47 protein-coding genes and 1 pseudogene are annotated in these 50,248 nt (G+C 72.1%); 25 read left to right on the plus strand and 23 right to left on the minus strand.

The annotated features are described in order from the left end of the window. Window positions 1-180: 180 nt before the first annotated feature. The 8 genes from VGL30_RS00620 to tkt form a co-directional block, all read right to left on the minus strand. On the minus strand, window positions 181-354 hold the full coding sequence (locus VGL30_RS00620; RefSeq protein ID WP_331535704.1) for a hypothetical protein: 174 nt from the start codon (window positions 352-354) through the stop codon (window positions 181-183). 66 nt (window positions 355-420) lie between these two features. After that, on the minus strand, window positions 421-2,610 hold the full coding sequence (locus VGL30_RS00625; protein WP_331535706.1) for a glycogen debranching N-terminal domain-containing protein: 2,190 nt from the start codon (window positions 2,608-2,610) through the stop codon (window positions 421-423). Between the two features lies 1 nt (window position 2,611). Beyond that, window positions 2,612-2,734 carry a hypothetical protein gene (locus VGL30_RS00630; protein ID WP_331535708.1) on the minus strand — a complete coding sequence of 41 codons (123 nt, stop codon included), beginning with the start codon at window positions 2,732-2,734 and terminating at the stop codon, window positions 2,612-2,614. Window positions 2,735-2,747: 13 nt separating this feature from the next. Continuing rightward, complete coding sequence (locus tag VGL30_RS00635; protein WP_331535710.1) at window positions 2,748-3,098, minus strand: ribulose-phosphate 3-epimerase; 351 nt, start codon at window positions 3,096-3,098, stop codon at window positions 2,748-2,750. Then, window positions 3,095-3,964, minus strand: a complete 870-nt coding sequence (locus VGL30_RS00640; RefSeq protein WP_331535711.1) for a Cof-type HAD-IIB family hydrolase — start codon at window positions 3,962-3,964, stop codon at window positions 3,095-3,097. The genes VGL30_RS00635 and VGL30_RS00640 overlap by 4 nt, the downstream gene beginning before the upstream one ends. Next, window positions 3,930-4,922, minus strand: a complete 993-nt coding sequence (gnd, locus tag VGL30_RS00645; protein WP_331535713.1) for a phosphogluconate dehydrogenase (NAD(+)-dependent, decarboxylating) — start codon at window positions 4,920-4,922, stop codon at window positions 3,930-3,932. Before gnd ends, VGL30_RS00640 begins: the two co-directional genes overlap by 35 nt. Before the next feature lie 42 nt (window positions 4,923-4,964). Beyond that, window positions 4,965-6,095 (minus strand): transaldolase, encoded by a 1,131-nt coding sequence (tal, locus tag VGL30_RS00650; RefSeq protein ID WP_331535715.1) that lies wholly within the window; start codon window positions 6,093-6,095, stop codon window positions 4,965-4,967. After that, window positions 6,092-8,176, minus strand: a complete 2,085-nt coding sequence (gene tkt / locus VGL30_RS00655) for a transketolase (RefSeq protein ID WP_331535717.1) — start codon at window positions 8,174-8,176, stop codon at window positions 6,092-6,094. The genes tal and tkt overlap by 4 nt, the downstream gene beginning before the upstream one ends. 241 nt (window positions 8,177-8,417) lie before the next feature. Between tkt and VGL30_RS00660 the strand changes: the two genes are divergently transcribed. Continuing rightward, on the plus strand, window positions 8,418-9,212 hold the full coding sequence (locus VGL30_RS00660; protein ID WP_331535719.1) for a pseudouridine synthase: 795 nt from the start codon (window positions 8,418-8,420) through the stop codon (window positions 9,210-9,212). On the opposite strand, the gene VGL30_RS00665 is transcribed toward VGL30_RS00660, so the two are convergent. The 5 genes from VGL30_RS00665 to VGL30_RS00685 all read right to left on the minus strand — a co-directional run bounded on the left by VGL30_RS00665 (window position 9,169) and on the right by VGL30_RS00685 (window position 12,529). Then, window positions 9,169-9,582, minus strand: coding sequence for a DoxX family protein (locus VGL30_RS00665; RefSeq protein WP_331535721.1), 414 nt, complete (start codon window positions 9,580-9,582; stop codon window positions 9,169-9,171). The two genes, VGL30_RS00660 and VGL30_RS00665, sit on opposite strands and share 44 nt — an antisense overlap. A 22-nt stretch (window positions 9,583-9,604) precedes the next feature. After that, the gene (locus VGL30_RS00670; RefSeq protein WP_331535723.1) at window positions 9,605-10,015 is read right to left on the minus strand and encodes a VOC family protein; all 411 of its coding nucleotides are present in this window, start codon (window positions 10,013-10,015) and stop codon (window positions 9,605-9,607) included. 24 nt (window positions 10,016-10,039) lie between these two features. Further along, window positions 10,040-10,504: an SRPBCC family protein gene (locus VGL30_RS00675; protein WP_331535725.1), complete on the minus strand. Its 465-nt coding sequence runs from the start codon at window positions 10,502-10,504 to the stop codon at window positions 10,040-10,042. A 412-nt stretch (window positions 10,505-10,916) separates the two neighbouring features. Further along, a complete protein-coding gene (locus tag VGL30_RS00680; protein ID WP_331535727.1) occupies window positions 10,917-12,161 on the minus strand; it encodes an RNA polymerase sigma factor in 1,245 nt (414 codons plus the stop codon). Beyond that, the gene (locus VGL30_RS00685; RefSeq protein ID WP_331535729.1) at window positions 12,158-12,529 is read right to left on the minus strand and encodes a YciI family protein; all 372 of its coding nucleotides are present in this window, start codon (window positions 12,527-12,529) and stop codon (window positions 12,158-12,160) included. The genes VGL30_RS00680 and VGL30_RS00685 overlap by 4 nt, the downstream gene beginning before the upstream one ends. A gap of 374 nt (window positions 12,530-12,903) precedes the next feature. Between VGL30_RS00685 and VGL30_RS00690 the strand changes: the two genes are divergently transcribed. The 11 genes from VGL30_RS00690 (at window position 12,904) to VGL30_RS00740 (ending at window position 24,391) form a co-directional block, all read left to right on the plus strand. After that, on the plus strand, window positions 12,904-13,263 hold the full coding sequence (locus VGL30_RS00690; protein ID WP_331535731.1) for a DUF6481 family protein: 360 nt from the start codon (window positions 12,904-12,906) through the stop codon (window positions 13,261-13,263). Between the two features lie 24 nt (window positions 13,264-13,287). After that, a complete protein-coding gene (locus VGL30_RS00695; RefSeq protein ID WP_331535733.1) occupies window positions 13,288-13,443 on the plus strand; it encodes a hypothetical protein in 156 nt (51 codons plus the stop codon). Window positions 13,444-13,450: 7 nt separating this feature from the next. Beyond that, window positions 13,451-13,708: a hypothetical protein gene (locus VGL30_RS00700; RefSeq protein ID WP_331535735.1), complete on the plus strand. Its 258-nt coding sequence runs from the start codon at window positions 13,451-13,453 to the stop codon at window positions 13,706-13,708. A gap of 26 nt (window positions 13,709-13,734) precedes the next feature. Next, a complete protein-coding gene (locus VGL30_RS00705; protein WP_331535737.1) occupies window positions 13,735-14,505 on the plus strand; it encodes an SDR family NAD(P)-dependent oxidoreductase in 771 nt (256 codons plus the stop codon). Between the two features lie 38 nt (window positions 14,506-14,543). Further along, complete coding sequence (locus tag VGL30_RS00710; RefSeq protein WP_331535739.1) at window positions 14,544-15,482, plus strand: nucleoside hydrolase; 939 nt, start codon at window positions 14,544-14,546, stop codon at window positions 15,480-15,482. Further along, window positions 15,479-16,336: a PfkB family carbohydrate kinase gene (locus VGL30_RS00715; RefSeq protein ID WP_331535741.1), complete on the plus strand. Its 858-nt coding sequence runs from the start codon at window positions 15,479-15,481 to the stop codon at window positions 16,334-16,336. The genes VGL30_RS00710 and VGL30_RS00715 overlap by 4 nt, the downstream gene beginning before the upstream one ends. A gap of 163 nt (window positions 16,337-16,499) precedes the next feature. Beyond that, window positions 16,500-17,303, plus strand: a complete 804-nt coding sequence (locus tag VGL30_RS00720; RefSeq protein WP_331535743.1) for a transglutaminase family protein — start codon at window positions 16,500-16,502, stop codon at window positions 17,301-17,303. Between the two features lie 93 nt (window positions 17,304-17,396). Next, window positions 17,397-20,705, plus strand: coding sequence for a transglutaminase family protein (locus VGL30_RS00725; RefSeq protein ID WP_331535745.1), 3,309 nt, complete (start codon window positions 17,397-17,399; stop codon window positions 20,703-20,705). Then, complete coding sequence (locus VGL30_RS00730) at window positions 20,695-23,223, plus strand: circularly permuted type 2 ATP-grasp protein (RefSeq protein ID WP_331535747.1); 2,529 nt, start codon at window positions 20,695-20,697, stop codon at window positions 23,221-23,223. The genes VGL30_RS00725 and VGL30_RS00730 overlap by 11 nt, the downstream gene beginning before the upstream one ends. Further along, window positions 23,220-24,095 (plus strand): transglutaminase family protein, encoded by an 876-nt coding sequence (locus VGL30_RS00735; protein WP_331535749.1) that lies wholly within the window; start codon window positions 23,220-23,222, stop codon window positions 24,093-24,095. The genes VGL30_RS00730 and VGL30_RS00735 overlap by 4 nt, the downstream gene beginning before the upstream one ends. A gap of 104 nt (window positions 24,096-24,199) precedes the next feature. Continuing rightward, a complete protein-coding gene (locus VGL30_RS00740; RefSeq protein WP_331535751.1) occupies window positions 24,200-24,391 on the plus strand; it encodes a hypothetical protein in 192 nt (63 codons plus the stop codon). 10 nt (window positions 24,392-24,401) lie between these two features. Here the strand turns inward: VGL30_RS00740 and VGL30_RS00745 are convergent, their stop codons facing one another. The 9 genes from VGL30_RS00745 to VGL30_RS00785 all read right to left on the minus strand — a co-directional run bounded on the left by VGL30_RS00745 (window position 24,402) and on the right by VGL30_RS00785 (window position 34,265). Continuing rightward, a complete protein-coding gene (locus VGL30_RS00745) occupies window positions 24,402-24,962 on the minus strand; it encodes a DUF4337 domain-containing protein (RefSeq protein WP_331535753.1) in 561 nt (186 codons plus the stop codon). A gap of 48 nt (window positions 24,963-25,010) precedes the next feature. Further along, on the minus strand, window positions 25,011-25,262 hold the full coding sequence (locus tag VGL30_RS00750) for a hypothetical protein (protein WP_331535755.1): 252 nt from the start codon (window positions 25,260-25,262) through the stop codon (window positions 25,011-25,013). Window positions 25,263-25,366: 104 nt separating this feature from the next. Further along, window positions 25,367-26,167: an SDR family NAD(P)-dependent oxidoreductase gene (locus VGL30_RS00755; RefSeq protein ID WP_331535757.1), complete on the minus strand. Its 801-nt coding sequence runs from the start codon at window positions 26,165-26,167 to the stop codon at window positions 25,367-25,369. A 33-nt stretch (window positions 26,168-26,200) separates the two neighbouring features. Next, complete coding sequence (locus VGL30_RS00760; RefSeq protein WP_331535759.1) at window positions 26,201-27,298, minus strand: carotenoid 1,2-hydratase; 1,098 nt, start codon at window positions 27,296-27,298, stop codon at window positions 26,201-26,203. Continuing rightward, window positions 27,298-29,814, minus strand: coding sequence for an ABC transporter permease (locus tag VGL30_RS00765; protein WP_331535761.1), 2,517 nt, complete (start codon window positions 29,812-29,814; stop codon window positions 27,298-27,300). Before VGL30_RS00765 ends, VGL30_RS00760 begins: the two co-directional genes overlap by 1 nt. Further along, complete coding sequence (locus tag VGL30_RS00770) at window positions 29,807-30,502, minus strand: ABC transporter ATP-binding protein (protein WP_331535763.1); 696 nt, start codon at window positions 30,500-30,502, stop codon at window positions 29,807-29,809. The genes VGL30_RS00765 and VGL30_RS00770 overlap by 8 nt, the downstream gene beginning before the upstream one ends. Before the next feature lie 49 nt (window positions 30,503-30,551). Further along, window positions 30,552-31,010 carry a MucR family transcriptional regulator gene (locus VGL30_RS00775; RefSeq protein WP_331535765.1) on the minus strand — a complete coding sequence of 153 codons (459 nt, stop codon included), beginning with the start codon at window positions 31,008-31,010 and terminating at the stop codon, window positions 30,552-30,554. Window positions 31,011-31,489: 479 nt separating this feature from the next. Next, window positions 31,490-31,999 carry a flavin reductase family protein gene (locus VGL30_RS00780; RefSeq protein WP_331535767.1) on the minus strand — a complete coding sequence of 170 codons (510 nt, stop codon included), beginning with the start codon at window positions 31,997-31,999 and terminating at the stop codon, window positions 31,490-31,492. Between the two features lie 61 nt (window positions 32,000-32,060). Beyond that, window positions 32,061-34,265, minus strand: a complete 2,205-nt coding sequence (locus VGL30_RS00785) for a malate synthase G (RefSeq protein WP_331535769.1) — start codon at window positions 34,263-34,265, stop codon at window positions 32,061-32,063. Between the two features lie 149 nt (window positions 34,266-34,414). Between VGL30_RS00785 and VGL30_RS00790 the strand changes: the two genes are divergently transcribed. The 5 genes from VGL30_RS00790 to VGL30_RS00810 all read left to right on the plus strand — a co-directional run bounded on the left by VGL30_RS00790 (window position 34,415) and on the right by VGL30_RS00810 (window position 40,110). Beyond that, window positions 34,415-35,908, plus strand: coding sequence for an FAD-linked oxidase C-terminal domain-containing protein (locus tag VGL30_RS00790; RefSeq protein ID WP_331535771.1), 1,494 nt, complete (start codon window positions 34,415-34,417; stop codon window positions 35,906-35,908). After that, the gene (glcE, locus tag VGL30_RS00795; protein WP_331535773.1) at window positions 35,908-37,089 is read left to right on the plus strand and encodes a glycolate oxidase subunit GlcE; all 1,182 of its coding nucleotides are present in this window, start codon (window positions 35,908-35,910) and stop codon (window positions 37,087-37,089) included. Before VGL30_RS00790 ends, glcE begins: the two co-directional genes overlap by 1 nt. After that, complete coding sequence (gene glcF, locus VGL30_RS00800; RefSeq protein WP_331535775.1) at window positions 37,086-38,390, plus strand: glycolate oxidase subunit GlcF; 1,305 nt, start codon at window positions 37,086-37,088, stop codon at window positions 38,388-38,390. The genes glcE and glcF overlap by 4 nt, the downstream gene beginning before the upstream one ends. A gap of 315 nt (window positions 38,391-38,705) precedes the next feature. Beyond that, a complete protein-coding gene (locus VGL30_RS00805; RefSeq protein ID WP_331535777.1) occupies window positions 38,706-39,455 on the plus strand; it encodes an EF-hand domain-containing protein in 750 nt (249 codons plus the stop codon). Between the two features lie 70 nt (window positions 39,456-39,525). Further along, window positions 39,526-40,110, plus strand: a complete 585-nt coding sequence (locus tag VGL30_RS00810) for a hypothetical protein (protein WP_331535779.1) — start codon at window positions 39,526-39,528, stop codon at window positions 40,108-40,110. Between the two features lie 74 nt (window positions 40,111-40,184). Here the strand turns inward: VGL30_RS00810 and VGL30_RS00815 are convergent, their stop codons facing one another. Then, the gene (locus tag VGL30_RS00815) at window positions 40,185-43,361 is read right to left on the minus strand and encodes an autotransporter outer membrane beta-barrel domain-containing protein (RefSeq protein WP_331535781.1); all 3,177 of its coding nucleotides are present in this window, start codon (window positions 43,359-43,361) and stop codon (window positions 40,185-40,187) included. A gap of 307 nt (window positions 43,362-43,668) precedes the next feature. Between VGL30_RS00815 and VGL30_RS00820 the strand changes: the two genes are divergently transcribed. From VGL30_RS00820 to VGL30_RS00855, 8 genes and pseudogenes are all read left to right on the plus strand, one after another. Next, entirely contained in the window at window positions 43,669-44,163 is a 495-nt protein-coding gene (locus VGL30_RS00820; protein WP_331535783.1) for a hypothetical protein, read from the plus strand. Between the two features lie 117 nt (window positions 44,164-44,280). Further along, window positions 44,281-45,012 carry a response regulator gene (locus tag VGL30_RS00825; RefSeq protein ID WP_331535785.1) on the plus strand — a complete coding sequence of 244 codons (732 nt, stop codon included), beginning with the start codon at window positions 44,281-44,283 and terminating at the stop codon, window positions 45,010-45,012. Continuing rightward, on the plus strand, window positions 45,009-46,430 hold the full coding sequence (locus tag VGL30_RS00830) for a HAMP domain-containing sensor histidine kinase (RefSeq protein WP_331535787.1): 1,422 nt from the start codon (window positions 45,009-45,011) through the stop codon (window positions 46,428-46,430). The genes VGL30_RS00825 and VGL30_RS00830 overlap by 4 nt, the downstream gene beginning before the upstream one ends. Before the next feature lie 51 nt (window positions 46,431-46,481). Continuing rightward, on the plus strand, window positions 46,482-47,117 hold the full coding sequence (locus tag VGL30_RS00835; RefSeq protein WP_331535789.1) for a superoxide dismutase: 636 nt from the start codon (window positions 46,482-46,484) through the stop codon (window positions 47,115-47,117). A gap of 91 nt (window positions 47,118-47,208) precedes the next feature. Next, on the plus strand, window positions 47,209-47,502 hold the full coding sequence (locus VGL30_RS00840; RefSeq protein WP_331535791.1) for a hypothetical protein: 294 nt from the start codon (window positions 47,209-47,211) through the stop codon (window positions 47,500-47,502). Between the two features lie 432 nt (window positions 47,503-47,934). Beyond that, entirely contained in the window at window positions 47,935-48,462 is a 528-nt protein-coding gene (locus tag VGL30_RS00845) for a sigma-70 family RNA polymerase sigma factor (protein WP_331535793.1), read from the plus strand. Between the two features lie 110 nt (window positions 48,463-48,572). Further along, window positions 48,573-49,823: a cytochrome P450 gene (locus VGL30_RS00850; RefSeq protein ID WP_331535795.1), complete on the plus strand. Its 1,251-nt coding sequence runs from the start codon at window positions 48,573-48,575 to the stop codon at window positions 49,821-49,823. Window positions 49,824-49,856: 33 nt separating this feature from the next. After that, a pseudogene (locus VGL30_RS00855) lies at window positions 49,857-50,248 on the plus strand (hypothetical protein); the annotation flags it as partial.

The following is a 50,248-nucleotide window of genomic DNA, read 5'->3' on the forward strand; positions in this document are numbered from 1 at the left end:
CGCTGTTGCGCACCCCCGTCGCAATCCACAGCTTCCAGGCCGCCCCAGCCCCCCGGCCCAGCCCCCACGACCGGCGCGCCCCCGCCGAACAGCCGCAACTCCTCCCCGCCTGAGACACCCCCGCTCAGCCCCCGGGGCCGATCGCCAAGGCGGCGCGGCTAAGCGACTGATTGACCGTGGTCAGGGAATCCGAAGCCGAGCGTTGGCGATGGACCAGGTGGCGCCGTTGTCCTTCGCGCTGGCGACCTTGAGCCCCGTCGCGAGACGACGCTGGGTGGCGGTCAATTCGTTCGATGCGGCCGTGAAAGCCTGCGCCCCCAGCAGGGCTGCGGGGTTGGTGTTGATGGAGTTCACACCGTGCACCCGGCCGTCTCTATTCTACCCATGGTAGAATCATAGGGGCGGCACCTTTGCGAAAAATTAAGACGGCCCGCCCGGCGCGAGCGTGGGCCGCCCCTTCACGGCGAGCGCCGGACCCGAGGCGAAGGCGAGCGGCCGGACACGATTAGGATCGCCTTTCAGCACCTCCCATCGCGTCGCCGCTCCGTCGCGCCAGAAGCGCAGGTCGAACGACATCCTGTCGATACGCACGTCACGCAGGATCAGGTCGGTCATCCAGTCGGGCAGCGCCGGATCCAGATACAGCAGGCCGTTGGGCGCGTCTGGCTGGAAGCCCAGGAACATCTGCAGGAACGAGAAGCACGACCCCGCCGCCCACGCCTGCGGCGTGTTGGCGCCCAGGTACTGCACGGGAAAGGTCGTCGGCGAGCGGGACAGGCCCGCGTAGAGCTCTGGAAGCTGGTGCTGCTGGAAGTAGGACGCCGCGCCGCTGATCCCCCGGGCGACCTGCGCCGCCTCCGCCACGAAGCCGTACCGCCGGAAGCCCAGCGCGATCAGCCCGTTATCGTGGGGCCAGACCGAGCCGTTCTGGTAGGAGTTCGGGTTGTAAGCCGGGTGGTCGGACGACAAGGTCCGGATTCCCCAGCCCGTCCACATGTCCGGCGCCATCAGCCGCTTCACCACCCGGGCCGCGCGGTCCGGCGGCACGATGCCCGACCAGAGGGCGTGGCCGGGATTGGAGGTGACGCTCATGACCCTGGCTTTCTCGCCGTCGAGGGCGAAGGCGTAGAAGCCGCTGGCCTCGTCCCAGAACACGTCGTTGAACCGCTCGAACAGCTCGGCGGCCTTGCGGCGCAGGCGAGCGGCCTTGGCCTTGCGGTCCAGGGCGTCGTAGATGTCGGCCATGCGCAACCAGGCGTCGTAGACGTAGCCCTGCAGTTCGCAGAGCGCCTTCGGCCCCTTCACCCGCGACCCGTCGGGATAGACCAGCGCCTCGCCGGAATCCTTCCAGCCCTGGTTCTCGTAACCGGCGTCCGACCGGGTCTGGTATTCCTGGAAGCCGTCCTTGTCGCGATCGCCGTACGTGTCGATCCAGTCCAGGCAGCGCTCGGCGACCGGCAGGTAGCGTTCGAGCAGGCCGTGGTCGCCGGTGCTGCGCCACGCGGTATGGAGGACGATCGGGTAAAGCGGCGTGGCGTCGGCCGTCCCGTAGTACGGCGTGTGCGGGATCAGCTTGAAGTGGGCGAGCTCGCCGGTCCGCAGCTCGTGCATGATCTTGCCGGGCTCGGCGTCGCGCCAGTCGTCGCGCGCGTCGGCCTGATACCGGCCCAGGACATCGAGCGCCCCGCGGGCGAAGTCCGGATAGATCATCGCGTTCTGCAGCGAGACGATCAAGCTGTCGCGGCCGAACAGGCCCACGAACCACGGGACGCCCGCCGCCGGCACGAACTGCATGTGATCGGTGCCCTCGAACGGCAGGCGCAGCGCGGCCATGTCGGCGACGGCCTGGCGGTAGTAGCGGTAGAACTCCTCGTTGCCGGTCTGCAGCTTCAGGACCCCGGCCTGCCAGACGTTCAGGCCGGTGGCCAGCTGGGAGCCCAGCGCCGCCTCGACGCAGGACTTGGGCGCCCGTCCCTCATGCCCCGCGAACTCGTAGATCAGGCAGGCGTGCCAGGCCTCGCCGGGGTCCAGCGCGATGTCGAAGCTGATGCGGCCGTTCGCATAGACCGGCCGGCTCCCCCCGCGCCGCACCTTGACGGAGAGGCCGCGCCTGAAGTCGGCGTTGACGTAGCTGGTGTCCAGGCGCTGGGCCCGAGGCGTCCAGGCGGTGTGGATATGGCCACGGCGGACGATCCGCCCGGACCTCACCTCGAAGACGTCCGCAAAGTCGCTGCGGATGGCGATCTCCAGGTTGAACTGCACCGCCTTGGCGCCATGGTTCACGAGGTCGAGGTCCTCGTGCAGGCCGTGGCCGATCGTGCGACTCAGAGTCAACGCCAGGCTGCCGGCCGCGATGTCGCCCGCCGCGCTGGCGAGCGCGCGGTTCAGCAGGAACACGCGGCTGGCGAAATAGGCGATGTTGGCGGAGTTCAGCAGGTCCCACCGCACGCCGTTCGCATAGATCCGCCAGCTCGAGATCAGACGCGTGTCGCGGTCGTACAGCCCCTTGTCGGTCGGCGCCGAGATCTGCCCGTCCTGGTCGGTGAGCAGGAAGGCGTGGCCCTGGTTGATGGCGAGCCTGGGCGGCCCGACCGTGATCTCCGCGGCCATGTCAGGGCGCTCCGCCGGCGTGCGGGGCCAGGCTGACGCTCCGCGCCCGCAGGGCCGCCACGACGCCGGCCGTCGACTTGCCGGCGCCGGACACGCCGATCACCAGCACCGCCGGCGCTGTCACGACGCACCCCCCACTACCACGCCTCCCGCCCTTCGCGGATCCGGCTGAGGACGCGGTGCAGGTGGGTGGTCGAGCCCGGCTCGGCCTGGACCAGCAGGTGGTCGGCGCCGGCGTCGGCGAAGGCCTCGATATGGCGCTCGGGCTCGACGATCATCAGGTGACAGTTCAGCGGCTTGCGCGTGCAGCGCCGGATCGCCTTCACGATGTCCGGGCCGAAGGTGATGTCGGGCACGAAGCGCCCGTCCATGATGTCCACATGGATCCAGTCCGCCCCGGCCTGGTCTACGGCCCGGACCTCCTCGCCCAGCCGCGTGAAGTCGGCCGAGAGGATCGAGGGCGCGACGATGACGGCGCGGTGGGTCATGGGGCGGCCCCCGCGGCGGCGCGCGGCAGGATGTACCGGCGGACCGCCTCGGCGAAGCCGTCTTCGGTGTTCGGACCGGTCACGGCGGCGGCGGCGGCGCGCACGGCCGGCGGCGCTTGGCCCATGGCGACGGCGAACCCCGCCTCCCGGAACATCGAAAGGTCGTTGGCCATGTCGCCGATCACCGCCAGGTTCGCCTTCTCGAGCCCCAGGCGCCGGCAGATCGCCCGCACCGCATGGCCCTTGTTCGCGTCGCGATGGGTGACGTCGAGGTAGTAGGGCTGCGACCGGACGGCGGCGGCGAGCCCGCCCAGCCGCGCCTGGGCCTCGAGCTCCACGCGCGCCAGCAGGTCATGGTCGTCCGAAACGCCGACGAGCTTGTCGATCTCCCCCAGCAGGCTGTCGAAGCCTGTGACGGCGGTCGGCTCGAAGCCGACGGTGCGGCGCTCGCGGTCGGTGCAGATCCCACGAGGGTCGCGCAGCCACCACTCGCCGCGCGCGAAGACCCAGCTGTCGATCCCGCGCAGATCGAACAGCGCCAGCGCCATGCGGGCCGCTTCGACCGGCACGGTCAGGCGCTCGATGACCTCGCCGTCCGGGCCGAGGACGCCGCCGCCGTTGAAGGCTGCGAACGGCTTGTCGACCTCCAGCACGCTCAGCAGGGCGGCCATGCCGCGGGGCGGGCGGCTGGAGATCAGGCTGAAGCCGACGCCCGCCGTGCGCAACGAGCGCACCGCCGCCGCGGCCGCTTCGGTCAGCAGCTTGTCGGGCGTGACCAGGGTGCCGTCCACATCGGAGATCAGGAAGGCGCCTGGCGGCGCGGGCGCGGCGTCATCCACCGCCGCCACCCAGGGGACCTTCCACATGGCCGCCGAATCCGAACCGCATGGCCGACAGCAGCTTCTCGCCGAAGGTGTGTTCCTGGCGTGAGCGGAACCGGGCGTAGAGCGCCGCCGACAGCACCTCGGCCGGCACCGCCTCCTCTATCGCCGCCTCGATGGTCCAGCGCCCCTCGCCGGAATCGGCCACCGCGCCGGTGTAGTTCTCCAGCGTCGCGTCGCCCGCCAGGGCCGAGGCGGTGAGGTCGAGCAGCCAGGACGAGACGACACTGCCGCGTCGCCAGACCTCGGCGATGTCCATCAGGTCGAGCTCGTAGCGCTGGTCCACGGGCAGGCTCGCGGAGCTCTTGTTGCGCAGGATGTCGAAGCCCTCGGCATAGGCCTGCATCAGCCCGTACTCGATGCCGTTGTGGATCATCTTCACGAAATGCCCCGCGCCCACGGGACCGGCGTGGATATAGCCGAGCTCGGCGCGCGGATCGGCGCCGTCGGGGCGCCTGGTGCGCGCGATGGCGCCGGCGCCGGGCGCCAGCGTCCGGAACACCGGGTCCAGCCGGTCCACCGCGCTCTTCTCGCCGCCGATCATCATGCAGTAGCCGCGCGACAGACCCCAGACGCCGCCGGAGGTGCCCACGTCGACATAGTGCAGGCCATTGGCCTTCAGCGCCTGCGCCCGCCGGATGTCGTCCTTGTAGAAAGTGTTGCCCCCGTCGATGACGGTGTCGCCGGAGCCGAACAGGCCGGCCAGCTGCCGGACGGTCTCCTCGGTGGGATCGCCGGCCGGCAGCATGATCCATACGGCGCGCGGCGCCCGCAGCCTGGCCGCGAGGTCCGCCAGGTCGGCCGCTCCCGTCGCGCCGTCGTCGGCCAACGCCTTTACCGCCGCGGCGTCGCGATCCCAGACGACGCAGTCGTGACCGTCCTGCATCAGCCGTCGAACAATGTTGCCGCCCATCCGACCCAGGCCGATGACGCCCAACTGCATGCGACTTGTCCTTCTCGGCGGAAGTGGAGGAATCGCGCCGCCTCAGCCCGCGCTTCGCCGGCCGAGCTTGGCCCGCACGGCGTCCAGCAGCTTGTCGGCGGAGTCGGAGAACAGCTTGACGCCGTCGGTCACCAGGTCGCGCGTCACGCCCGGAAGGTCGAGGCCCAGGCGCTCGGCCTCGGCCAGCACCCGTTCGGCCTCGGGCACGTCCTGGGTCAGGGTCAGGGCCACCCGCCCGTGGTCGCGGAAGGCGTCCATGGTCTTGGGCGGCATGGTGTTGACCGTGTCCGGGCCGATCAGACTCTCGACATAGAGCACGTCGGAATAGGCCGGGTCCTTGGTCCCGGTGGACGCCCACAGCAACCGCTGCGGCCGCGCGCCCGCCGTCGCCAGGACTTTCCAGCGGGGCGTTTCGATCAGCCTCAGATATTCCCGATAGGCCATCTTGGCGTTGGCGACGGCCACCTTGCCGCGCAACGCCTGCAACCGCTCGGCGTCCCGGCCGCCGGCGGCCACGCGCTGGTCGATCTTCCTGTCGATCTGGGCGTCGATCCGGCTGACGAAGAAGCTGGCCACGCCCGCGACCTTGCCCGCGTCGCCGCCGCCCGCCTTGAACGCTTCCAGGCCGGCGATGTGCGCCTCCGCCACCGCCAGATAGGCCTCCAGCGCGAACAGCAGGGTGACGTTGACGTTGATCCCCTCGCCGACCAGCGTGCGGATCGCGGCGACCCCGGCCTCGGTCCCCGGAACCTTGACCATGAGGTTCGGCCGGTCGACGGCGTTCCAGAGCCGCCGCGCCTCGGTGACCGTCGCCCGGGTGTCCAACGCCAGATAGGGCGAGACTTCCAGGCTCACGAAGCCATCGGCGCCGTTCATCGCGTCATGGACCGGGCGCAACTGGTCGGCGGCGTCCTGGATGTCGGCGATCGCCAGGCGCTCATAGACCTCGGCGGCCTCGACCTTGCCCTGCGCCAGGAAGGCCCGCAGGCGGTCGTCGTAGTCCGAGCCCTCGCCGATCGCCTTCTCGAAGATCGAGGGGTTGGAGGTCACGCCCTTCAGCCCGTCCTCGGCGATCAGCTTCTTCAAGCCGCCCGTCGCCAGGATCTTGCGGTCGATGAAGTCGAGCCAGACGGCCTGGCCGACCTCGCCCAGGCGCTGCAGCGGATTGCTCATGGCTTGCCTCGCGCGGCCTGCGCCTTGGCCGCTTCGTAGAGGTGATCCGGGGTGAAGCCGAACCTGGTCCTCAGGTCGGCGATCGGCGCCGAGGCTCCGAAGGTGTGCATGGCCAGGATCGCGCCGCCCGGGCCCGCATAGCGATCCCAGCCCAGGCTCGTCCCAGCCTCGACAGCCACCCGGCCCACGACGTCAGGCGGCAGCACCTGGTCGCGATAGACCTGGTCCTGTTGCTCGAAGAGGTCCCAGGACGGCATAGAGACCACTCGCGCCGCCATGCCTTCCGAGCTCAGCCGTTCATAGACATCGACGCAGAGCGAGACCTCGCTGCCGGTGGCCATCAGGATCACCTGCGGACGCTCCTCGGCGCCGGCCAGGACATAGGCGCCGCGGCGCACCCCCTGGGCCGGGGCGTAGCGGCGGCGATCCAGCGTCGGCAGCGCCTGGCGCGACAGCACGAGGCACGCGGGCCGCCGGCTCTGGCCGAGGATCGTGCGCCAGGCCTCGGCGGTCTCGTTGGCGTCGCCGGGGCGCAGGGTGATCAGGCCCGGGATCGCACGCAGGGCCGCCAGCTGTTCGATCGGCTGGTGCGTCGGGCCGTCCTCGCCGAGCCCGATGGAGTCGTGGGTGAAAACGAACACCACCGGCAGTTCCATCAGCGCCGCCAGGCGGGTGGGCGGGCGCATGTAATCGCTGAAGATCAGGAAGGTGCCGGTGTAGGGACGCAGGCCGGAGAGCGCCAGGCCGTTGACGATCGCGCCCATGGCGTGCTCGCGCACCCCGAAGTGCAGGTTGCGGCCGCCATAGCTCTCCGGCCCGAACGTCCCCGCCTCCTCGAACTCCAGCCTGGTCTTGGTGGAGGGCGCCAGGTCCGCCGCCCCGCCCAGCAGCCACGGGATGTGGCGGGCCACCGCGTTCAGCGTCTTGCCGGAAGCTTCCCGGCTGGCGACGCCCTTGGGGTCTGCGGGAAAGACCGGGATGTCCGCGTCCCAGCCATCCGGCGCCTCGCCACCGCGCATCAGGTCCAGTTCGCGGGCCAGATGCGGCTCGGCCTCCCGGTAGCGGCCAAAGTCGGCCTCCCACGCCTGGCGCAGCGCCTTGCCGCGCGCGCCCAGGGTTTCGGCGAAATGCGCGCGCACGCCGTCCGGCACGCGGAACCGGGCGTCCTGCGGCCAGCCGTAGGCGGCCTTGGTCAGCCGCACCTCGTCCGGGCCAAGGGGATCGCTGTGGATCCTGGACGTGCCCTGCTTGTGCGGCGATCCGTAGCCGATGACGCTCCTGACCCGGATCAGGGTCGGACGGTCGGAGGTCGCGCGGAAAGCCTCGACAGCCTTGGCGAAGGCCTCGGTGTCGTTGGCGTCGGCCACCTCCCGGGTCGCCCAGCCGTAGGCGCGGAACCGGGCCGCCACGTCCTCGCTGAACGCCAGGTCGGTGTGGCCCTCGATGGTCACGGTGTTGTCGTCGTAGATCCAGCAGAGGTTGGAGAGTTTCAGGTGGCCGGCCAGCGAGGCGGCCTCGCTGGCGACGCCTTCCATCAGGTCGCCGTCGCTGCAGATCACATAGACGCTGTAGTCGAAGAGCTTGCGGTCGGGCTTGTTGAACCGCGCCGCGAGCCAGCGCTCGGCCATCGCCATCCCGACGCTGTTGCCGCAGCCCTGGCCCAGCGGCCCGGTGGTGGTCTCCACGCCCGTCGTATGGCGATACTCCGGGTGGCCCGGCGTCACGCTGCCCAGCTGACGGAAATGCTCGATGTCGTCGAGGCTGACGGCGGGCCTGCCCTGCAGACGCCCCTGGCGGTCCACGGCCTGGACGTCCGCCAGGTGCAGCAGGCTGTAGAGCAGCATCGAGGCGTGGCCGGCCGACAGCACGAACCGGTCACGGTTGATCCAGGTCGGGTCCTCGGGGTCGTAGCGCAGGAAGCGCGTCCACAGCGTATAGCCGACAGCCGCAAGGCCCATGGGGGCGCCGGCGTGGCCCGATTGCGCCTTCTCCACCGCATCGATCGCCAGGGTGCGGATCGTGTCGATCGCCAACTCGGCGCCGTCGACAACCGCCGAACCGCGATCTGCTGCGCCATCCATGCCGATCTCCGAACGCAAAGGCTGCGCCAGCGACCGCTGCGGCGGAGCGCCTGCGGCCTGTCCGGAACAGCGGTGACAATCGCCTGCATCTCGCGGAGACGGCGCCCCGAGATGCAGGCTGCAGGAGCAACGGCCCTGCGCCCACGGAGTTCCGAGGCCCCGGCGATCAATCGCCGCCGGGCAGACCGGCGGGAGTCCCTTGGCTGTTCAACTTGCGGGCCCGGACGGCTATGGACCGGACATGGCCTGGACGCGCACCTATGACGAACCGGAACCGCAGCGGGTGAACCGCTGGCTGGCGCAGAGCGGGGTGTGCTCGCGGCGCGAGGCCGAGGCGCTGATCGGCAAGGGTCTGGTGAGCATCGACGGCCAGCGGGTCGAGGACCCCGGGCGCAAGATCGCCGCCGGCCAGACCCTGACCCTGGCCGACGACGCCGCGGCGCCGGCGGGCGGGCCGCTCTCCGTCGTGCTGCACAAGCCGGTGGGGATCGTCTCCTCGCAGCCGGAGGCGGACCAGGTTCCGGCGGTGCGGCTGCTGACGCGGGCGGCGCTGTGGGGCGAGGCCGACGCCATCCCGGGGCGCGACAGCCGGCTGGCGCCGGCGGGGCGGCTCGACAAGGACTCCCGCGGCCTGCTGATCCTCTCGGAGGACGGGGTGGTGGCCAAGGCGGTGATCGGGCCAGCCTCGGAGCTGGAGAAGGAATACCGGGTGCAGGTGGCGGGGGCGCTCAACGCGCGCAAGCTGAAGATGCTGCGCCACGGCCTGCGGCTGGACGGGCGCGACCTGAAGCCGGCGCAGGTCAGCGTGGTGGAGGGCCAGCAACTGCGCTTCGTGCTGAGGGAGGGGCGCAACCGGCAGATCCGGCGGATGTGCGAGATGGTGGAGCTACAGGTCACCGACCTGTTCCGGGTGCGGGTCGGCGGCCTGGTGCTGGGCGACCTGCCGGAGGGCCGCTGGCGGCCGCTGACGGCCGCCGAGCGGGACCTGCTGGTCAGCGGCGCAGCGGCAGCAGGGCGCGCAGCTTCGGATCGGTGAGCCAGAGGCCGCCCCAGGCCATCAGGCCCAGGTAGACGCCGAACAGGGTGTGGCTGAACAGCGGATCGCCGAGCCGCAGGTGGCTGGCGATGGCGCCGCCCATGATCGCGGTCATCAGCACCGCCCCCAGCACCGAGGTGCGCGGGAAGACGTAGAGGGCGGTGACGAGCAGCTCCATGGTCCCGATCCCCCGGGCCAGGCTGTCGGGGTAGCCGAGCTGGCGGAAGCTATCGGTCACCGGCTGGATCTTCACCAGCTTGATGACCGCGTCGAACAGCATGAAGGCGGTGACGAGGCCGATGAGGCCCCTGCCCGCCCAGGTCGTCAGCCTGGACGGGGCCGCTGGCGCGGCGAGGGTCTGCGCAGTCATGGCGCGGCTCCTGGAGCCAGGGTCAGGACCTGGGCGTCTCGCCCAGCGACCAGTTGACTTTGAAGCGGTCGACGAGCTTGCCGAAGTCGTCGCCCCAGAACATCCGTTGCACCGGCATGGAGACGGTCATGCCGGCGTCGACGGCGCGCTTCACCCAGGCCTGGATGTCGTCGACCTGCAGGTGGAGGGTGAAGGAGCTGGAGGGCTGGTAGGCCATGTCCGCGCCGTGCTCGGGGAAGCAGTCGCTGATCATCACGTCGCCGCCGTTGATCTGCAGGTGGCAGTGCATCAGCCGCTTTCCGTCGTCGGCCGGCAGGCGGAAGACCTCCGTGGCCCCGAAGGCCTTCTGGTAGAGCTCGGAGGCCGCGGCGGCGCCCTCCAGGTTGATGTAGGGGATCACGCTGGAGAACACGGGCGCAGGGGCTTCGGGCATCGGACGGCTCCTAGGGTTCGGGGGTCAGAGGGTCGGCAGGAGTTCGGCGAGCTGGTCGGCGCATTGGCCCCAGCCTTCGTGGAAGCCCATCTTCTCGTGGGTCTCCTTGTCGGCGGCGGTCCAGTGGCGGGCCGTGGCGGTGTAGCGGGTCTTGCCGCCGCCCAGGTCCTCCAGCTCGATGATCCCGGTGAAGAACGGCTTCTCCGAAGGCTTCCAGGCCTCGGTGTAGGCGTCGGTGAACACAAGACGCCGGTTGGGCGTGACCTCCAGGTAGACGCCGGGGTTCGGATAGTCGGTCCCCTGCGGATCGCGCATGACGATCAGGGAAGAGCCGCCGGGGCGGACGTCGATCTCGACGCGGGAGGTGGTCCAGGGGCGGGGCGCGAACCACCTGGGCAGCACCGTGGGGTCGGTCCAGGCCCGCCAGACCTTCTCGGGCGGGGCGTCGAAGATGCGGGTCAGCGTGAGGTCGTGGCCGACGGCGGGCATCGGGGGCTCCTGGTGTCTTGCATTGATCCTAGGACGAACGGCCCATGGTCGAGCCGACAAGAGTTTGCGAATTTTTTGCGGGCTTCGGTTTTTCGCCATCACCCGGCGGGTGATCGGGGCCAAGCCTTTCGGTGGTAAATACATTTTCGAGGTGGCGGACAACACCCGGATTTCAGATTAAATAAACATATAATCAATGGGTTGTTAGATCTCCGGGGCGTTTACCGGGGTATTGACCGGTCAACACCCGGCAGAGTTCGCCCGCGGCGGCGGGACTGGGAGCCTAGCTCAGGCGGCGGAGCGCCACAAGAACATAGTGAGAACATATCCTGGGGGCGGCCATTCCGCGCGGGCCGCGCTCCAGCCGGGGATGACGTTCGAGGGGGCGGAAGCGGCTGAGCCGAGCGGCGATTCAGGCCGCCCCGCCCAGCCCGTCGAGGTGCTGGCGGATATGGGCGGCTTCGGCCGGGGTGTGGGCCAGCGCTATGGCCCGGGCGAAGGCTTCACGGGCTTCGGCGGCGCGGCCCAGGTCGCGGAGCAACGCGCCCTTCAGGCCGTGGAAGTGGAAGTAGCCGGAGAGCCGGCCGGCCAGGGGCTCGACCATGGCCAGCGCCGCCTCCGGCCCCCTGACCTTGTAGACCGCGACGGCGCGGTTGAGGGTGACCACCGGCGAGGGCTGCAGCACCTCCAGCGTGGCGTAGAGCGCGTCGATCTGGGCCCAGTCGGTGTCGGCCGGACGGGCGGCGCGGGCGTGCAGCGCGGCGATGGCGGCCTGCACCTGGTAAGGGCCGGGGCGGCGGTGGCGCAGCGCCTTGTCGATCAGGGCCAGGCCCTCGGCGATCATCGCCGGATTCCACAGGCTGCGGTCCTGGTCGTCCATCAGGATGATCTGGCCGCCGGCGTCGAAACGGGCGGCGGCTCTCGCGTGCTGCAGCAGCATCAGGGCGGTCAGCCCCATGATCTCCGGCTCGGCCTGGAAGAGGCGCAGCAGCAGGCGGCCCAGGCGGATCGCTTCGGCACAGAGCGGCGCGCGCTCGGCCGCCGCCTCGCCGCCGGCGGAATAGCCCTCGTTGAAGATCAGGTAGACCATCGCCGCCACGGCGGCGAGGCGCTCGGAGCGCTCGACCGGACCGGGGGTCTCGAAGGCCACGTCGGCTTTGGCGATGCGGGCCTTGGCGCGGGTGATCCGCTGCTCCATGGCCGCCTCCCCCACCAGGAAGGCCCGGGCGATCTGCCTGACCGAGAGGCCGGAGACGATGCGCAGGGCCAGCCCGATCTGCTGGGTGGCCGGCAGGTCCGGGTGGCAGCAGATGAACAGCAGCCGCAGGATGTCGTCGCGGTAGTGGGCGCCGTCCAGCCGCTCGGCCAGGGCGTCCTCCGCGTCGTCGAGGTCGGAGACCTCCGCCTCCGGCGGGAGCGGCTGCTGCCTGGCCTGGCGGCGGACCTGGTCGAGGCCGGCGTTGCGGCCGACCAGGATCAGCCAGGCGACGGGGTCGCGCGGCGGGCCGTTCTGCGGCCAGCTCTTCAGGGCGCGCAGGCAGGCGTTCTGGAACGCCTCCTCCGCCGCGTCGAGGTCGCGGAAGTAGCGCAGCAGCGCGCCGAGCGCCTGGGGCCGGGCCGAAGTGAGCGCGGTATCGATCCAGGCGAGGTCGGTCACGAAAGCCCTGTCCCCGGCACGAACAGCGCCACGGGCCGCACCTCGTAGCCGCCGGCGCCGGGGTTGGCGACGGCCAGTTCCCTGGCGGTCTCCAGCGCCTGCTCCAGGTCCTCGCAGTCGATCACGTAGAAGCCCAGCAGCTGCTCCTTGGTCTCGACGAAGGGGCCGTCCAGCACCAGGGGCTCCTCGCCCTTGCGCAAGCAGGTGGCCGCGGTGGTGGGCAGCAGCCGGGCCGCGCCGACGAAGCGGCCGGCCTTGGCCAGCTTGGCGTGCACCACGTCGAGGCGGGCCATGACGGCGTCGTCCTCTTCCTTGGTCCAGGCGCCGACGATCTGCTCGTCGTTGTAGCAGAGGATGGCGTACTGCATCGGATCTCCTTTTCGAACCTGAGGACGCAGGGATAGCGCCGTAACCGACAGGCGCGGCCGATTTATTTGCGCCCGGGCGAGGCGGTCGAGGAACAGGAGCCGGGGTTTTCCGGATTGCGGCAAGGTGTCCGCCGCCGGCCCTTCCCCGCCTCCGCTTCCGATTTCGCTGTCCCTCCGCGCCCATCCGTGCGATGGTCTCCCAGTCGAATATCGATTTGGTTCGGTCGCTCTCCACGCTTGTCCTTCGGATCGAGCTCCGGGCTTTCTAGATCCTCTCCGACGATTTGATCAGGACCCCCGACCGGGGCGACCTGCATGGCGGCTCCCTCCCGTCGGCGACGCCGGCGGGCGGCCGCGATAGCTGAAAGACCTGCATGAGCGAAATACATGGGACGGGATTCGCCGACCGCCTGAAGACCGCCGCCGAGGCCAAGAAGGCGCTGCTTGCGAACTTCCGGCCGAAGCCCACCGTCACCGATCCGGAGCTGGCCGACCGGACCGCCGCGCGCCAGGCGGCGCTCGAGCAGGTCCGCGAGGAGCGCGCCCTGGCCAAGACGGCCAAGCGGCAGGCGGCGGCCGACGCGCTGGAAGCCGCGCGCCAGGCCGAGGAGGCTGTCGACGCCCTCGCCCTCGACGCCAAACGGGGCGCCCGCAAGGAACGAAAGGCGCTATCACAGGCCGAGGCCAAGGCGAAACGCGATGCGCGTTACGCGGCGCGTAAGGCGCGAAGATAGCCTCAAGTCCAGGGAAAGCCGTCGATGGCGAGGAAGCCCAACTATAAATTCGAGCGGATAGAGCGCGAGCGGGTCAAGGCGAACAAGCTCGCCGAGAAGGCCGACGCGAAGCGGACCCAGCGCGAGCGGACCGACGCCGAGGCGCCGGGGCCGGATCGCGCCGAACCCGAAGAAAGCTGAGACCCACATGCCGGACGGCGTCATCTACAACCACGAGACGGTCGCGCTCGATGGCGAGACGTTCTCCGACTGCGAGTTCCGCAACTGCCGGCTGGTCTACGCCGGCGGGGAGCCGCCGATCTTCAAGGACTGCCGCATCGACGGGTGCGAATGGCGGTTCGACGAGGCGGCGGGCCGCACCCTGGCGCACCTGAGAGCCGTGTGGAACGCGGGCGGCAAGTCCTCGGTGCAGGCCCTGATCAAGGAAATCACCGGCGCCCGCTGAGTCCAGTCCACGTGCATGGAGCGCCCATGACCCAGCCCTTCGACCTCTCCGACCGCACCCTGCTGATCACCGGCGCCTCCGCCGGCCTCGGCCTGCAGTTCGCCCGCTCCGCCGCCGCCGCAGGCGCGCGGCTGGCGCTGGCCGCCCGCCGCACCGACCGCCTGGCCGAGCTCGCCACCCGGATCGTGGCGGACGGCGGCCGGGCCATAGCCGTGTCCATGGACGTGCAGGACGAGGACTCGGTGATCGCCGGCTACGACCAGGCGCAGGCGGCGCTGGGTCCCATCGACAGCGTGATCGCCAACGCCGGCGTCAACGCCGAGGGCCTGGCCGCCGACCTGCCCGTCGAGACCTTCGACCGGCTGATGGCGGTCAACGTCCGCGGCGCCTTCCTCACCGCCCGCGAGGGCGCGCGGCGGATGATGGCCGCCTTCCCCCGGGAGGAGCAGCGCGGCCGCATCGTGCTGATCGCCTCCATCGGCGCGCAGAAGGTGCTGCCGGGCGTCGCCGTCTACTGCGCCTCCAAGGCCGCCGTGCTGATGCTGGGCCGGTCGCTGGCCCGCGAGTGGGCGAACCGCGGCGTCAACGTCAACGTCGTCTGCCCGGGCTACATCGAGACCGAGATCAACGCCGCGTGGTTCGCCGGCGAAGGCGGCCGCAAGCAGGTGGCGGGCTTCCCCCGCCGCCGGCTGATGACCGAGGCCGACCTCGACCCCGTCACCCTATACCTGGTCTCGCAGGCGTCGCGGGCGGTCACCGGCTCGGTGTTCACCCTCGACGACGGGCAGAGCCTGTAACCCTTGCGATGCCGCCCCGCCCCCGCGACAGTGGGCCGGTGAGCCGCATCCCGCTGATCATCGACTGCGACCCGGGCGTCGACGACGCCGTGGCCCTGTTCCTGGCCTTCGCCGCCCCGGACGCCCTCGACCTGCTGGCGATCACCACCGTGGCCGGCAACGTCAGCGCCGACCAGACCGCCCGCAACGCCCGCATCCTGCGGCAGATCGCCGGCCGGGAGGACGTGCCGGTCTACGCCGGCGCACAGGGACCCCTGGTGCGCGAGCCGGTGGAGGCCGGCCACTTCCACGGGGAGACCGGCCTGGGCGACCTGGCCCTCTTCGAGCCCGGCGAGCCCGTCGCCCCCGGCCATGCCGCCCAGGCGATCGTCCGCCTGGTGATGGCGCGGCCCGCCGGGGCCGTGACCCTGGCGGTGATCGGCCCGATGACCAACGTGGCGCTGGCCATGGCGCTGGAGCCGGCCATCGTCCCGCGCCTCGGCCGCATCGTGGCCATGGGCGGCGCCCGGCGCGAGGGCGGCAACGTCACCGCCTCCTCCGAATACAACATCCACGCCGACCCGCACGCCGCCGGGAAGGTGATCGGCTCCGGCGTCCCCGTGGTGCTACTGGGCCTCGACGCCACCCACCAGGTGCGCGCCACCCAGGCGCGCATCGCCGCCATCCGGGCGCTGGCCACCCCGCCCGCCCTGGCCATCGCCCAGCTCCTCGACTTCTCCGTGCGGGTGGAGAAGGTGCTGGTCGGCTGGGACGCGCCGCCGGTCCACGACCCCTGCACCATCGCCTACCTGCTGGCGCCCGAGCTGTTCGTCACCCGCCCGGCGCGGGTCGGGATCGAGACCGCCTCGCCCCTGACGCTGGGCCACACCGCCGTCGAGTTCCGGCTGGAGGACCTGTCCGCCGCCACCGTCCACTGGGCGACCGAGATCGACCACGAGGGGGTCTTCGCCCTGCTGCTGCGGCGCCTGGCGCCGTGAGCCGGCCGCGGATCACCGTGGTGGGCTCGGTGAACCTCGACCTGGTGGCCACGGGCGCGACCCTGCCCGCGCCCGGCGAGACCGTCACCGGGGCCGTGCTCGCCCGCCACCCCGGCGGCAAGGGCGCGAACCAGGCGCTGGCCGCCGCCCGGCTGGGCGCGGCGGTGAGCCTCGTCGCCCGGGTCGGCGCCGACCCGTTCGGCGAGGCGGCCCTGGCCCTGCTGCGCGCCGAGGGCGTCGACCTGTCCGGCGTCGCCGTCGACCCGGACGCCGGCACCGGCGTCGCCCTGATCGCGGTGGCGCGGGGCGGCGAGAACCAGATCGTGGTGGCCCCCGGCGCCAACGCCGCCTTCACCCCGGACCGCCTGGCTGCGATCCCCCAGGGCGCGCTGATCTGCCAGCTGGAGCTCCCGGTCGCCACCGTCGCCCGGGCCATGCAGCTGGCGACTGGCTTCGTCGCCCTCAACCTCGCCCCGGCGACGGAGGTCCCGCCCGCCCTGCTGGCCCGCGCCGACCTGGTCGTCGTCAACGAGGGCGAGGCCGCCTTCTACGGCCCGCGCCTCGACGCCGCCGGAGGGTTGGTGGCCGTCACCCTCGGCGCGCGCGGCGCGCGCCTGCTGCGGGCCGGGGTGGAGATCGCCACGGCCGTTCCGCCCCGGGTGACCGCGGTGGACGCCACCAGCGCCGGCGACGCCTTCGTGGGCGCCCTCACCGTCGCCCTGGTCGAGGGCCGCGGCCCCCGGGAGGCGCTGGCCTTCGCCTGCGCCGCCGGGGCGCTGGCCGCCGCCCGCCCCGGCGCTCAGCCCTCCCTGCCCAGGCGCGCCGAGGTGGAGGCCGCCGCCGGCCTGGCCTGACTCCCGGCCTGCTCAAAATTCGTGCAGGCGCCTGCCGTCCGCGGCCTTTCCGCAGGCGCCGGCTCGCCGCGCTTCATGGGCATGCAACGAACCTCCGCATCAACCGTATAGCCGGGAGCGCCAGGCCGCCCCGCCCGGCGCCCCATCCTGAGCGCGAGCCTGCATGTTGTTGATACGCCACGGCTATGAGATCACGGTGTCCTGTCCGCAGCCGACGCCGATGGTCTGCATGTTGACGGTCCAGCCCGACGGCGCGCCGCCCTTCGCCGAGCCGGAGGCGTTCACCGCCGATCCGGCGATTCCCTCCCACACCTACCGCGACCTGTTCGGCAACGTCTGCCGCCGGCTGATCGCCCCGCCCGGCGTGCTCACCCTGACCAGCGACGCGGTGATCCGGAACGACGGCGAATGGGACCCGCTGGTCCCCGACGCCGGCCAGGCGCCCGTCCAGGACCTGCCCGACGACTGCATGGTCTACCTGATGGGCAGCCGCTATTGCGAGACCGACCGGATGAGCCAGCTCGCCTGGAGCCTGTTCGGCCAGACCGCGCCGGGCTGGGCCCGCGTGCAGGCGATCTGCGACTTCGCCCATGAGCGGATCGGCTTCGACTACCAATGCGCCCGCCCCACCCGCACCGCCTTCGAGGCCTATGAGGAAGGGACCGGCGTCTGCCGCGACTTCGCCCACCTGGCGCTGACCCTCTGCCGCTGCATGAACATCCCGGCCCGCTACGTGAACGGCTACCTGCCGGACATCGGCGTCCCGCCCGGCGGGCCGATGGACTTCTGCGCCTGGATCGAGGTCTATCTGGACGGCCGCTGGCGCCCCTTCGACCCGCGCAACAACGCCCGCCGCATCGGCCGTATCGTGATCGCCCGCGGTCGCGACGCCGCCGACGTGCCGCTCATCAACTCCTTCGGACCGCACACTTTGCAGTCGTTCAAGGTTTGGGCGGACCAAGTCTAATCCCGCCCGGCGCCGCGGCCGCCCTTGTGTTCGCGGCCGATGTAGCTCTCTCGTGGCGCTTCGTGGACCCTGCACTCTCCTCCGGAGCGAAACTTGACGATCGTCGCGGCCCTGCACCACCTCACCCGCTATCGCTACGACCGTCCCGTCGCCCTGGGACCACAGGTGATCCGGCTGCGGCCGGCGCCGCATACCCGCACCCGCGTCGCCAGCTATTCGCTGAAGATCACCCCCGCCGAGCACTTCATCAACTGGCAGCAGGACCCGTTCGGCAACTGGATGGCCAGGCTGGTGTTCCCCAAGCCCGCGACCGAGTTCGCCGTGGAGGTCGACCTCACCGCCGACATGGTGGTGATCAATCCCTTCGACTTCTTCGTCGAGCCCTACGCCGAGGCCCTGCCCTTCGCCTACGAGGAGGATCTCGCCCGCGAGCTCGCCCCCTACCTGCAGGTGGACGAAGACGGGCCGCGCCTGCGCGGCCTCCTCGACGAACTCCCCGCCGAGGCGCCCAACACCGTCAACTTCCTGGTGGACCTCAACGCCCGCATCCAGCGCGACGTGCGCTACGTGGTGCGGATGGACCCGGGGGTGCAGACCCCGGACGAAACCCTGGAGCTGGGCTCCGGCTCCTGCCGCGACTCAGCCTGGCTGCTGGTGCAGGTGGTGCGCGCGCTCGGCCTCGCCGCCCGCTTCGTCTCCGGCTACCTGATCCAGCTCAAGCACGACATCGAGGCCCTGGACGGCCCCACCGGCGCCGGCCACGACTTCACCGACCTGCACGCCTGGGCCGAGGTCTACCTGCCGGGCGCGGGCTGGGTGGGCCTGGACGCCACCTCCGGCCTGATGACCGGCGAGGGCCACATCCCGCTGGCCGCCACCCCGCACTACCGCTCGGCTGCGGCGATCACCGGCCTGGTGGAGCCGGCCGGCGTCGAGTTCCACTTCGAGATGGACGTCCAGCGCCTGGCCGAGCCGGTGCGCATCACCAAGCCCTTCGAGGACGACCGCTGGGCGGCCCTCGACCGCCTGGGCGAGCAGGTCGACACGGACCTCGTCGCCCAGGACGTGCGGCTGACGTTCGGCGGCGAGCCCACCTTCTGCTCGATCGACGACTTCGAATCGCCCGAGTGGAACACCGCCGCCCTGGGTCCGGCCAAGCGCGGCCTGGCCGACCAGCTGGTCCGCCGCCTGGGCGACCGCTTCGCGCCGGGCGGCCTGCTGCACCACGGCCAGGGCAAGTGGTATCCGGGCGAGCCCCTGCCCCGCTGGGCCTTCGCCCTCTACTGGCGCCGCGACGGCGAGGCGGTCTGGCGCGGCGACGCCCAGATCGCCACCGAAGCCACGCCGGAACGCCGCATCGTCCGCGGGACCGGCCACCTGGAGGCCGCCCGCTTCGCCCGCCGCTTCGCCGAGGCGATGGGGCTGGACCCGGGCTGCGTGCTGCCGGCCTTCGAGGACCCGCTGTACTGGATCCTCAAGGAAGGCGAGCTGCCGGTGAACGTGGACCTGGGCGGCGAGACGGTGGATTCCGCGCCCAGCCGCGCCACCCTGCTGCACGCCCTGGAAGGCGGGCTCACCCGCCCCAGCGCCTACATCCTGCCGATCCGCCGCTGGAGCGCCGGGGGCGACGACGGCTGGATGACCGAGACCTGGCGGCTGCGGCGCGGCCGGCTCTTCCTGCTGCCGGGGGATTCGCCGGTGGGCTACCGCCTGCCGCTCTCCAACCTGCCGGAGCTGAAGCCGGAAGAGTACCCGCATGTGGAGGTCCGCGACCCGTTCGAGCCGCGCGGCCCGCTCCCCGCCTACGACGACCTGCGCCGCGGCGCCGAGGCGCCGGCCACCCCGGCCCAGGCCAAGGCCCGCAAGACGGCGAAGGCCGGCCCGGTGCGCACCGCCATGACCTTCGAGCCCCGCGACGGCATCCTCTACGTGTTCATGCCGCCGCTGGCGCGGGCGGAGGAGTATCTGGAGCTGGTGGTGGAGATCGAGGCCATCGCCGCCGAGTCCGGGACGCCTCTGCGCTTCGAGGGCTACGGCCCGCCGCCCGATCCCCGGATCGAGGTGGTGAAGGTGACGCCCGACCCGGGCGTCATCGAGGTCAACATTCAGCCGGCCACGAGCTGGCGCCAGTCGGTGGAGATCACCAACACCATCTACGAGGAGGCCCGGCAGGTCCGCCTGGGCGCCGACAAGTTCATGATCGACGGCCGCCACGGCGGCACCGGCGGCGGCAACCACGTAGTGGTGGGCGGCGCCGTCGCGCCCGATTCGCCGTTCCTGCGCCGGCCTGACCTGCTGAAGAGCCTGTTGATCTACTGGCAGCGCCACCCCTCGCTCTCCTACCTGTTTTCCGGCCTGTTCGTCGGCCCCACCAGCCAGGCGCCGCGGGTGGACGAGGCGCGCCACGACACCCTCTACGAGCTGGAGATCGCCATGGCCGCTGTGCCCGCCCCTGGCGAGGGCGAGCCGCCGCCGCCCTGGCTGGTGGACCGGCTGTTCCGCAACCTGCTGGTCGATGTCGCCGGAAATACTCATAGAACAGAGCTTTGCATCGACAAGCTCTACTCCCCCGACGGACCGGCCGGCCGCCTGGGCCTGGTGGAGTTCCGCGGTTTCGAGATGCCGCCGGACGCGCGCATGAGCCTGGCCCAGCAACTGCTGATCCGCGCGCTCATCGCCTGGTTCTGGCGCGAGCCGCAGGCGGGATCGCTCGTCCGCTGGGGCACGGCGCTGCACGACCGCTTCATGCTGCCCCACCACGTCTGGAGCGACTTCAACGACGTGCTGGCCGACCTTAACCGCACCAGATATCCCTTTGATCCGGTTTGGTTCGAGGCCCAGAGAGCCTTTCGATTCCCGGTCCACGGCGCGGTGGAGCACGGCGGCGTCCAAATGGAGATCCGCCACGCCCTGGAGCCCTGGCACGTCATGGGCGAGGAGAATTCCGCCGGCGGGGCGGTCCGCTTCGTGGACGCCTCGGTGGAGCGGCTGCAGGTGCTCGCCCGCGGCTTCACGCCGGAGCGGCACGTGATCGCCTGCAACGGCCGGGCGCTGCCCATGACCGCCACCGGCGTCCCCGGCGAGGCGGTGGCCGGCGTCCGCTACAAGGCCTGGAAGCCGGAAAGCGGCCTGCACCCCAACCTGCCGGTCAACGCGCCGCTGACCTTCGACATCCTCGACCGCTGGAACCGCCGGTCGCTCGGCGGCTGCGTGTATCATGTGGCCCACCCCGGAGGACGCAGCTACGATACCTTCCCGGTGAATTCGTACGAGGCGCAGGCCAGGCGCCTGGCGCGGTTCCAGGGCCACGGCCATACGCCGGGGTCGGTGGAGCCGCCACCCGACGAGCCGCGGGGAGAGTTTCCGATGACGCTGGACCTGAGGACGCCTGTTGTCCGTTGACCGCACCGCCGCTCGCAGGGCCTCCGACGCCGCGGCCTCGGCGCGCCTCTCCGGCTGGCTGGAGGGCTACCAGGCCCTGCCGGGCATACCAGACGAACTGGTCCAGCCCGACGGTCGCATCCCGGCCCATTGGACGAGGTTTCTCAATGCCTTGGCGGAATTTCCTACAGGAGAGTTCGAGGACCGCTTCACCGTCGCCACCCGCCACATCCGCGACGCCGGCGTCTCCCACCGCATCTATGGCGACGACAACGAGCGCACCTGGCCGCTGAGTCCGCTGCCGCTGATCCTGGGCGAGCAGGAGTGGAGCGAGATCGCCGCCGGCGTCGAGCAGCGGGCCGGCCTGCTGGAGATGCTGCTGGCCGACCTCTACGGCCCCGCCAGGCTGGTGGCCGACGGCGACCTGCCGGCCGCCGCGGTCACCGGCTCCACCGACTACATCCGCGCCATGCGCGGCGTGAAGCCGGTCGGCGGCCGCTACATGCACCTCTACGCCGCCGACCTGGGCCGCGGGCCGGACGGGCGCTGGTGGGTGCTGGGCGACCGGGCGCAGGCCCCCTCGGGCGCCGGCTACGCGCTGGAGAACCGGCTGGTGCTCTCGCGGGCGTTTCCCAACCTTTACAACGCCATGAACGTGCAACGTCTGGCGGGCTTCTTCAGCGAGTTCCGCGCCGGCCTGGCGGCGTCGGCCTCCCGCAGCGACCCGCGCATCTGCCTGATGACCCCGGGGCCGTTCAGCGAGACCTACTTCGAGCAGGCCCACCTCGCCCGCTACCTGGGATTCCTGCTGGTGGAGGGCGACGACCTCGTCGTCCGCGACGGCCAGGCCTATGTGCGCACCATCGCCGGCCTGAAGCGCGCCGACGTCATCTGGCGGCGCGTCGACGCCGACTTCATCGACCCCATGGAGCTGAACAGCGCCTCGCGCCTCGGCGTGCCCGGCCTGATGGAGGCGATTCGCCAGGGCGGCGTCGTGGTGGCCAATGCGCCGGGAACCGGCCTCGTCGAATCGCGGGCGCTGCTCAGCTTCCTGCCGGCGCTGGCCCGCAAGCTGCTGGGCGAGGACCTGAAGCTGCCCAACGTCGCCACCTGGTGGTGCGGGCAGGCCGCCGAGCGCGACCACGTGGAACGCAACCTCGACCGCCTGGCCATCGCCAGCGCCTTCGACGGCTCGCGCTCGGACGGGGCGGACGGCGGCGACCCCCACCTGCTCAGCGCCCTCCCGCCGGGCGCCCGCGACAGCCTGCTCACGGCCATGCGCGCCAGGCCGGTGGACTTCGTGGGCCAGGAGGTGGTCCGCCTCTCCACGACGCCGGCCTGGCGCGACGGCGGACTGAAGCCCAGCCCGTTCGTGCTGCGGGTCTATGCGGCGGCCACCCCCGACGGCTGGAAGATCATGCCGGGCGGCTTCTGCCGGATCTCCAACCAGCCGGACGCGCGGGCCATCTCCATGGGCGGCGGGGCGCAGGCCGCCGACGTCTGGGTGATGTCGGAGCGGCCGGTGGAACGGGTGACGCTGCTGGCCTCCAGCGAGGACGTCCGCATCGTGCGCATCCTCGGCAACCTGCCGAGCCGGGCGGCCGACAACCTGTTCTGGCTCGGCCGCTACCTGGAGCGGGCGGAGGCGACGCTCAGGCTGGTGCGCAGCCTGTGCACCAGCCTGATGGACTCCGACGCCGCCACCCACGGGACCGGCGAGACCCTGGCCCGCATCCAGGGCCTGCTGATCGCCTGGGGCGCCGCCGACAAGGAGGCGCTGAGCGGCAAGGCGGCCGACGCCGCGGCCGCGGCCCTGCACGACGAGGCCGCCTATGGCTCGGCCGTGTCCCTGGTCCGCTCGGCGCGACGCACGGCGGCGGGCATGCGCGAGCGGCTGTCGGAGGACTTCTGGAAGCTGCTGCTCGACCTGGAGACCCGGCTCGCCGGCAGGAGCGGGGACCACCTCACCGAAGCCGAGGGCCTGGCGCGGGCGGACGCAGGCCTGCGGGCGCTGGCCACCCTTTCCGGCCTGGCGCAGGAGAACATGAACAGGGTGGCCGGCTGGCGCTTCCTGGACATCGGCCGGCGCATCGAGCGCGGGATCAACACCTGCCGCTTCGCCCGCCAGTTCGCCGAGGACGAGGCCGGGCAGGACGAACTCGACCTGCTGCTCGACCTGGTGGACAGCCAGATCACCTACCGCTCGCGCTACGTGGTGGGCATCGCGCTGGCCCCCGTGCGCGACCTGGTGCTGCTCGACCCGTTCAACCCGCGCTCCATGGCCTTCCAGGTCGACACCCTGAAGGCGCACCTGGCCGCCCTGCCCCCGCTGCATTTCGACGGCATGCCGGAGGAACCGAACCGCCAGCTCATCCACCTGGCCAGCGAAGTGGAGACCGCCAGGGCCGCCGAGCTGAAGCCGGCCAGGGCGCTCGCCTTCGAGCAGATGCTGATGAAGCTCTCCGAGGCGCTCGCGGCGCGCTACTTCCTGCAGGGCTCCAACGCCACGCCGAGCAAAAGGCTGAGCGGCCTGGCGTGATCTACAATGTGAGCCACCGGACCACCTACCGCTACGAGGACGAAGTGACCTTCGCCCGTTGCGCGCTCAGGCTCACCCCGCGGGAGGGGCCCGACCAGGCGGTGCTGAAGTCCAGCGTGACCGTGAGCCCGACGCCCGTCTCGATGTCCGAGCACATCGGCCAGTTCGGCGAGAAGGTTATGACCGCCCTCCTGGAGCGGCCGCACAAGAAGCTGGTGATCGAGGCCCGCGCCCGCGTCGACGTCCACCGCGTCCCGCCGCCGGAGCCGCTGGGCGGCCTCAGCTGGGAGGTGGTGCGCGAGTTGGCGGTGGGCGCGGAGAGCCTGGAGATCACCTCGCCCGCCAACTTCCTGTTCCCCACCCGCATGACGGGTATCCGCCAGGAGATGACCGACTACGCCCGCCGGGCCTTCGCCCCCGGGCGCCCGGTCATGGCCGCCGCCTTCGAGCTGGCCGCCACCATCAAGCGGGAGTTCGCCTACGACCCCAAGTCCACCGAGGTCTCGACCCCGGCCATCGACGCCTTCCGCGCCCGCCACGGGGTCTGCCAGGACTTCGCCCACATCATGATCTCCGGCCTGCACGGCCTGGGCCTGCCGGCGGCCTATGTCAGCGGCTACCTGCGCACCTTCCCGCCGCCGGGCCAGCCGCGGCTGCAGGGCGCCGACGCCACCCACGCCTGGGTCAACCTGTGGTGCGGCGACGAGGCCGGCTGGGTGGGCTTCGACCCCACCAACGCGGTGATCGCCGCCGACAACCACATCGTGCTGGCGGTGGGCCGCGACTACTCCGACGTGGCCCCGATCGGCGGCGTGGTGCTGGGCTCCGGCGAGCAGAAGATCGACGTCGCCGTGGACGTCGTCCCGGCATAAGGCCGGTCCGGCCGGCCGGCCGGAGATCGCCTGGCCGCCGGAAGCGGCGGAACACCACGTCCCGGCAGGTGTTTTTCCTGCATCCCCCTCAAAGGAGATGCGTCATGGCCGACAAGGATCTGCAGGGCGAAGGCAATTACGACGCCGCCCGCCGCTACCGCAAGGAACAGGAAGAGTTCGCCAGGAGCGGCAAGGTCGAACAGAAGGCCAAGGAGGCCGAGGAGGCCCTCGACGGGCCCGAAGGCGCCGAGTTGGAGAAGGCGCGGCAGGAAACCGGCAAGGGCCACACCCACTAGCGCCGCCGGGTCAGCCCAGGAGCTTGCTCAGCACGTCCGGATGCAGGCTCCAGCCGGCGAACCCCGCCGCCCCCATGACGAGGCCGCCCGCCGCGAACAGCCAGGCGACGGCCAGCACCCACGGTCCGTCCACCAGGGCGGCGACCGCTGCGGTCGCCACGGCGATGGAGAGCATGGCGTCCGAGGCGTCGAACTGGTCGTCGTGCACATTGAGCGCGTCGTAGCGGGCCTGCAGCGCCTCGGCCTGCGCCTTCAGCTTCGGCGCCTCGGCCTGGTACTTGGCGATCTCCGCGGCCAGGGCGCGCTCCTGCTCCTCCGCCATCTCGCCGCCCACCCGGCTCAGGAGGGCGGTCTCCGCCGCCGCGGTCTGGGCGATATGCAGCTTGGTGCGCGTCGCCTGGTATTCGCCCCAGGTGTCGACCGAGTCGGACTTCGCCTGCTGCATGGCCTGGACGATGTTGTCGTCCTTGACCTTGCTCACCCCCATGAACACCGACAGCACCACCACGGTGATCGCCACCGCACGGTTCAGGCTCCGGTTCCTGCCCGTCGCCTCGATCTCGCCTTCCATGGGCGCCTCCGCCGAACCCCGCCCGCGCAGTTCCCGGGCGCCGGCAATCTACCCCCGGCCGGCGCGGTGTGCAGCATGGGCCACGTGGAATGCGCCGGCCGCCGACAGCACGATCCAGTCGCCGGGCCGGGCCACGCCCGGGCCGTCCGGCGTGCGCACCTCGACGGCCCCCGCCTCGCCGGTGGCGCGGCCGTCGTCGCCCAGCCACATGCGGAGCTTGCGCCAGTTGGCGGCGTCGTGGGCCGGCGGCACGCGGAGTGCTGCGCCGTGGTCGATGGCGGGGTTGCGGGCTGATCTCATGGGGTCCTGAACGCGAATCACCTTGCCCGACTTACAAGCTGCTTCGGTCACCAGAACCTTAAGAGTCGTCGGGAGCGGACGCAGCCGCCGCGCTCCGCCCGGGCTCAGTAGTAGATCGGCCCCTTGACCCCGCCACCGCAGGCGATGGCGTCGCCGGTGATCGCCACGCTGCGGGGCGACGCCAGGAAGGCGACGATGTCGGCCACCTCGCCGGCGTCCACCATGCGGCCGATGACGGTCTGGGCGGTCATCCGCTTTTCCATCTCCTCCACGCCGATCCCCAGGGCCTCGGCCCGCCTGGCCAGCATCGGGCCCATCCGCTCGGTGCGGGTCATGCCGGGATGGACGACCGTGACGTTGATCCCGTGGGGGCCCAGCTCGTCGGCCAGGTTCTTGGTCATGGCCGACACCGCCACGTTGCGCACCGAGCCGACCAGCGCCCCGGCGGAGCGGGCGTTCAGGCCGCTGATGTTGACGATCCGCCCCCAGCCCTGCGCGATCATGTAGGGCGCCGCGGCCTGGGCGCAGCGGATGTAGCCCATCACCTTGACGTTCACCTCCTCCCAGAGCAGGGAGCCGGTCACCCCGGCCAGCTTCGGCGGCGGCGTCTCGCCGGCCGGCCGCGCGGCGGAGTTGACCAGGATGTCGAGCCCGCCCAGCGCCGCGGCCGCCGTCTCGACCATCGCCCGGGCCGAGGCGTCGTCGCCGGTGTCGCCGGCGGCGAAGGCCACCTTCGTCCCGACCTCGTCCGACAGCGCGCGGGCCGCCGCCTCCAGCGCCGCGGGGTCGCGGGCCGCGATGGCGACGCTGGCCCCTTCCCGCGCCAGCTGGCGGGCGATCGCCAGGCCGATGCCGCGGCTGCCGCCGGTCACCAGGGCGCGCTTGCCCTTGAGCTGCAGGTCCATCGCCGTCCTCCTCCCCGCGCGGTCCGCCCGCGGCTACAGCTTCAGGGGCTGCACGTATCCCGTCAGCTCAAGATAGCCCCGTCCGCCCGCCGTGGTCACCGCCCCTTCCCAATAAACCGGTCCGCCGGCCGCGCGGCTGTCGAGCTCCTGGTCGTCGAACAGCGGCTTCAGGTGCAGCCGCCGCACGCCCTGCGGCGTGCGCACCGCCAGCGCCTGCTCCACCGGATAGGCCGCCCCGGTGCGCGGCGAGCGCCAGCGGCGCAGAGGCTGGAAGCTCACGTCCCCCGGCGCGAGCCGCACCACCCCGCCCATCGCGTCGCGCCACGATCCGCCGACCCACAGCGCCCGGCCCCGGCCGTCGCGCACCTGGAAGGCCGTCAGCGCGCCGCCGTCGTCGAGGTTCAGTCCCGTCCAGTCCCAGCCCACCGCGCCGCCGCCGAGGATCGCGGACGACCACTCCCGGTCCATCCAGGCCTCGCCGGTCACGGCTGCACTGCGCCCGACCCGCCGCACCGAGCCTGCGACCTTCAGGTGCGGCAGGCTGTAATAGTAGCTGGCCTGGGCCGCCGCCGGCCCCTTGCGGCTGAAGCCGCCCTGCCCCTGCGCCAACGGCGCCTGGGTCGGCGCGAAGTCGAGATCCAGCGCCAGGGCCTCGCCGTCCACATGGACGTGGAAAGCCCCGTCGGCCGTCCGCCACAGCCGCCAGCCGTCCAGCCGCACATCGGCGTCGCCCACCCGCGCCTGGGCCAGGCCGAAGCCCGCGCGCGCCATCCGCTGGTCGTGCGCCAGCCGGCCGGTCCGCGGGTCCGACAGCGCCGCATGGGCGAAGATCACCTGCCGCGCGGAGAAGGCGCTGGGATTGCGCTGGTCCACCGCCGGCCGGGTGCGGAAGAAGGTCGCCTGGAAGCCCAGGTCGCCGCCCTGCGCCGTCCGCAGCCAGCCGGTGAGGTACCACCACTCCGTCCGGTAGTCCGGGTGCGCCCCGTGGTCGGCCGGGAACGCCAGCGCCCGCCCCGGCGTCACCGCCGGATAGGCAGGGAGCACGGGGACGTCGGCGGCCCGGGCGAACCCCGGCTGCAGGGCCGCCGCCAAGCCCAGGCGCGCCAGGCTCCGGCGGGAAAGCTCGCCCATCACCAGTCCTCCCGCACGGCCCGCACCGCGTCGGTGGAGAGCGCGCGCCGCCCGGCCAGCAGGGCCGTTCCCGCCGATGCCGCCACCAGCGCCGCCGCCACCGCCGCGAACAGCCCCCAGGGCGCCTTGGTCTGCATCGTCCAGTGGAACGACTGCGGATTGACCACCCGGATCAGGACCTGGCTCATGGCGAATCCCAGCCCCAGCCCCGCGACCGCCCCCAGCGCGCCCAGCAGCGCGCCCTCCGCCGCCAGCATCACGGCGACCTGCCCGCGGCGCACGCCCACGTGGCGCAGCATGCCGAACTCCCGGGTCCGCGCCAGCGTCTGGGCCGCGAAAGCCGCCGCCGCCCCGGCCAGCCCCACCAGGATGGCGATGGCCTCCAGCAGATAGGTCACCGCGAAACTGCGGTCGAAGATCCGCAGGGCCGCGGCGCGGATCTTCCGCGGCGCCCCCACCGTGGTCCGCCCGGCGATGGCCGGCGGCAGCAGGGCGCGCAGCCGCGCCCCGGTGGCGCGGGGATCGGCGCCGGGCTGCAGCACGATCGCCGCCTCGGTGCGCAGGGCGTCGCCGGTCAGGCGCTGATAGTCGGCGGCGCGCATGGCCAGCGCCCCCTGCTGGCGGGCGTAGTCGCGCCAGATCCCGGCCACCACCACCGGGCTACGCCCGCCCGGCCCCAAGGGCAGGACGATCCGGTCCCCCGGCCGCCAGCGGTAGATCCAGGCGGCGGGCTCGGAGACCCACACCGGCGTCGCGCCCGGGCCCACCGGGCGCGGCTTGCCGATCAGCGGTAGGGTCGAGCCCGCAGAGTCGATGTCGCCCGCCAGCAGCGCGACCGGCGGCTTGTCGGCGGCCAGGCTGAGCGGCGTCAGGCGGCGGAAGCGGATCGCCGCCACTCCGGGCGCGGCGGCCAGCCTGGCCTGGACGCCTGCGTCGAAGCCGCCGCCGCCCTCCACCCGCAGGTAGAGGTCGTCGGGCAGGATCTGGTCCAGCCAGTCCTCCACCGAGCCGCGGAAGCTGGTGACCATCACCGCCATGGCGATCATCAGGCTGGTGGAGGCGACGATGCCGCACAGCGCCAGCGCCGCCTGCGAGGGCGCGCCCCACAGCCGCTTCAGCGCCAGGTCGACAGGCGGGAACCGCGCCGCCCGGCCCTGCAGCGGCCCGAGGATGCGCCGCGCCAGCCAGGGCATGGCCGCCACCCCGCCGCCTAGCAGCAGCGCGATGGACAGGTAGCCGAACACCGAGACCCCGCCGACGGCCGGCGCGAAGGCCGCCGCCGCGCCGGCCGCCAGCAGGGCCGGCGCCGTCCAGCCCAGCCGCCCGCCGCCGGCCTCGGCGCCGTCGCCGGCGGACTTCAGCGCCACCGCCGGCTGGGCGCGCGCCGCCGACCGCGCCGGCAGCAGGCTGCCCAGCAGCGCCGCGGCGAGGCCCAGCGCCAGGAACACGCCGGCCGCCGCCGGCGCGAACACCAGGGCCGGGCGCCCGCCGAAGTAGCCCCCGCCCAGGTCGCCGCCCAGCAGGCTGAGCGCCGCCCAGGCCAGCCCCAGCCCCAGCGCCAGCCCGCACAGCGCGCCGGCCAGCCCCACGATCAGCGCCTCGGCCATCACCTGCGCCAGCAGCGCCCGGCGCGGTGCGCCCAGCACCCGCAGCAAGGCGAACTGCGGCCGCCGCCTGGCCACCGACAGCGACTGGGCGGAATAGACCAGGAAGGCGCCGGTCAGGAGCGCCACCAGGCCCAGCATCTCCAGGTTCACCCGATAGGCCCGGGAGAGCGCGTCGCTGCGCCGCGTCTGGCCGGCGGCGCTGACGATCTCGGCGTCGGGCGGCAGGATCGCCGCCGCCGCCGTCCGCACCGCCTGCGGGTCGGCGCCCGGCGCCAGCCGCAGGTCGATGCGCTGCAGCCGGCCGAGCTGGCCGAAGCGCCACTGGGCGGCGGCGATGTCGACCACCGCCAGCCTGCGCCCCTCCCCCGCCCCCGGCAGCATGCCGGCCACGCGGAACCTGGCCACGCGGCCCGCGGCGGCCAGGGTGATCGTGTCGCCGACCCGGGCGCCCGTCGCCTCCAGCGCCGCCGGCGACAGGGCGACGGCCTCGGCGTCGAAGGGATCGGCGGCGGCCGCCGGTCCCAGCAGCGCCGGCGTCACCGAGGCGGCCCGCAGCACGTCGAGGCCAATCAGCGTCAGGTCGCCGACCGCCTCGGCCGAGGCCGGCAGCTCCACCACCGGACTGGCCGCGGCGACCCCCGCGGCCCGCGCCGCCCGCGGATAGAGGGCCTCGTCGAATCCCAGCGGCGACCGCGACCGCACCTGCAGGTCCGCATCGCCGTTGACGGTGCTGAGCGCATGGGAGAATTCGTTCAGCGCCGAGGCGTTCACCAGATGGACGGCGAAGCCCAGGGCGACGCCGACGGCGATGGCCAGCGCCGCGGTGGCCACCCGCACCGGATGCGCCCGCCATTCGCCCAGGATCATCCACAGCGCGGCCGTGCGGCTTGGCCGGGCGCGGCTAGCCATGCCGCGCCACGAGCCCCGCGGGCGTCAGCGTCAGGACGCGATCGGCCGCAGCGGCGGCCACCTCGGAGTGGGTCACCAGGATCGTCGCGGCGCCCAGGCCGCGAACCTGGGCGGCGAACAGGTCGAGGACCCGGCGGGCGGTCTCCGGGTCCAGGTTGCCGGTGGGCTCGTCGGCCAGGATCAGCGCCGGCCGGTGCGCCAGCGCCCGGGCGATGGCCACCCGCTGCAGTTCGCCGCCGGACAGTTGGCGCGGATAGTCGGCGCCGCGGCCGTCCAGCCCCACGGCGGCCAGCTCCTGCGTCGCCCGCGCCAGCGCCTCGCCGACCGGGGCATGCTGCAGGGCGAGCGGCAGGGCGACGTTCTGCGCCAGGGTCAGGTGGGGCAGGATGTGGAAGGCCTGGAAGACGAAGCCGATGCGGTCGCGGCGCAACAGCGTGCGGGCGTCGTCGTCGAGCGTCTCCAGGGCGACGCCGTCGATTCGCACCTGCCCGGCCTCAGGCAGGTCCAGGCCGGCGATCAGGTTGAGCAGGGTCGATTTGCCGACGCCCGATTCGCCCATCACCGCCACGAACTCGCCCGCGGTCACGGTCAGGTCCAGCCCTGCGAACAGCACGCGGCCCGCGGGCGTGGATTTGGCCAAGCCGGAAAGCGTCAGCAGCGCCGGCTCGGGGGGGCGGACAGGCGGCATTGCGCCCCCTATCGCCCCCCCGGACCCGGAACTCAATCCCGGCGGTCGATCAGCCGGCGGGCGCGGCCTTCGCCTTGCGGGTCTTGGCGACCGGCGCGGCTGCGGCGGGACGACGCCCGCCCTGGCCCAGGCCCATGGACTTGGCCAGCGTCGAGCGGGCGGCGGCGTAGGACGGGGCCACCATCGGGTAATCCTTCGGCAGGCCCCATTTGGCGCGGTATTCTTCGGGCGACAGGTTGTACTTCGTCCGCAGGTGCCGCTTCAGGCTTTTGAACTTGCGGCCGTCCTCGAGGCAGATGATGGCGTCCGGGGTGATCGATTTCTTGACCGAAACCGCCGGCGTCTTCTGCTCCACCGGCGGCGCCTGCGGCGCCGAGATTCCGGCCAGGGCGGCGTGCACGTTCTTGATCAGGGACGGAAGGTCGCCGACCGCAGCGCTGTTGTTTCCGACGTAGTTGGCGACGATATGGGCCGTGAGGTCCATGATGTCGATCTTCTGCTCTTCCATCACAATCTCCAAGTCAGTGACCTGGAAATACGGTTGATTGAACTGATTCACAAGTCTTCTTGTAATGCGCTGCTGTGCGATTGGATTATGCCGCTGCGCGAAATCCTGGCCATCAAGTGTTCACCCCGCCACAGGTCGGCGGATTCGCCGTCGTCGTGCTCCCGCAGGAGCCGGCGAGCGAATTGCAGAGCTCCGGAGCGCGAACATTCCGGAAGAACTTGGAAGTACGGCACCTCACAGGTGCGGTGATTGATGTAGCAGAGGTAGGGCATGGACGGGGGTCTCGCCGGCTGGACTGCAACTGGATCGCCCCCCGGCGTCCCCGACCGCACTGTTCATCGGCTGGTCGGGACAAGCTTTGCCGCAGAACCTGGGCGGCTCTGTGGCGGGATTGTCCCTGTTTTCCGCCACATGCCGCGAAAGGGTGCGGCAGATTGGCTCAGGCGGGACCCTTGAAAGCGGCCCTCGCGCCAGTACCCCTATCGCAGCATCGCCGCCAGCTCGGCGGCGAATCCCCCGTAGCCGCCCTGGGCGTAGAGCAGCGGCTGGCAACTGGCGTGCCCCAGGGTCACGTGGCGCACGGCGCCCAGCAGGATCCCGTGGGTGCCGGCTTCCAGCACCCGGTCGAGGTGGCAGTCGAAGGCGGCCATGGCGGTGGCCAGCACCGGCGCGCCGGTGGACTGCCGGACCCATTCGCCGAGCTGGAACTTCTCCGCCGCCGGCAGCGTGCCGGCGAACCGGTCGGCCACCGCCGCGTCCTCCAGCGACAGCACGCTGACCGCGAAATAGCCGGCCTCGACGATCGGGGCGAAGGTGTTGCTGGCCCGGTTCAGGCAGCACAGCAGCATCGGCGGGTCGGCCGAGAGCGAACAGACCGCCGTGGCGGTCAGGCCGTTGCGGGAACCGTCCGGCCGCTGGGTGGTGATGATGCAGACGCTGGCGCCCAGCCGGCGCATGCCCTGCTTGAAGTCTCCCGGATCGACCGACATCCGCGCGCCCTTTCGACGTCTGCTCCCTATTCTTCTCTTCCTAGAGTGCGCGCGGCGCAATTCAAACCGAAGCCGCCGCCTGGGCTTTCCGCAGCCGCCGATAGGCGTGCAGCAGGGGTTCGGTGTAGCCGTTGGGCTGCTCGACGCCCTTGAACACCAGGTCGCTCGCGGCCCTGAAGGCGATGCTGTCGTGCGGCGCCGGGGCCATCGGACGGTAGAGCGGGTCGCCGGCGTTCTGCTGATCGACCACGGCGGCCATGCGCCTCAGCGCCGCCTCCACCTGCTCGCGGCTGCAGATTCCGTGCAAAAGCCAGTTGGCCAGCATCTGGCTGGAGATCCGCAGGGTGGCGCGGTCCTCCATCAGGCCCACGTCATGGATGTCCGGCACCTTGGAGCAGCCGACGCCCTGGTCGATCCAGCGCACCACATAGCCCAGGATGCCCTGGCAGTTGTTCTCCAGCTCCTCGCGCACCTCGGCCTCGGACCAGTTGTGGTCCCCGGCCAGCGGCAGGGCGAGCAGCGCCTCCACCGGCGTCGGCGCCCGGTCCTTCAGCGCCGCCTGCCGCGTGGCCACGTCCACCTGGTGGTAGTGCAGCGCGTGCAGCGTGGCCGCCGTCGGCGACGGCACCCAGGCGGCGTTCGCCCCGGCCTGCGGATGGGCGGCCTTGGTCGCCAGCATCTCGGCCATCCGGTCGGGCGTCGCCCACATCCCCTTGCCGATCTGCGCCTTGCCGGAGAAGCCCGCCGCCAGGCCCGCGTCGACGTTGCGGTCCTCATAGGCCAGCAGCCAGCCTTGCGACTTCATCGCGCCCTTTCTCACCATAGCGCCGGCTTGCATGTCCGTGTGGATCTCGTCGCCGGTGCGGTCGAGGAAGCCGGTGTTGATGAACACCACCCGGTCTTTCACGGCGCGAATGGTCTCCTTCAGGTTGGCGCTGGTGCGCCGCTCCTCGTCCATCACCCCGATCTTCAGGGTGTGACGCGGCAGGCCCGCCAGGTCCTCGCAGGCGTCGAACAGGTCGTTGGCGAAAGCCGCTTCGGCCGGCCCGTGCATCTTCGGCTTGACGATATAGGCCGAGCCCTCGCGGCTGTTGCGGAACCGCCCCAGCCCTTTGATATCGTGCAGGGCGGCCAGCGCCGTCACCGCCCCGTCGACCACACCCTCCGGCGCCTCCGACCCGTCGGGCAGCAGCACCATGTCGGTGGTCATCAGGTGGCCGACGTTGCGGAAGAACATCAGGCTGCGCCCGGGCAGGGCGACCGTGCCGCCCCCGGGCGCCTGGTAGGTGCGGTCCGGTTCCAGGCTCCGCTCCAGCGTCTTGCCGCCCTTGTCGAACTCCACCGCCAGCGTGCCGCGCAGCAGGCCCAGCATGTTGCGGTAGAGGACGACCTTGTCCTCGGCGTCCACCGCCGCGACCGAGTCCTCCAGGTCCATGATCGTGGTCACCGCCGACTCCAGCACCACGTCGGCCATGCCCGCCGCGTCCGTCCGGCCGATGGGATGGCCGCGGTCGATACGGATCTCCAGGTGCAGGCCGTGGTGGCGCAGCAGGATCGCGGCGGGCGTCTCCGCCGGCCCTTGCCAGCCCGCCAGCGCCCCGGCGTCCGCCAGTCCGACGATGCGCCCGTCCGCCAGCGTCACCGCCAGCGCCCCGTCCGTCACCGCATAGGCCGCCGCGTCGGCGTGACTGCCGCCCGCCAGCGCCGCCGCCTGGTCCAGCACCCCCCGCGCCCTGGCGATCACCTTCGCGCCGCGCACCGGGTTGTACGCCCCGCCCCGCTCCGCACCGCCGTCCTCGGGGATGGCGTCGGTCCCGTAGAGCGCGTCGTAGAGGCTGCCCCAGCGGGCGTTGGCGGCGTTCAGCGCATAGCGGACGATGGACAGCGGCACCACCAGCTGTGGCCCGGCGGTCTTCGCCACCTCCGCGTCGACGTTCTGCGTGGCGATGGCGAAGTCCGGCCCCTCCGGGACCAGGTAGCCCAGCTCGGTCAGGAACGCCTTCTGCGCCTGCGGCGACGGCGACGGCGCGCCCTTGTCCCGTCCCGCCGCCAGCCAGGCGTCGATGGCCGCCTGCAACCGGTCGCGCTCGGCCAGCAGCGCGCGGTTGCGCGGCGCGAACTCGGCCAACAGCCGGGCGAACCCCGCCCACCAGGCGTCGGGATCGACCCCGGTCCCCGGCGCGGCCTCGCCGCCCACGTAGTCATAGAGGGCCTGCGCCACCTTCAGGCCATGGACGTCCACATAGTCCGAGGTCAGGCCGCTCACCACGCACGCTCCATCGCAAGCTCTCCCCGGCGCGTTGCGGCCGGGTTCGCCCGCCTTCTCCGCAACCTGGCCCTGCGGGTCAACCCGTCCGGCCCCGCGCCCGCCGCCCGGCGCTTGTCGGTGCTCCGGCGGCCCCCTAAAACGGCGCCATGTCGCCGAAGATGCCCACCCCAGACAGCGATGTGCTCGCCCACCGCGGCGAGATCCTGGCGGCGATGCGCGCGATCCTGCCCCCCGACGGCGTCATCGACCATCCGGACGCCCTTCGCGTCTACGAGACCGACGGCCTGACCGCCTACCGCCAGGTCCCGATGCTGGTGGTCCTGCCGGAGACCACGGCCCAGGTCGCCGAGATCCTCGCCTGGTGCCACGACCACGGCGTCCGCGTGACGCCCCGCGGCTCCGGCACCTCGCTGTCCGGCGGCGCCCTGCCGCTGGAGGACGCCGTCCTGCTCGGCATGGCCCGCTGCAACCAGGTTCTGGAGGTCGACCTGGAGAACCGCCTGGCCGTCGTCCAGCCCGGCGTCACCAACCTGGCGGTCACCCAGGCCGTGGAGGCCGACGGCTTCTTCTACGCCCCCGATCCCTCCAGCCAGATCGCCTGCTCCATCGGCGGCAACGTGGCGGAGAACTCCGGCGGGGTGCATTGCCTGAAATACGGCCTGACCACCCACAACGTCATGGGCGTCACCCTGGTGCTGATCACCGGCGAGGTGGTCACGCTCGGCGGACGCGCCCCCGACGCCCCGGGCCTCGACCTGCTGGGCGTGGTGGTGGGCTCCGAGGGCCTGCTGGGCGTGGTGACCGAGGTCATCGTCCGCCTGTTGCCGGCCGCCGAATGCGCCCGCGCCGCATTGCTGGGTTTCCCGACCCTGGAGGGCGCCGCGCAGTGCGTCGCCGACATCATGGCCGCGGGCATCGTCCCGGCCGGCCTGGAGATGATGGACCGCCGCGCCATCCACGCCGCCGAGGCCTTCGTCGGCGCGGGCTATCCGCTCGACGCCGAGGCCCTGCTGATTGTCGAACTCGACGGCCCCCCGGCCGAGTGCGACCACTTGCTGGAGGAGGTCTGCGCCATCGCCCGCGCCAACGGCGAGACCACCGTGCGCGTCGCCGCCGACGACGCCGAGCGCGACCGTTTCTGGGCCGGCCGCAAGGCCGCCTTCCCCGCCGTGGGCCGCATCTCGCCCGACTACTACTGCATGGACGGCACCATCCCCCGCCGCGCCCTGCCCAAGGTGCTGGGCCGCATCGAGCAGATGTCGCAGGCCTGCGGCCTGGCGGTGGCCAACGTGTTCCACGCCGGCGACGGCAACCTGCACCCCCTGATCCTCTACGACGCCAACCGCCCCGGCGAGCTGGAGCAGGCCGAGGCCTTCGGCGCCGACATCCTCAGGCTCTGCGTCGAGGTGGGCGGCGTGCTCACCGGCGAGCATGGCGTCGGCGTCGAGAAGCGCGACCTGATGCCCGTGATGTTCACCGAGGCCGACCTGGAGCAGCAGCAACGGCTGAAGCAGGCCTTCGACCCCGACCTGCTGTTCAACCCCGGCAAGGTGTTCCCCACCCTGCACCGCTGCGCCGAGCTCGGCCGCGTGCACGTCCACGGCGGCGCCGTGCCGTTCCCCGACCTGCCGCGTTTCTGATGGCGGCGTTCCAGCCCGCCGACGTCCGCGAGGCGGCCGACATCGTCCGCCAGGCCGCCGCCGAGGGCCGGCGCCTGGAGATCCGCGGCGGCGGCTCCAAGGCCGCCTACGGCGCGGGCCCCGCCGCCGACATCGACATCGACATCCTCGACACCGGCCGCCTGGTCGCCATCGTCGACTACGATCCGCAGGAGCTGGTGCTCACCGCCCAGGCCGGCGCCAGGCTTTCGGACATCGAGCCCCTGCTGGCCGGGAACCGCCAGATGCTGGCCTTCGAGCCGCCCCGGCTCAACGCGCTGCTGGGCTCCGCCGCCGAGCCCACCCTGGGCGGGATCCTCGCCGCCAACCTCGCCGGCCCGCGGCGCCTGTCGGCCGGGGCGGCCCGCGACCACTTCCTGGGTTTCGAGGCGGTCTCCGGACGCGGCCTCGCCTTCAAGGCCGGCGGGCGGGTGGTGAAGAACGTCGCCGGCTTCGACCTGCCCAAGCTGATGGCCGGCGCCTGGGGCGCCCTGGCGGCGCTGACCACCGTCACCGTCAAGGTGGTCCCCCGTCCCCGCACCGCCGCCACCGTCGTGCTCGTCGAGCTTTCCGACGCCCGCGCCGTCCAGGCCATGACCGCGGCCCTGCGCCTGCCGGCGGAGGTGTCCGGCGCCGCCCACCTGCCGCAGATGGACGGCCAGGCGGTGACCGCCCTGCGGGTCGAGGGCTTCGCCCCCTCGGTCGCCGTCCGCGTCGAGCGGCTAAAGTCCACGCTGAAGGGCTTCGGCGAGATCGTCGTCCTGGACGAGGCCGACACCACCGAGCTCTGGGCCTCGGTTCGCGAGGTCGCGCCGCTGGCCGCCCGCCCCGGCGCGCTCTGGCGCCTCTCGCTGCCCCCTACCCACGGCGCGCGGGCCACGGCGGCGCTCGCCGGCGACGGCGCGCGCTGGATCTACGACTGGGCCGGCGGCCTGGTCTGGCTCTCCCTGGCCGAGCCGCGCGCCGCCCGGGTCCGCGCCGTGGCGGGCGAGCTGGGCGGCCACGCCACCCTGGTCCGCAGCGACCGCACGGCCGGCGCCCCGGCCTTCCACCCGGAGGCCCCGGCCGTAGCCGCCCTGACCGCCCGGGTCCGCACCGCCTTCGATCCGCAGGGCGTGTTCGCCGACCGCCGGGGGCTGGGCTCATTGGGATCGGGCGCATGAAGACCGAGTTCGCCCCCGCTCTCCTGACCGACCCGGCCAACGCCGCCTCGGAGGCGGAGATCCGCCGCTGCGTCCGCTGCGGCTTCTGCACCGCCACCTGCCCGACCTACGTCCTGCTGGGCGACGAGCTCGACAGCCCCCGGGGCCGCATCTACCTGATCAAGGAGATGCTGGAGACCCAGGCCCAGCCCTCGGCCGAGGTGGTCAGGCACATCGACCGCTGCCTCTCCTGCCTAGCCTGCGTCACCACCTGCCCGTCGGGCGTCGACTACCGCCGCCTGATCGACCACGCCCGCGCCTATGTCCACGCGCACTTCCGCCGCCCGGCGCTCGAGCGCGTCTACCGCAGCCTCCTGGCCGCGGTGCTGCCCCATCCCGCCCGCTTCCGCGCCGCCCTGGCGCTGGCCCGCCTGGCCAGGCCGCTCGCCCCGCTGCTGCGCCGGGCCCCCGCCCTCGGGCCCGCCGCGGCCATGCTGGACCTCGCCCCCGCCCGCGCGCACCCCGCGCCCCGCCCGCCGTCCGCCCGCGCTGCGCCCGGCAAGGGCCGGGTCGCCCTGCTGCGCGGCTGCGCCGAGCCGGTCCTGCGCCCGCAGGTGCGCGCCGCGACGCTGCGCCTGTTCGCCCGCATGGGCCTGGAGGTGGCCGAGGCGCCGGGCGAGGTCTGCTGCGGCGCCCTGGTCCACCACCTGGGACGGGAGGACGCCGCCAAGGCCGCCGCCCGCGCCAACGTCGACGCCTGGACCCGGCTGATCGAGGCCGGCGGCCTCGACGCCATCGTGGTCACCGCCGCCGGCTGCGGAACCAGCCTGAAGACCTACGGCGAGCTGCTGGCCCACGACCCGGCCTACGCCGCCGGGGCCGCCCGGGTCAGCGCGCTCGCCAGGGACGTCAGCGAAGTGGTGGCCGAGCACGGCCTGCCCCCCGCCGCCGTCCCGCGGCGGCTGACGGTCGCCTACCAGTCCGCCTGCTCCCTGCAGCACGGCCAGGGGGTGCGCGAGGCGCCGCTGCGCCTGCTGCGCGACGCGGGCTTCACCGTGAAGGAGCCGGCGGAGAGCCACCTCTGCTGCGGCTCGGCGGGGACCTACAACATCCTGCAGCCGGAGATCGCGGCGCGGCTCAAGGCCCGCAAGCTCGACCGCCTGGTCCGTCTCGCCCCCGACGTGGTCGCCACCGGCAACATCGGCTGCCTCACCCAGCTGGCGGGCGGGAGCGCCGTCCCGGTGGTCCACACCGTCGAGCTGCTGGACTGGGCGACCGGCGGGCCCGCGCCCCCGGAGCTGGCCGAGCCGGCCAAGCCCTGAACGGACGGCGGCTCCCCCGCCCGCACGACAGGGGAGCCGCTGATCGATCCTGGCGATGGGGGCACAATCAGGACCGACCCGTCGGACGACGCCTCTGAGGGCATCCACGGAGGAAGTGTGCGCGTCCGATGGCGCGGTCTAGGCCCGCCGCGGGTCCGCACTAGGGCGACTTGATTTCGCTTCCGCGGCGCCATGTTGCGGGCCCGCAATCCGATCCGGAGGCGGCGCCGGCCGAAGCGCTGCAACAAACCCGTACCGATGCGCCTCAATGCGGCCAACGGATCCCGTCACCTCGGAAAGGTGAGGATCCCGCCCATGCGACGAACAGCCTGGCTCCTGGCGACTGCGCTGCTGGCGGCCGGTTGCGCCAGCGCGCCGCCGGACGGCGGCCGTCCCGGATCGCGGCATGGACCGCCGCATGGCGGGCCGCCAGGCGGCCGCGCCCGGCTGTTCGTCAGCCCGGCCGGCGAGCCGTTCCGCCGCGGCCCCGGCCTGCCGCCGCCGGCGCAGCAGTGGCGCGAGCGGGCGGACCGCAACCACGACGGCGTCCTGGACCGGGCGGAACTGGTCGCCGACGCCCAGGCCTTCTTCAAGGTCCTCGACGTGGACGGGGACGGGCTGATCGCCGGCCCCGAGATCACCCGCTACGAGACCGAGGTGGTCCCGGAGATCCTCGGACGCCGCGACGAGCCTGAGGCCGCGGCGGAGGCCGACTCCGACAGCGGCCCGCGCGGCCGGGCCAGCGGCGGCGGCCGGCGGGGCGGCGGCGGTGGACGCGGCGGCGGACGGGGCGGCGGCGGACCGGGCGGCGGTTCACAGAGCGGGTCCAGCGGCGGCTTGGAGGCCTACAACCAGCTTCTGCAGGGCGCGGCCCCCTTCAGCCTGCTCAACGACCCGGAGCCGGTGCTGTCGGCGGATTACGACCTGACCCACAAGATCACCCTGGCGGAGTTCGCGCGGAAAGCGTCAGATGTCTTCGACCGCCTCGACCGCAACGCTGACGGCAAGCTCGACGCCGCCGAGCTCACCCCGCCCGAGCGGGCGCACGACCGCCGCCGGCGATAAGACCCTGAGACGCCCGGGCCACGCCCGGGCCGCAATCCTCCGCGACAGTGGGGGTTGAAGGAGCACCCGGATGCGCATCGCCCTGGCCGCCGCCGCCCTCGCCGGCCTGATGGCCGCCCAGACGGCCGCCGCGGAGGCCCCGGCGGCGTCGGAAGCCGTAAAGACCGCCAAAGCCGACGCGAACGCCGACACCGCCGCCCAGATCGACGCCTACCTGAAGGCCTCACCGGCCATCGATCTGCCGCAGGACAAGACCCCCGGCGTCGTCTCCGGCGTCGTCGCCCCCCGCAAGGTGCACGGCGAGGCCGGCGTCTCCATCGGCACCGGCGGCTACCGCAGCGCCTACGCCATCTCCGCCTTCCCGGTCGGCAAGACCGGCACGCTGACGGTGGCGGTGCAGGACACCCGCTTCGGCAAGAGCCGCGGCTGGGGCTATGGCGGCCCGGGTTACGGCGGTCCGGGCTACGGTGGTCTGGGATACGGCGGCGGTTTCCGCGGCGGCGACCGCCAATCCCTCTCCGCGGCCTTCAGCTTCGGCGGGACCGCCGACGCGGCCTGCGGCCGTCGCGAGCCTGGCGACGGCGCCTATAGCGACCCGGACCTCGATCGCGCCCGCTACGCCTGCCGTCCGGGGGATGGCGGCCCGTCGCTATGACGCGGCTGAGTCCCTAATTCCGCCCGTCCCGCGGGCGGCGGGAGGGCGGCCAGGGAAAGCCGCTCGTGCGCACGCTAGAACATGTAATGCGCCGCCAGCCTCAGGTCGTAGATCTGCAGCCCGCCGCGCTTCTCCGCCCCCGCCTCCACCGCGATCCCGCCCACGCCGTTCTCCCCCTTCAGCGAGATGCGCGCCGCCGGGCCGCCGCCGACGCCGTCGTTCGGCGCCAAGGTGAAGGCCGAGCCGCCCGCGAACCGCGCCGTGGTGCTGGCCGGTCCGCCCGAAACCACGTCGTGGTAGCCCAGCTGCAGCTCGGGGCCCCAGGAGGCGCCGCCCTGGCCGAAGCTCGCCCCGAACGCCACGCCGGCGAAGCCCGACGCCCGGTCGCTGTCCCGGGCGTCGACGGTCAGGTCGATGGCCGGGCCGCCGCCGCTCTCGCTGTAGCCCTGCTCGTGCAGCAGGAGGTAGTCGGCGCTGAGCGTGGGGCGCACGTAGTAGCGGCCGAACGGGACCTCGTAGCTCACCTTCACCCGCGCCGAACCGCCGAACCCCGACCAGTTCGCCTGGGCCGTCCGGAACAGCAGCCGGTTCCCCGAGGCGTCGTAGACCGCCACCACACGGCGGCTGTCCATGTGGGCGTAGTCGCCCGCCGCCCGCGCGCTGAAGGCCAGGCCGCGCCAGGCGGCGCGCCAGTAGACGCCCCCCTCGACCAGGTTCAGGGTCATGTTCTCGTCGCCCTGGGCGTGGTTGTCTGAAAGCTGGTTGGTGTTCAGCCCCAGCGAGACGCCCACCACCCCCGCGCCGCCCAGGCCGCGCTCGTAGCCGCCGGCCAGGCCCACGCCCCACACCCGGTAGCCCGGGTCGCCGCCGGCGGCGTCGCCGTAGAGCCCGACGTCGGTCTCCTGCGCCCAGGCTCCGCCGGCCGGCGCGGACTGGCGCTCGTCGATCGCCCGGGCCAGCGCCTCGGACTGCGCGCCGAGGGTCTCGAAGATCGCCCCCGAATGGTTGGGCGCCATCTGGCTGAGCAGCGCGGTCAGGCCCGCCTGGTCCGTCTGGGCCAGCACGCCGTCGCGCACGCCGGCGTCGGCGTTGGCGGCCAGGATCGCCGGGCCGTAGATCGCCGCGGCGTTGGCGCCCAACTGCAGCTGGGCGGCGGTCTTGCGGCTGAGCGTGACCGAGATGGTCCCCGCCGCCTGATCGGTCGCCAGCGAGGCCGTGTAAAGGAACGGGATCGAGCCCAGCAGGCTGGTGTCCAGCGCGCCGGCGCTCAGCGACTGGGCGTGGATCAGGGTGTAGCTCGCCTCGCCGAGCAGGATCGAATTCAGGCGCACGCCGATCTTCGCCCCGGCCGCCAGGGTCGCCGCGCCCGCAACCTCCAGGCGCGTGGCCGAGCCGGAGACCGGGTCCGCCGTCAGGGTCAGGGCCCCGCCCGAGGCGACGCTGAGGCTGGTCAGGTTGACGGTCCCGACGTTGTCCATCTGCAGGGCGCCGGAGCCGATGGCCAGCGCCAGCGTGCCGCCGCTGGCGGTGAGGGCGCCCTTGACGCCGGCCCCGCCGTCGATGGTCAGGCTGTTCGCGCCGGCGCCGAGCGACAGGGCGCCGGTCAATGTCCCGCCCAGGATCTGCACGTCGTCCGCACCGGAGCCCAGGAGCACGTCGCCGCCGATGACGCCCACGGTTCCGAATTGCCGCAGCGTCGCGCCCGCGGCGTTGCCGGACAGGTCGATGGCGATCGCCCGCCCGGTGACGTTCTCGGTGGTGGGGTCGCTGGTCGCGGTCGCGGCCGGAGCGACCTTGGCGGTGATCTGGCCGGCGTTCTCGATGTCGGTAAGCGCGCCCGACCGGTCCTGGATGGCGATGGCGTCGCCGGCAGCCCCGACGACCGTGGCGCTGACGACCGTGCCGTTCTGCAGCAGAGGCACGTGGGCGCCGGCCTCGAGGCTGACCGCGCGCGCGGTGGCGGCCCCCATGGCGGTGACGCTGGCGGAGATCGTCCCCTCGTTGCGCAGCACCGGGGCCGACGCGCCCGACTTGAAGACGATCGCCGTCGTGTCGGCCTGGGCGGCCAGCCCGCTCACCGTGCCGGTCACCCGCACGCCGCCCGCCACGTCGACCGCCCCGCCGCCGGCGACGCCGAACTGCAGGCCGGTGCTGGCGACCCCGTCATAGACGCCGGTTCCGGTGACCAGGCCGCGGATCACCACGCCATAGGCGTCCACCCCGGCTCCCACCTCGCCCAGAGCGACGTTGCGGCCCGCGGCGCCCACGACGATGGCGGGCGCCGCGCCGTAGGAGATGATCGTGCCGACGGTCTCCGAGGCGTCGGCCCAGCCGTCGCCGTCCACGTCAGGGTTGTTGGCGTCGAGGGTCGGCGGCGTGTCCACCAGCAGCCCCCTGCCGAGGCTGGCCGCGACCGACACCGCCGGGCCGCCCTGCAGCAGGTCGTCGGGGTCGAGCTTGCTCACCGCCGTGGCCGTTCCGCGCGTGGTGTAGCGGTAGCCGGTGGCGGTGATCGTCCCCTGCAGGGCCAACTGGCCCGCCACGTCCTGGTCGACCGCCACCGCGGTCGCCCCCTGCCCCAGGGCGGAGACCCCTCCCAGGACCGAGACGTCGCCGCTGACCGTCCCGGCCACGTGGATACCGTAGGTCCGCGACCCGGTGACGCTCATCGTGCCCGCATGAATGATCGAGCCGAGCAGCCCTGTCTCCAGCGAGATCCCGGCCGAATCGTCGCCGCTGACGGTGATGACGCCGGCGGTCTGGTTGCTGATCGCGCCGGTGAAGGGCGCCGTCCCCACGATGCGCACGCCGTAGCGCCGTGCGCCGGTGACGAAGGGGCCGTCCAGGTCGCCGTCCCCGTCGGCGTCGGTGCTGGTGACGACCTCGTCGACCTCGATCGTGCCCGCGTTGCTCACCGAGCCGGTATGGCCGCCCTGCACGAGCACGCCGGCGCTGTCGTTGAGGCCCTGCACCTTCAGGACGCCCGAGTTCAGCACCGTATTGTCGCTGTCCAGGGTGACGATGGCGCCGGCGGTCGCCGGCTGCACGGCGCCGCTGCTGGTGACCTCCAGGTTGTCCGGCGACCCGTTGCTGGCCGTCGAGGTCGCCAGGGGCGTCGCGACCGAGGTGGAGATGGTGGTCGCAGCCTTGGCCGTCCCCGCGCACAGCAGGGCCGTGGCGCCCAGCAGGCCGGCCCGCAGCCCCCGCCCGGCCGCCGCCGCCGGAGGCCCGTCGAGGTTCTTACCCGGCAAGAAATTCCCAAACATCTCCACCCCCAAACTCAAGGATGGACGAATTCGCTCATAATATTGACCTGTAGATGTCAGATCATATCGGGGATATGAAGTTTATTGTCCTATAATACGGGAACATTTCACTGATGATCGGGAAATGAAATAGTCACTAACAAATGTAATATTCTACATTTCTTGCATGGGCGAATAACGTCGGTCGATCGGGCCGACACCCCAGCCGCCCGGACCGGGCGGCGCTTTCGTGAGACGTCAAATGCAAGTATCAGGTATTTCAAGTTCTTACGGTGACGGAGAGGCGCAGCGATTGCTGGCGGCCCTGATGTCGCAGCAGGTCTCCGCTAGGCAGGAATCGCCCGGCGACGGCCAGGCGCAGGGCGCTTCGGGCCCGCCGCCCAGTCCGCCTCCGGGACCCCCGCCCGGTGGCGAAAGCCGCGCCTCTTCGCAGTTCGCCGGCGACACCCTCTCGTCGCTGCTCGACGCCCAGGCCAAGCCGCCGTCGGCCTCCGACATGGCCGGGAAGCTGATCGGCGCCATCGACGCCAACGGCGACGGACAGGTCAGCCTCGCGGAGATCACCCAGGCGCTCTCAGGCGGCGGCGCGGATTCGACCTCGTCGTCCTCGTCCTCGTCCTCGTCGTCCTCGCTCAGCGACGCGTTCGGCAAGCTCGACACAAACGGCGACGGCGCGCTGAGCTCAAACGAGCTGGCCAGCGCCCTGCAGTCCTTCCGCGGAGCACACCACCATCACCACGGCGGCGGCGCGCGGCCGGCCCAGCAGACCGCCAGCGTCACCGCATGATCCGGCGGCCGGGGACGGCCGAAGCCGTCCCCGGTGTTCCGCACGACGCGCTCCCCGCGCGAGTCTTTGTGGCGCGATTGGGATCAGCCCGCCACAATGGCGGGCGAAAGCCCGCCCATGACCCCAGATGGCTCCCTCCCGCCCGTACGGCAGATCCTCGTCGTCGACGACGACACCTCGCTGCGCGAGCATGTGGCCAAGTACCTGTCCGACCACGGCTACCAGGTCCACGCCGCCGCCGACGGCAAGACGATGGAAGCTGTGCTGGCCGAGGCCCCGATCGACCTGATCATCCTGGACGTGATGATGCCGGGCGAGGACGGCCTCTCCATCTGCCGCCGCCTGGCCGAGGACGGCGGTCCCGCGATCATCATGGTCAGCGCCATGGGCGAGGAGATCGACCGGATCCTGGGCCTGGAGCTGGGCGCCGACGACTACCTGCCCAAGCCCTGCAGCCCGCGCGAGCTGCTGGCCCGGGTGCGCGCCGTGATGCGCCGGCGCGAGGAGGCCCGCAACGGCGGCCCGCGGCGCGGCAAGGCCTACCACTTCCTGGGCTTCGTGCTGGACACCCTGCGCCGGCAGCTCCGCAGCCCGAACGGGGCGACCATCCTGCTCACCGCCGGCGAATACTCCCTGCTCAGCGCCTTCCTCGAGCAGCCGCAGCGGATCCTGTCCCGCGACCAGCTCCTGGAGGCCGCCCGCGGCTCGGACACCGAGGTGTTCGACCGTGCGGTGGATGTCCAGATCAGCCGCCTGCGCCGCAAGCTGCACGCCTGCACCGACCAGGAGATCATCAAGACCTACCGCGGCGCAGGCTACCTGCTGGACGCCAAGGTCACGCGCCCTTGAGCGCGGGCCGCCGCCCCCGCGTCCCCATCGCCGTCCAGGTCCTCGCGCTGCTGGCGGTCAGCCTGCTGGCCGCCCAGGCTATTTCGCTGGCGGTGGTCCTGACCTCCCGCCCGCCGCGGCCGCCGGTCTACCGCCTGCGCGAGGTGGCGGAGATGCTCAGGGGCGGGCCGGCGCCCACGCCGTCCGAACGGCCGCTGATCCGCAGCGTCGAGGCCCGACCGCCGGAGCCCGACCCTGCCCGGACCTTCATGGAGAACCGGCTGCGCCAGGAGCTGGCCCAGGCCCTGGGGACGTCGCCGGACAAGGTGCGGGTCGTCGAGCATGCGCCGACCCTGATCGCCCAGGGACCGTTCGGCTACTTCGGCCGCCGCGCCCGCGGGCCGCCGTCCGAGGGCGAGCCGAGACGTATCGCCGGGGCCGGCAGGGGCGGGCCGATCCGCGTCTGGCGCGGCGGCTTCCTGGAGCCGGTGCTGGTCGGCGACTTCGCCGCCGCGGCCCAGCGCCCCGACGGCGCCTGGGCGGTGGTGCGGCCCCAGCCGGAGCCCTTCCCCACCGAGTGGCAAAGGCGGGTGCTGCTGGGGTTCCTGGGCTGTCTCGTGCTGGTGGTGCCCGCCGGCTACGCCTTCGCGCGGCGCATCACCGCGCCCATCGACCGCTTCGCCGAGGCGGCCGAGACCCTGGGGCGCGACCCGCACGCGCCGCTGATGACGCTCTCCGGCCCGGCCGAGATCGGCAAGGCGGCCCAGGCGTTCAACAACATGCAGGCGCGGCTGAAGCGCTACGTCGAGGATCGCACCGCGATGGTGGGGGCGATCTCGCACGACCTGCGCACGCCGCTGGCCCGCATCCGCTTCAAGCTGGAGGTCGAGCCGCCCGACCGTTCGGCCATCCTGGCCGACGTGACCCAGATGGAGCAGATGATCAGCTCGGTCCTGGCGTTCATCCGCGACGCCAGCGCACCCCGGCGGCGCGAGGTGCTCGACCTGCGCTCGGTGCTGGAGTGCGTGGTGGACGACACCGCCCTGATGGGCGGCGACGTGGAGGTGGACGAAGGCCCGCCCCTCACCGTCGAAGGCGACCCGATGGCCCTGCAGCGGCTGTTCGGCAACCTGGTGGACAACGCCCTGAAGTACGGCCGCTGCGCGCGCATCCGCCTGCGCGCCGAGGGCGGGGAGGCGGTGGTGCGGATAGAGGACCAGGGCCCGGGCCTGCCTCCGGGCGAGCTGGAGCGCGTGTTCGACCCGTTCTACCGCGCCGACGCCGCCCGCACCCTGGACCTGGGCGGCGTCGGGCTGGGCCTGTCCATCGCCCGCTCGACGGCGCGCGCGCACGGCGGCGACGTGAGCCTGGCGTCGCACGGCTGCGGCCTGACGGCGGTGATCCGCCTGCCCCTGGCCCGGACGCAACCTCGGCCGTGAACGAAGGCGGCGGTTCGGGGGTTATCGGTGGCTCCCCAGGAGCCCTCCCCCATGTTCACGCTTCAGCCCCTCCCCTACGCCTACGACGCGCTCGCCCCGGTGATCTCCGAGCAGACGCTGCACGTCCACCACGACAAGCACCACGCCACCTACGTCAAGACGCTGAACGAGCTGCTCGAGAAGGCGGGAAAGACCCCGGACAGCCTGGAGCAAGTGATCCGTGACGCCGCCAAGACCGGCGAGGCCAAGCTGTTCAACAACGCGGCCCAGGCCTGGAACCACAGCTTCTTCTGGGCGGCGATGAGCCCGGAGAAGCAGACGCCCACAGGCGAACTGCACGCCGCGATAGGCCAGGCCTTCGGCGACCTGGCCGGCCTGAGGAAGGCCTTCGTCGAGGAAGGCGCCGGCCATTTCGGCTCCGGCTGGGTGTGGCTGGCCGCGCAGGACGGCGGCGCCCTCGCGGTCCGCTCGACCCACGACGCCGACGACACCGTGCCCCGGCCCGGCCTCACGCCGCTGATCGTCTGCGACGTGTGGGAGCACGCCTATTACCTGGACCACCAGAACGACCGCAAAGGCTTCCTCGAGGCCTGGTTCGACGCCCTGCCCAACTGGAGCTTCGCCGCCGGGCAGCTGTGCGCGGCGAAGGGCCAGGGCGAGCCCTGGCGGCATCCGCCGGCCGCCTGAGGCAATGAGCCCTACCGGCGGGCGGCCCCGGCGTGTTAAACATTTCCAGCGACGCCCTCCCCGACGTACGCGGATCAATCGGAACACGCCTTTGAAGAGTCTCCTGCGGAACCCCTGGATGCGCCTGTCGCTGGACGCCATGAAGCTGGGCGTCGAATCCCAGAGCGTGGTGGCGCTGCGGCTGATGAAGTTCGCGGGCGGCGGCCCGGACGCGGCCGTGGAGGCGCAGCTGATGGTCACCGAGAAGATCCGCGCGGCGGTGAGCGCCCAGGCGCACCTGACCTCCAGCGCCCTGACCGGGCAGCCCGACGGGGCGCAGCAGGCGATGACGATGTTGCGCCGCCACGTCCGCGCCAACCGCCGCCGGCTGTCGCGGCCCGACTGAGGCGGGCGGGCCACACGCCCCGCCCGAAGCTCAGCCGTTCACCAATTTGTGTGGAAAGTTAACGGCCAACCGGATTGAGGGCGCGCCGTCGCCGCCCGCGCGGCCTGACGGCGGTTTTCCATGGGGTTTCGCCGCCCCACGCGCCCCGGCCCGATGCGTCCGGCGCGGTCGGGCGGGACCGCTCATGGCGAAGGTGCGTCCGGGAGTGGGCGATTCCGCCGTCTTGCCGCCGGATTCCGTTTCCAGGGTCCCGCCGGCCGCCGGTTGCAGCTCGGCACGAAGCTTGCGGCGGGGACGGCAGGCGGTGCGGAACTGGTCCGGAATGATCCGATCAAGGTCCCGCCGCAGGCCTCCGGGGCGCTGACCCGCAAGCCAGGGCGCGGTCGCCGCCCTGGATGGCGCGCAACGAGCCCGCCTGGATGGGAGACACGAATGTCAGATCCCTACTGGATGAGCGTGACCGCGCTTATTCCACGGCTACGCGGATATGCGATCGCCCTCACCCGCTCCAGCACCGAGGCCGACGACCTGGTGCAGGAAGCCCTGACCCGGGCCTGGCGCTACCGTTCAGGCTTCACCGCCGACACCAACCTGAAGGCCTGGCTCTACAAGATCCTGCGCAACTGCTTCCACACCGAGACCGCCAGCCGCCGCTCCACCATGCAGGACGTCGACGGGCGGCTCGCCGCGCAACTGTCCTGCAGTCCCGAGCAGGAGTGGTTCCTGCAGTACAGCGACATCCTCGCCGCCATGACGCGGCTGACGCCCTCCTGCCGCGAGGCCCTGCTGCTGGTGGTGGCCTCGGACCTCACCTACGACGAGGCCGCCCTGGTCGCCGGCTGCGCCGTGGGCACCATGAAGAGCCGCGTGAACCGCGCGCGGCGCAAGCTGGTCGAACTCCTGGGCGATTTCCCGCAAATCCCGGCGTCGGCGCGCTCGTCGGCCCAGCCGCACCGCTGAGATCGGGCCTTCTGCGGGCGCCGCCGCGCCATCCCCGGCCCAGCCGCGCCGCGAAAGTTGACGCATGCGTCAACTTAGGTCTAATCCCCATTCGGAAGCGGAGGCTGGCCATGGCCGGAGGCGATCTCACGGACGCGGGGGCCCGGGCGATGGCGACGCCGCTGGACCGGATCAACGTCGCCCAGCCCGCCCTCTTCCAGGCCGACGCGCACTGGGCCTACTTCGAGCGCCTGCGCCGCGACGCCCCGGTCCACTACTGCCCGGAGCACGAGTTCGGTCCCTACTGGTCGATCACCCGGTACGACGACATCATGGCGGTGGACACCAACCACCAGGTGTTCTCCTCGGAATCCTCCCTCGGCGGCATCACCATCGCCGGCTCGGCGGGCCTGGAAGAACCGCTGCGCATGTTCATCTCCATGGATCCGCCGAAGCACGACGTGCAGCGCAAGGCGGTGGCTCCCATCGTCTCGCCGACCAACCTGGCGGTGATGGCCCCGATCATCCGCGAGCGGGCGGCGGCCTGCCTCGACGGCCTGCCGATCGGCGAGGCCTTCGATTGGGTGGACCGGGTCTCGGTGGAACTGACCACCCAGATGCTGGCGACCCTGTTCGACTTCCCCTTCGAGGAGCGGCGCAAGCTGACGCGCTGGTCGGACGTCAGCACCGCGATCCCGGGCAACGGCCTGATCGACACCGTGGAGCAGAAGACCGCGGAGCTCGGCGCGTGCTTCGCCTATTTCACCACCCTCTGGAACCAGCGGGTCAACGCCCCGCCGACCGGCGACCTGGTTTCCATGCTGGCCCACGCCCCGGCGACGCGGAACATGGATCCCAGGGAATACCACGGCAACGTCATCCTGCTGATCGTCGGCGGCAACGACACCACCCGCAACACGATCTCCGGCTCCATCCTGGCCCTGAACCAGAACCCCGATCAATATCAGAAACTTATAGACAATCCCTCGCTCATTCCGAGCATGGTTTCCGAAACGATCCGCTGGCAAACGCCGCTTGCGCATATGCGACGCACGGCGACCGAGGACGTCGAGTTCCAGGGCAAGTCCATCAAGGCCGGCGACAAGGTGGTCATGTGGTACGTGTCCGGCAACCGCGACGACGAGGTCATCGACCGGCCCAACGACTACATCATCGACCGCGAGCGGCCGCGCACCCACATCTCGTTCGGCTTCGGCATCCACCGCTGCGTCGGGATCCGGCTGGCGGAATTGCAACTGAAGATCATCTGGGAAGAGATACTCAAGCGGTTCGACAATATCGAGGTGGTCGGTGAGCCCAAGCGGGTCTATTCGAGCTTCGTCAAGGGTTACGAGACCCTTCCCGTGCAAATAGCCGGTTAATAAGCCCGTCGCGCGCCGCAGGATCGATCGACGATGAACATCCAGACCACGATCACGACCGACAAGGCCGAACGGCAGCGCCTCGCGCGCGAGGAGGCTTACGCCACGCCATTGAAGGATTTTCATCCTGGCGCGCCACGGCTGTTCCAGAACGACACGCTGTGGCCGTGGTTCGAACGGCTGCGCAAGGAAGAGCCGGTGCATTATTGCACCAACTCTCCGATCGAACCATACTGGTCGGTGACGCGGTACAACGACATCATGCATGTCGATACCAGCCATCACCTTTTCTCATCCGACGTCAGCCTTGGCGGCATTTCGATCCGCGACGTGCCGCCGGGCTACGATTGGCCGAGCTTCATCGCCATGGACCAGCCGCGGCATGCGGCCCAGCGCAAGACCGTGTCGCCGATGTTCACGCCCGA

The sequence above is a fragment of the Phenylobacterium sp. genome, from assembly GCF_036502675.1.
In the GTDB taxonomy this organism is placed as follows: Bacteria; Pseudomonadota; Alphaproteobacteria; order Caulobacterales; family Caulobacteraceae; genus Phenylobacterium.

Bases quoted from the DNA above. Each gene is read 5' to 3' on its own strand.
- VGL30_RS00625 (WP_331535706.1), bottom strand. From the start codon at position 2,610: ATGGCCGCGGAGATCACGGTCGGGCCGCCCAGGCTCGCCATCAACCAG.
- VGL30_RS00635 (WP_331535710.1), bottom strand. From the start codon at position 3,098: ATGACCCACCGCGCCGTCATCGTCGCGCCCTCGATCCTCTCGGCCGAC.
- VGL30_RS00640 (WP_331535711.1), bottom strand. From the start codon at position 3,964: ATGTGGAAGGTCCCCTGGGTGGCGGCGGTGGATGACGCCGCGCCCGCG.
- gnd (WP_331535713.1), bottom strand. From the start codon at position 4,922: ATGCAGTTGGGCGTCATCGGCCTGGGTCGGATGGGCGGCAACATTGTT.
- tal (WP_331535715.1), bottom strand. From the start codon at position 6,095: ATGAGCAATCCGCTGCAGCGCCTGGGCGAGGTCGGCCAGGCCGTCTGG.
- tkt (WP_331535717.1), bottom strand. From the start codon at position 8,176: ATGGATGGCGCAGCAGATCGCGGTTCGGCGGTTGTCGACGGCGCCGAG.
- VGL30_RS00660 (WP_331535719.1), top strand. From the start codon at position 8,418: ATGGCCTGGACGCGCACCTATGACGAACCGGAACCGCAGCGGGTGAAC.
- VGL30_RS00665 (WP_331535721.1), bottom strand. From the start codon at position 9,582: ATGACTGCGCAGACCCTCGCCGCGCCAGCGGCCCCGTCCAGGCTGACG.
- VGL30_RS00670 (WP_331535723.1), bottom strand. From the start codon at position 10,015: ATGCCCGAAGCCCCTGCGCCCGTGTTCTCCAGCGTGATCCCCTACATC.
- VGL30_RS00675 (WP_331535725.1), bottom strand. From the start codon at position 10,504: ATGCCCGCCGTCGGCCACGACCTCACGCTGACCCGCATCTTCGACGCC.
- VGL30_RS00685 (WP_331535729.1), bottom strand. From the start codon at position 12,529: ATGCAGTACGCCATCCTCTGCTACAACGACGAGCAGATCGTCGGCGCC.
- VGL30_RS00690 (WP_331535731.1), top strand. From the start codon at position 12,904: ATGAGCGAAATACATGGGACGGGATTCGCCGACCGCCTGAAGACCGCC.
- VGL30_RS00695 (WP_331535733.1), top strand. From the start codon at position 13,288: ATGGCGAGGAAGCCCAACTATAAATTCGAGCGGATAGAGCGCGAGCGG.
- VGL30_RS00700 (WP_331535735.1), top strand. From the start codon at position 13,451: ATGCCGGACGGCGTCATCTACAACCACGAGACGGTCGCGCTCGATGGC.
- VGL30_RS00705 (WP_331535737.1), top strand. From the start codon at position 13,735: ATGACCCAGCCCTTCGACCTCTCCGACCGCACCCTGCTGATCACCGGC.
- VGL30_RS00720 (WP_331535743.1), top strand. From the start codon at position 16,500: ATGTTGTTGATACGCCACGGCTATGAGATCACGGTGTCCTGTCCGCAG.
- VGL30_RS00740 (WP_331535751.1), top strand. From the start codon at position 24,200: ATGGCCGACAAGGATCTGCAGGGCGAAGGCAATTACGACGCCGCCCGC.
- VGL30_RS00745 (WP_331535753.1), bottom strand. From the start codon at position 24,962: ATGGAAGGCGAGATCGAGGCGACGGGCAGGAACCGGAGCCTGAACCGT.
- VGL30_RS00750 (WP_331535755.1), bottom strand. From the start codon at position 25,262: ATGAGATCAGCCCGCAACCCCGCCATCGACCACGGCGCAGCACTCCGC.
- VGL30_RS00755 (WP_331535757.1), bottom strand. From the start codon at position 26,167: ATGGACCTGCAGCTCAAGGGCAAGCGCGCCCTGGTGACCGGCGGCAGC.
- VGL30_RS00760 (WP_331535759.1), bottom strand. From the start codon at position 27,298: ATGGGCGAGCTTTCCCGCCGGAGCCTGGCGCGCCTGGGCTTGGCGGCG.
- VGL30_RS00765 (WP_331535761.1), bottom strand. From the start codon at position 29,814: ATGGCTAGCCGCGCCCGGCCAAGCCGCACGGCCGCGCTGTGGATGATC.
- VGL30_RS00770 (WP_331535763.1), bottom strand. From the start codon at position 30,502: ATGCCGCCTGTCCGCCCCCCCGAGCCGGCGCTGCTGACGCTTTCCGGC.
- VGL30_RS00775 (WP_331535765.1), bottom strand. From the start codon at position 31,010: ATGGAAGAGCAGAAGATCGACATCATGGACCTCACGGCCCATATCGTC.
- VGL30_RS00780 (WP_331535767.1), bottom strand. From the start codon at position 31,999: ATGTCGGTCGATCCGGGAGACTTCAAGCAGGGCATGCGCCGGCTGGGC.
- VGL30_RS00790 (WP_331535771.1), top strand. From the start codon at position 34,415: ATGTCGCCGAAGATGCCCACCCCAGACAGCGATGTGCTCGCCCACCGC.
- glcE (WP_331535773.1), top strand. From the start codon at position 35,908: ATGGCGGCGTTCCAGCCCGCCGACGTCCGCGAGGCGGCCGACATCGTC.
- glcF (WP_331535775.1), top strand. From the start codon at position 37,086: ATGAAGACCGAGTTCGCCCCCGCTCTCCTGACCGACCCGGCCAACGCC.
- VGL30_RS00805 (WP_331535777.1), top strand. From the start codon at position 38,706: ATGCGACGAACAGCCTGGCTCCTGGCGACTGCGCTGCTGGCGGCCGGT.
- VGL30_RS00810 (WP_331535779.1), top strand. From the start codon at position 39,526: ATGCGCATCGCCCTGGCCGCCGCCGCCCTCGCCGGCCTGATGGCCGCC.
- VGL30_RS00825 (WP_331535785.1), top strand. From the start codon at position 44,281: ATGACCCCAGATGGCTCCCTCCCGCCCGTACGGCAGATCCTCGTCGTC.
- VGL30_RS00835 (WP_331535789.1), top strand. From the start codon at position 46,482: ATGTTCACGCTTCAGCCCCTCCCCTACGCCTACGACGCGCTCGCCCCG.
- VGL30_RS00845 (WP_331535793.1), top strand. From the start codon at position 47,935: ATGTCAGATCCCTACTGGATGAGCGTGACCGCGCTTATTCCACGGCTA.
- VGL30_RS00850 (WP_331535795.1), top strand. From the start codon at position 48,573: ATGGCCGGAGGCGATCTCACGGACGCGGGGGCCCGGGCGATGGCGACG.